Annotated in this window: 53 protein-coding genes (2 of these 53 running past the window's edge); 33 read left to right on the forward strand and 20 right to left on the reverse strand. The window is 66.0% G+C overall.

All coding sequences use genetic code 11. From position 1 onward, the window contains the following. Both JW897_RS15040 and JW897_RS15045 read left to right on the forward strand, forming a co-directional pair. Positions 1–1,018 carry the 3' portion of a porin gene (locus JW897_RS15040; RefSeq protein ID WP_205466808.1) on the forward strand. The gene continues 158 nt to the left of window position 1, outside the view, so only the last 1,018 of its 1,176 coding nucleotides appear in the window; the start codon falls outside the window, past its left edge; the stop codon is at positions 1,016–1,018. A 32-nt stretch (positions 1,019–1,050) separates the two neighbouring features. Beyond that, on the forward strand, positions 1,051–2,346 hold the full coding sequence (locus JW897_RS15045) for an MFS transporter (protein WP_205466809.1): 1,296 nt from the start codon (positions 1,051–1,053) through the stop codon (positions 2,344–2,346). Positions 2,347–2,407: 61 nt separating this feature from the next. Here JW897_RS15045 and JW897_RS24385 read toward each other — a convergent pair whose 3' ends face one another. Further along, a complete protein-coding gene (locus JW897_RS24385; protein WP_240352226.1) occupies positions 2,408–2,641 on the reverse strand; it encodes a hypothetical protein in 234 nt (77 codons plus the stop codon). Continuing rightward, positions 2,545–2,820, reverse strand: a complete 276-nt coding sequence (locus JW897_RS24675) for an MFS transporter (protein ID WP_420837268.1) — start codon at positions 2,818–2,820, stop codon at positions 2,545–2,547. Before JW897_RS24675 ends, JW897_RS24385 begins: the two co-directional genes overlap by 97 nt. A gap of 414 nt (positions 2,821–3,234) precedes the next feature. Between JW897_RS24675 and JW897_RS15055 the strand changes: the two genes are divergently transcribed. Next, positions 3,235–4,230: a 2-hydroxyacid dehydrogenase gene (locus tag JW897_RS15055; RefSeq protein WP_048412477.1), complete on the forward strand. Its 996-nt coding sequence runs from the start codon at positions 3,235–3,237 to the stop codon at positions 4,228–4,230. Here the strand turns inward: JW897_RS15055 and yaaA are convergent, their stop codons facing one another. Further along, positions 4,231–5,004: a peroxide stress protein YaaA gene (yaaA, locus tag JW897_RS15060; RefSeq protein WP_048412478.1), complete on the reverse strand. Its 774-nt coding sequence runs from the start codon at positions 5,002–5,004 to the stop codon at positions 4,231–4,233. A 135-nt stretch (positions 5,005–5,139) separates the two neighbouring features. Between yaaA and dtd the strand changes: the two genes are divergently transcribed. Both dtd and JW897_RS15070 read left to right on the forward strand, forming a co-directional pair. Then, the gene (gene dtd, locus JW897_RS15065; protein WP_048412479.1) at positions 5,140–5,592 is read left to right on the forward strand and encodes a D-aminoacyl-tRNA deacylase; all 453 of its coding nucleotides are present in this window, start codon (positions 5,140–5,142) and stop codon (positions 5,590–5,592) included. A gap of 3 nt (positions 5,593–5,595) precedes the next feature. Continuing rightward, entirely contained in the window at positions 5,596–6,675 is a 1,080-nt protein-coding gene (locus JW897_RS15070; protein WP_205466810.1) for an FUSC family protein, read from the forward strand. Positions 6,676–6,726: 51 nt separating this feature from the next. Here JW897_RS15070 and JW897_RS15075 read toward each other — a convergent pair whose 3' ends face one another. Then, positions 6,727–8,538, reverse strand: coding sequence for a LysM peptidoglycan-binding domain-containing protein (locus JW897_RS15075; RefSeq protein ID WP_048412480.1), 1,812 nt, complete (start codon positions 8,536–8,538; stop codon positions 6,727–6,729). Positions 8,539–8,852: 314 nt separating this feature from the next. After that, on the reverse strand, positions 8,853–9,617 hold the full coding sequence (gene gloB, locus JW897_RS15080; RefSeq protein ID WP_205466811.1) for a hydroxyacylglutathione hydrolase: 765 nt from the start codon (positions 9,615–9,617) through the stop codon (positions 8,853–8,855). A gap of 13 nt (positions 9,618–9,630) precedes the next feature. Here gloB and JW897_RS15085 point away from each other — a divergent pair, with 13 nt between their 5' ends. From JW897_RS15085 to JW897_RS15150, 14 genes are all read left to right on the forward strand, one after another. Then, entirely contained in the window at positions 9,631–10,356 is a 726-nt protein-coding gene (locus JW897_RS15085; protein ID WP_205466812.1) for a class I SAM-dependent methyltransferase, read from the forward strand. Between the two features lie 46 nt (positions 10,357–10,402). Next, positions 10,403–10,846, forward strand: a complete 444-nt coding sequence (rnhA, locus tag JW897_RS15090; RefSeq protein WP_205466813.1) for a ribonuclease HI — start codon at positions 10,403–10,405, stop codon at positions 10,844–10,846. 70 nt (positions 10,847–10,916) lie between these two features. Then, positions 10,917–11,636: a DNA polymerase III subunit epsilon gene (dnaQ, locus tag JW897_RS15095; protein WP_205466814.1), complete on the forward strand. Its 720-nt coding sequence runs from the start codon at positions 10,917–10,919 to the stop codon at positions 11,634–11,636. Beyond that, a complete protein-coding gene (ispD, locus tag JW897_RS15100; RefSeq protein ID WP_205466815.1) occupies positions 11,633–12,316 on the forward strand; it encodes a 2-C-methyl-D-erythritol 4-phosphate cytidylyltransferase in 684 nt (227 codons plus the stop codon). Before dnaQ ends, ispD begins: the two co-directional genes overlap by 4 nt. A gap of 1 nt (position 12,317) precedes the next feature. Beyond that, complete coding sequence (ispF, locus tag JW897_RS15105) at positions 12,318–12,794, forward strand: 2-C-methyl-D-erythritol 2,4-cyclodiphosphate synthase (protein WP_205466816.1); 477 nt, start codon at positions 12,318–12,320, stop codon at positions 12,792–12,794. A 118-nt stretch (positions 12,795–12,912) separates the two neighbouring features. After that, positions 12,913–13,572 (forward strand): ribose-5-phosphate isomerase RpiA, encoded by a 660-nt coding sequence (gene rpiA / locus JW897_RS15110; protein ID WP_048412487.1) that lies wholly within the window; start codon positions 12,913–12,915, stop codon positions 13,570–13,572. Between the two features lie 142 nt (positions 13,573–13,714). After that, a complete protein-coding gene (phoU, locus tag JW897_RS15115) occupies positions 13,715–14,416 on the forward strand; it encodes a phosphate signaling complex protein PhoU (RefSeq protein ID WP_048412488.1) in 702 nt (233 codons plus the stop codon). A gap of 196 nt (positions 14,417–14,612) precedes the next feature. Beyond that, complete coding sequence (gene ppx / locus JW897_RS15120) at positions 14,613–16,100, forward strand: exopolyphosphatase (RefSeq protein ID WP_476727391.1); 1,488 nt, start codon at positions 14,613–14,615, stop codon at positions 16,098–16,100. Between the two features lie 7 nt (positions 16,101–16,107). Then, complete coding sequence (gene corA / locus JW897_RS15125) at positions 16,108–17,187, forward strand: magnesium/cobalt transporter CorA (protein WP_048412489.1); 1,080 nt, start codon at positions 16,108–16,110, stop codon at positions 17,185–17,187. 596 nt (positions 17,188–17,783) lie between these two features. Next, positions 17,784–18,374 (forward strand): fimbrial protein, encoded by a 591-nt coding sequence (locus tag JW897_RS15130; RefSeq protein ID WP_053077185.1) that lies wholly within the window; start codon positions 17,784–17,786, stop codon positions 18,372–18,374. Positions 18,375–18,562: 188 nt separating this feature from the next. Next, complete coding sequence (locus JW897_RS15135; protein ID WP_205466817.1) at positions 18,563–19,300, forward strand: fimbrial biogenesis chaperone; 738 nt, start codon at positions 18,563–18,565, stop codon at positions 19,298–19,300. Positions 19,301–19,354: 54 nt separating this feature from the next. Beyond that, complete coding sequence (locus JW897_RS15140) at positions 19,355–21,898, forward strand: fimbria/pilus outer membrane usher protein (protein WP_205466818.1); 2,544 nt, start codon at positions 19,355–19,357, stop codon at positions 21,896–21,898. A gap of 23 nt (positions 21,899–21,921) precedes the next feature. Then, complete coding sequence (locus JW897_RS15145) at positions 21,922–23,106, forward strand: fimbrial protein (RefSeq protein ID WP_205466819.1); 1,185 nt, start codon at positions 21,922–21,924, stop codon at positions 23,104–23,106. A gap of 193 nt (positions 23,107–23,299) precedes the next feature. Then, positions 23,300–24,370, forward strand: coding sequence for a fimbrial protein (locus JW897_RS15150; protein ID WP_205466820.1), 1,071 nt, complete (start codon positions 23,300–23,302; stop codon positions 24,368–24,370). A gap of 155 nt (positions 24,371–24,525) precedes the next feature. Here the strand turns inward: JW897_RS15150 and JW897_RS15155 are convergent, their stop codons facing one another. Both JW897_RS15155 and pncA read right to left on the reverse strand, forming a co-directional pair. Beyond that, entirely contained in the window at positions 24,526–25,431 is a 906-nt protein-coding gene (locus JW897_RS15155; RefSeq protein WP_205466821.1) for an SAM hydrolase/SAM-dependent halogenase family protein, read from the reverse strand. 231 nt (positions 25,432–25,662) lie between these two features. Next, complete coding sequence (gene pncA / locus JW897_RS15160) at positions 25,663–26,295, reverse strand: bifunctional nicotinamidase/pyrazinamidase (RefSeq protein ID WP_205466822.1); 633 nt, start codon at positions 26,293–26,295, stop codon at positions 25,663–25,665. Between the two features lie 142 nt (positions 26,296–26,437). Here pncA and JW897_RS15165 point away from each other — a divergent pair, with 142 nt between their 5' ends. The 4 genes from JW897_RS15165 to JW897_RS15180 all read left to right on the forward strand — a co-directional run bounded on the left by JW897_RS15165 (position 26,438) and on the right by JW897_RS15180 (position 29,925). Continuing rightward, positions 26,438–28,795, forward strand: coding sequence for a heavy metal translocating P-type ATPase (locus JW897_RS15165; protein ID WP_205466823.1), 2,358 nt, complete (start codon positions 26,438–26,440; stop codon positions 28,793–28,795). Between the two features lie 243 nt (positions 28,796–29,038). After that, entirely contained in the window at positions 29,039–29,248 is a 210-nt protein-coding gene (locus tag JW897_RS15170; protein ID WP_019102750.1) for a heavy-metal-associated domain-containing protein, read from the forward strand. A gap of 232 nt (positions 29,249–29,480) precedes the next feature. After that, on the forward strand, positions 29,481–29,732 hold the full coding sequence (locus JW897_RS15175) for a type II toxin-antitoxin system HicA family toxin (protein ID WP_205466824.1): 252 nt from the start codon (positions 29,481–29,483) through the stop codon (positions 29,730–29,732). Continuing rightward, positions 29,722–29,925: a hypothetical protein gene (locus tag JW897_RS15180; protein ID WP_205466825.1), complete on the forward strand. Its 204-nt coding sequence runs from the start codon at positions 29,722–29,724 to the stop codon at positions 29,923–29,925. The genes JW897_RS15175 and JW897_RS15180 overlap by 11 nt, the downstream gene beginning before the upstream one ends. Positions 29,926–29,992: 67 nt before the next feature. On the opposite strand, the gene JW897_RS15185 is transcribed toward JW897_RS15180, so the two are convergent. From JW897_RS15185 to JW897_RS15195, 3 genes are all read right to left on the reverse strand, one after another. Then, entirely contained in the window at positions 29,993–30,316 is a 324-nt protein-coding gene (locus JW897_RS15185) for a DUF190 domain-containing protein (protein ID WP_205466826.1), read from the reverse strand. 18 nt (positions 30,317–30,334) lie between these two features. Beyond that, complete coding sequence (locus tag JW897_RS15190) at positions 30,335–31,102, reverse strand: 3',5'-cyclic-nucleotide phosphodiesterase (RefSeq protein ID WP_048412498.1); 768 nt, start codon at positions 31,100–31,102, stop codon at positions 30,335–30,337. A 173-nt stretch (positions 31,103–31,275) separates the two neighbouring features. Then, on the reverse strand, positions 31,276–33,168 hold the full coding sequence (locus JW897_RS15195) for a M14 family metallopeptidase (protein WP_205466827.1): 1,893 nt from the start codon (positions 33,166–33,168) through the stop codon (positions 31,276–31,278). Positions 33,169–33,381: 213 nt separating this feature from the next. On the opposite strand from JW897_RS15195, the gene JW897_RS15200 reads away from it, so the two are divergent. Further along, positions 33,382–35,247, forward strand: a complete 1,866-nt coding sequence (locus tag JW897_RS15200; RefSeq protein ID WP_205466828.1) for a S9 family peptidase — start codon at positions 33,382–33,384, stop codon at positions 35,245–35,247. 89 nt (positions 35,248–35,336) lie between these two features. Here the strand turns inward: JW897_RS15200 and JW897_RS15205 are convergent, their stop codons facing one another. The 3 genes from JW897_RS15205 to JW897_RS15215 form a co-directional block, all read right to left on the reverse strand. Continuing rightward, the gene (locus tag JW897_RS15205) at positions 35,337–36,023 is read right to left on the reverse strand and encodes an amino acid ABC transporter permease (RefSeq protein WP_048412607.1); all 687 of its coding nucleotides are present in this window, start codon (positions 36,021–36,023) and stop codon (positions 35,337–35,339) included. After that, the gene (locus tag JW897_RS15210; protein WP_205466829.1) at positions 36,020–36,760 is read right to left on the reverse strand and encodes an amino acid ABC transporter permease; all 741 of its coding nucleotides are present in this window, start codon (positions 36,758–36,760) and stop codon (positions 36,020–36,022) included. The genes JW897_RS15205 and JW897_RS15210 overlap by 4 nt, the downstream gene beginning before the upstream one ends. 118 nt (positions 36,761–36,878) lie before the next feature. Then, positions 36,879–37,682 carry an ABC transporter substrate-binding protein gene (locus tag JW897_RS15215; protein ID WP_240352227.1) on the reverse strand — a complete coding sequence of 268 codons (804 nt, stop codon included), beginning with the start codon at positions 37,680–37,682 and terminating at the stop codon, positions 36,879–36,881. Positions 37,683–38,129: 447 nt separating this feature from the next. Here JW897_RS15215 and JW897_RS15220 point away from each other — a divergent pair, with 447 nt between their 5' ends. The 7 genes from JW897_RS15220 to JW897_RS15250 are packed head-to-tail and all read left to right on the forward strand — an operon-like array spanning position 38,130 to position 44,099. Further along, a complete protein-coding gene (locus JW897_RS15220) occupies positions 38,130–38,738 on the forward strand; it encodes a CDP-alcohol phosphatidyltransferase family protein (RefSeq protein WP_205466831.1) in 609 nt (202 codons plus the stop codon). Further along, positions 38,731–39,678, forward strand: a complete 948-nt coding sequence (locus JW897_RS15225) for a phosphatidate cytidylyltransferase (RefSeq protein WP_156187736.1) — start codon at positions 38,731–38,733, stop codon at positions 39,676–39,678. The genes JW897_RS15220 and JW897_RS15225 overlap by 8 nt, the downstream gene beginning before the upstream one ends. Before the next feature lie 7 nt (positions 39,679–39,685). Beyond that, positions 39,686–40,339 carry a lysophospholipid acyltransferase family protein gene (locus JW897_RS15230; protein ID WP_048412503.1) on the forward strand — a complete coding sequence of 218 codons (654 nt, stop codon included), beginning with the start codon at positions 39,686–39,688 and terminating at the stop codon, positions 40,337–40,339. Positions 40,340–40,352: 13 nt separating this feature from the next. Next, positions 40,353–42,140, forward strand: coding sequence for a bifunctional alpha/beta hydrolase/class I SAM-dependent methyltransferase (locus JW897_RS15235; RefSeq protein ID WP_205466832.1), 1,788 nt, complete (start codon positions 40,353–40,355; stop codon positions 42,138–42,140). Then, positions 42,137–43,462 carry a dual specificity protein phosphatase family protein gene (locus tag JW897_RS24625; RefSeq protein ID WP_205466833.1) on the forward strand — a complete coding sequence of 442 codons (1,326 nt, stop codon included), beginning with the start codon at positions 42,137–42,139 and terminating at the stop codon, positions 43,460–43,462. The genes JW897_RS15235 and JW897_RS24625 overlap by 4 nt, the downstream gene beginning before the upstream one ends. Further along, positions 43,459–43,848 (forward strand): hypothetical protein, encoded by a 390-nt coding sequence (locus JW897_RS15245; protein ID WP_048412506.1) that lies wholly within the window; start codon positions 43,459–43,461, stop codon positions 43,846–43,848. The genes JW897_RS24625 and JW897_RS15245 overlap by 4 nt, the downstream gene beginning before the upstream one ends. Before the next feature lie 41 nt (positions 43,849–43,889). After that, a complete protein-coding gene (locus JW897_RS15250) occupies positions 43,890–44,099 on the forward strand; it encodes a hypothetical protein (protein WP_156187737.1) in 210 nt (69 codons plus the stop codon). A gap of 200 nt (positions 44,100–44,299) precedes the next feature. Here JW897_RS15250 and phnE read toward each other — a convergent pair whose 3' ends face one another. The 4 genes from phnE to lgt form a co-directional block, all read right to left on the reverse strand. Further along, a complete protein-coding gene (gene phnE / locus JW897_RS15255; protein ID WP_205466834.1) occupies positions 44,300–45,865 on the reverse strand; it encodes a phosphonate ABC transporter, permease protein PhnE in 1,566 nt (521 codons plus the stop codon). Then, positions 45,859–46,656: an ATP-binding cassette domain-containing protein gene (locus tag JW897_RS15260; RefSeq protein ID WP_205466835.1), complete on the reverse strand. Its 798-nt coding sequence runs from the start codon at positions 46,654–46,656 to the stop codon at positions 45,859–45,861. The genes phnE and JW897_RS15260 overlap by 7 nt, the downstream gene beginning before the upstream one ends. Continuing rightward, a complete protein-coding gene (locus JW897_RS15265) occupies positions 46,653–47,495 on the reverse strand; it encodes a putative selenate ABC transporter substrate-binding protein (RefSeq protein ID WP_205466836.1) in 843 nt (280 codons plus the stop codon). The genes JW897_RS15260 and JW897_RS15265 overlap by 4 nt, the downstream gene beginning before the upstream one ends. A gap of 134 nt (positions 47,496–47,629) precedes the next feature. After that, positions 47,630–48,481, reverse strand: a complete 852-nt coding sequence (gene lgt / locus JW897_RS15270) for a prolipoprotein diacylglyceryl transferase (RefSeq protein ID WP_048412510.1) — start codon at positions 48,479–48,481, stop codon at positions 47,630–47,632. Between the two features lie 197 nt (positions 48,482–48,678). Here lgt and ilvD point away from each other — a divergent pair, with 197 nt between their 5' ends. Next, positions 48,679–50,532 (forward strand): dihydroxy-acid dehydratase, encoded by a 1,854-nt coding sequence (ilvD, locus tag JW897_RS15275; RefSeq protein ID WP_048412511.1) that lies wholly within the window; start codon positions 48,679–48,681, stop codon positions 50,530–50,532. Positions 50,533–50,751: 219 nt separating this feature from the next. Here the strand turns inward: ilvD and JW897_RS15280 are convergent, their stop codons facing one another. From JW897_RS15280 to JW897_RS15290, 3 genes are read right to left on the reverse strand one after another with little or no spacing between them, the layout of a single operon-like run. Next, complete coding sequence (locus JW897_RS15280; RefSeq protein WP_205466837.1) at positions 50,752–51,687, reverse strand: LysR family transcriptional regulator; 936 nt, start codon at positions 51,685–51,687, stop codon at positions 50,752–50,754. Between the two features lie 57 nt (positions 51,688–51,744). Beyond that, on the reverse strand, positions 51,745–52,728 hold the full coding sequence (gene speB, locus JW897_RS15285; protein ID WP_205466838.1) for an agmatinase: 984 nt from the start codon (positions 52,726–52,728) through the stop codon (positions 51,745–51,747). Between the two features lie 21 nt (positions 52,729–52,749). Next, a complete protein-coding gene (locus JW897_RS15290) occupies positions 52,750–54,132 on the reverse strand; it encodes a sodium:solute symporter family protein (RefSeq protein WP_205466839.1) in 1,383 nt (460 codons plus the stop codon). Positions 54,133–55,036: 904 nt separating this feature from the next. On the opposite strand from JW897_RS15290, the gene JW897_RS15295 reads away from it, so the two are divergent. Continuing rightward, positions 55,037–55,677: the 5' portion of a hypothetical protein gene (locus JW897_RS15295; protein ID WP_205466840.1), read on the forward strand. It continues 445 nt past the right edge of the window; the window shows 641 of its 1,086 coding nt (coding positions 1–641); the start codon lies at positions 55,037–55,039; its stop codon lies off the right edge, out of view.

Genomic DNA, 55,677 nt, shown 5'->3' on the forward strand with positions numbered 1-55,677 from the left:
CGTTAACTACTCGCAGGCCGGCGGCAAAAGCACATGGCAGATGCAGAGCGGTGGCGAATGGACGTCAAAATTCGGGCTGGCCGGGCGCGAGTTGTTGGGCGGCGGCTGGAAGGCGGAGTTCAACCTGGAGGCCGGCTTTAACGCAAATGACGGCACTCCTCAGGTCGCCGGCGCGCCTTTCAACCGCGAAGCCTGGCTGGGGCTGGAGTCCCCGCAATGGGGGGCGCTGCGGCTGGGGCGTCAGCTCAACGCCGGTCTGCCGCTGTTCGTCGATCCATTCGGCGCCGTCAACACCAACTCGGTCTATAGCTGGGTGGGCATGGGGGCGGTGCAGACGTCTCGTGGCGTCTTGCCCAATGCCGATCTCGGTCCCGGCTCTGCTCAGCTGGACAGCCGGGCGGGAGGCACCGTCAAGTGGATGTCCCCGCGCGGTCAGGGCTTCAATGTGGAGCTGCTGCAAGCCGCCGAGCCAGGGCGGCGAACACCTGGCAGCCGCGGGGCCATGCTGGCTCATCTGGATGGGCCGCTGTTTCTGGCCGCCAGCCTCAACCAGAGTTGGCAGCCTTTGCCCCAAGCGCTCGGCACGGGCGCGGTGCGCAATGACTTCTATGGCTTGGCCGCGGTTTATGACACGGGCCGGCTGGTGTTGTCCACCTCCCACACCGTGACCATTCCGCGCCGCCAGCAAAACGGCATCGCCCGCGTTTACACGGCCGGGGCCATCGTCGCGGAAAAACGGCATGTCTATCGGCTCTCCATCGTTTATCGCGACACGTCCAGCGCGCGCGATTCGGACGGACGCTCCGTCTCCAGCGCCGCCCTCGGCCTGATGCTGGGTTACGACTACATGCTATCCAAACGAACCGGCCTATATGCCCGCGCCGGTTCCATTCGCAATCTTGGCGGCTCCACCTTGGTCCTGAACAGCCAGCCGCTGCCCACCGACGCCCTTGGCCGGCCGTTGTCGGGGATTGCGCCCGTCAGTGCCGCGATAGGCCTGTATCACAACTATTTCTGACGCAGGCTATAGCTAAAACCGGGAAATACACCATGCACAAGACGCTGACCGCTCCACCTCCCTCCGTCCCGGCCGAACCCGCAGCAAAGTCGTCGCGCCGAACCATCGTCGCCGTATCGCTGGGCAATTGGCTGGAGCTGTACGACTTCACCGTATTCAGCTTTTTCGCTTTGCTGATCGGTAAACTGTATTTTCCTTCCCACAGCGAGTACGGATCGCTGCTGATGGCGCTGGCCACCTTCGGCATTGGCTTCGTCATGCGGCCGCTTGGCAGCGTGGTGATAGGCCGCATCGCCGACCGTTCCGGGCGCAAGCCGGCGTTGACGCTAACGATCTGGCTGATGGTGGCCGGCACCGCTCTGATCGGTCTGGCGCCCACCTACGCCAGTATCGGCGTACTGGCGCCGCTGCTGATCGTCGCGGGCAGATTGCTGCAGGGCTTTGCCGCTGGCGGCGAGGTTGGGGCCGCCACTAGCTACCTGATGGAGTCCGGCGCACGCCATCGCCGTGGCTTCAGGGTGAGCTGGCAGATGGCCACTCAGGGCGGGGCCGTGCTGGCCGGCGCGCTGAGCGGCGCTCTGCTCAGCCACTTCCTCAGCGTTGAGGCGCTAGAGAGTTGGGGCTGGCGCTTGCCCTTCCTGCTGGGGCTTCTGGTGGGGCCGGTGGGGCTGTACATCCGCCGCCACTTGGATGAAACCCACCACGCTGAGCCGTCCCCCCAGCCCCGTCTGGGCGAGCTGGTCTATCGGCACCGAAGCAAGCTGTTGCTGGGCATGATGCTGATCATGGGCGGCACCGCCAATATGTATGTGGTCGGCCACTACCTGCCATCCTACTTGATCAAGGTATTGCGTCAGCCGCCGGCGTCAGCGCTTCTGGCGGGGTGCGCGGCCGGGCTGCTTCTGTTGCTGGCGTCGCCGCCGGCCGGCATGCTGGCTGATCGCCTGTCCCGGCGCAAGCCCTTGCTGCTGGCGGTCAACTTCTTGTTGGTGCTGCTCGCCCTGCCTTGCTTCATGTTGCTGCATGCTTACCCGGCTCTGCCGGCCGCCCTGGTCTTGGTGCTGGTCTTGGCCGGGCTGCTGGCGCTGGGCAGCCCCGCCGGCTTCTTGCTGATCATGGAAGCCTTTCCCCGCAATGAGCGAGCCACCTGCCTAGCCATCGTCTACGCCTGCGGTGTGACGCTGTTCGGAGGCTTCGCCCAGTTCATCGTGACCTGGTTGATCAGCGTCAGCGGCAGCCCGCTGGTGCCGGCCTGGTACATCATGGCTTGCGGGGCGGCCAGCTTGCTGGCGCTGCTGATCTTCCGTGAAGAGCGGGTAAAGGATTGAGCCAGGCAGGCATGGGCGTTATTGAGGCCTCTCTATGGCCCCGGCTCACTCCAGGCAGACGTTATCGGCATGATGATCCAGTTGGCCAGATCGTCATGTCGCGTGGCAGGGAAGAGCCGACGCCGTCGCCGACGAAGATCAGGCGGCGAATCTCGTCCAGGCATCTGTCGTAGACGGCGGATTCGATGCGGCTGACGGTCAGCAGCACCACCAGGCCGGCTGCATCCTCCAGCAGCGGGCCGGCGCCGCCCCATTCTCCGCCCACGGCGACGCCTTGCAGCACTCGCAAGGCCACCAGAGTCCGATTCGCTGGTGGGTGGGCAGCAGGCCGATGCAGACGGTGGCCACCCCCATCAGCATCAGGGTGATGACCAGCGATTTCTTCCGGCCCAGCCTGTCTCCCAGGTGCCCGAAGACGATGCCGCCCAAGGGGCGGGCGAAGAAGCCGACGGCAAAGGTGCCCAGGGCGGCCATGCGGCTGAGGAAGGGGCCGCCGGGCGGGTAAGAACAGCTGGCCGAACACCAGGGCGGCGGCGGTGCCGTAGATGTAGAAGTCGTACCACTCGATCATGGTGCCGACAAAGGCGGCCAGGCCGGCGCGCGCCGGCTGGCGGGCGCCGGGGGCGAGCGGCCCGGATTTACTATTACCTGAAATAGTATTTTCCATATTAATAGTCCATCCCTAAGCGAGGGTTGATCATCTTGCCGGCAGGCCAAGTTTATTGCGCACCGCCGGCCTGTCGTCAAATCATCAATATGCATCCGGACTATGGCCGGGATTCATATTTTCCCGGCGCCGTCATCGGCGGCGACGCCAGGGGAGAGGCTGTTGCTGGGCGCCGCGCTGCCTTATAGTGGGTTCATCCATCCGCATCCGGGAGCCGCAGCATGCGCATTGCCGTTTTTGACGCCAAGAATTACGACCGCCACGCGCTGGAGGCCGCCAATCAAAGCCACCGCCATCAATTGCAGTTTTTCGAGCCGCGCTTGAACCTGGACACCGTGAGCCTGGTGCAGGGGGCGGACGCGGTCTGCCCCTTCGTCAACGACAGGCTGGACGCCGCGGTGGTGGCCAAGCTGGCGGCGGCGGGAGTGAAGCTGGTGACCTTGCGCTGCGCCGGCTACAACGGCGTGGACCTGGCGGCCTGCCGCCGGCACGGCATCGCGGTGACCCGGGTGCCGGCCTATTCGCCGCACGCGGTGGCCGAGCACGCCTTCGCCTTATTGCTGGCGGTGGTGCGCCGCATCCACAAGTCCTACACCCGGGTGCGGGAGATGGATTTTTCGCTGGACGGGCTGGTGGGTTTCGATCTGCACGGCAAGACCATGGGCGTGTTGGGCGCCGGCCGCATCGGCCAGGCCACGATGTCCATCGCCCGCGGTTTCGGCATGCGGGTGCTGGCCTATGATCTGTACCCCAAAGCCGAGCTGGCGGCGAGCCTGGGCTGCGAGTTCGTGTCCCTGGACGAGATCTGGCGGCAGGCGGACGTGATCAGCCTGCATCTGCCGCTGACGGCGGAGAGCCGGCACCTGGTCAATCGCGAGACGCTGGCGCGGATGAAGCCGGGCGCGGTGTTGATCAATACCAGCCGCGGCGGCCTGATCGACACCGCCGCCTTGCTGGAGGCGCTGAAGGCCGGGCGCTTGTCCGGCGTGGGCCTGGACGTGTACGAGATGGAAGAGGGCGTGTTTTTCGAAAACTTGTCGGAAAGCGGGCTGCAGGACGATCAGCTGGCGCGGCTGCTGACCTTTCCCAATGTGCTGGTGACTTCGCACCAGGGCTTTTTGACGCGCGAGGCGCTGATGAATATCGCCGACGCCACCTTGGGCAACGCCGGCGCTTTCGAGCGGGGAGAGGCGCTGGTCAACGCCGTCTCGGCCTAGTCAGGGCAGGTCGCGGCGGAACACCCAGTTCAGTTCGCCGGAGGCGGCGGCGTCGAAGGCGTAGCCGGCGCTGTCGAAGTGCTTGAGCTGTTCCGGCTGGCTGACCTGATGCAGCGCGGCCCAGCGCGCCATCATGCCGCGCGCGCGCTTGGCGTAGAAGCTGATGATTTTGTACTGGCCGTTCTTGCGGTCCTGGAACACCGGGGTGATCAGGCTGCCGTTGAGCTTGGCGGGCTTCACCGCCTTGAAGTATTCCTCCGAGGCCAGATTCACCAGCACCGGGTCTTTTCTTTGCTCCAGCACCGCGTTCAGCGCCTGGGTGACGGTGTCGCCCCAGAACTCATACAGGTTCTTGCCGCGCGGGTTGCTCAGCCGGGTGCCCATTTCCAGCCGGTAGGGCTGCATCAGGTCCAGCGGCCGCAGCGCGCCGTAGAGTCCGGACAGGATGCGCAGATGGCTTTGCAGATAGTTCATCTGCCCCGGCTCCAGGCTGGCGGCGTTCAGGCCTTCGTAGACGTCGCCCTTGAACGCCAGCACCGCCTGTTTGGCGTTGGCCGGGCTGAACGGCGCCTGCCAGTCGTGATAGCGGCCCACGTTCAATTGCGCCAGCGCGTCGCTGATGCTCATCAGCTTGCCGATTTCCAGCGGGCTCTTGGCGCGCAGCACCTGGATCAGTTCGGCGCTGTGGTGCAGAAAGTCCGGCTGGGTGTATTGATCGGTGGCGGCGGGGGTGTCGAAGTCCAGCGTCTTGGCTGGAGAGATGACCATCAGCATGAGGCGAATCCTTGTTGAGCAACCGCCATTGTACTGGACTGAGCCGGGCTTGGCCCGTCGTCGTGACCGACGGCGCGCTTGGCTCTAGAATGCAGGCCGGGATTTGAATCTATGATGCTCTGGCAAGGAGAGGACATGCGGGTATTGGTGCAGCGGGTGCGGCAGGCGTCGGTGACGGTGGAAGGGCGCGTGAGCGGGGAGATCGGCCCCGGGCTGCTGCTGCTGGTGGGCATTGAAGAAGAGGACGGGGCGGAGGACATCGCCTGGCTGACGCGCAAGCTCAGCCAGCTGCGCATCTTCAACGACGAGGCCGGGGTGATGAACCGCTCGGTGCTGGACAGCGGCGGCGAGGTGTTGGCGGTCAGCCAGTTCACGCTGTTCGCCAGCACCAGGAAGGGCAACCGGCCGTCGTATTCGCGCGCGGCTCGGCCGGAACGGTCCAGCCCCTTGTTCGATCAGTTTGTCGCCGCGATGGCGCAGACCCTGGGCAAGCCGGTGCCCACCGGGGTGTTCGGCGCGGACATGCAAGTGGCGCTGGTCAACGACGGTCCGGTGACGATCTGGCTGGACAGCAAGACGATGGAGTGAGCGATGGAAGGCAGCCGCTGGCGGTCCTGGCGCATTCTGCTGACGCCGTATTATCTGAATCTGTACGCCCGACAGGCGCATGTGCTGCGGGTGGCCGCGGCGTTTCTGGTCGGGCTGGCCTTGAACCTGATGTTCGAGATACCGCACGGCAGCTGGATGCTGGTGACCATCCTGATCGTGCTGGGCAGCGTGCCGCACTGGGGCGGGGTGAGGCGCAAGGCCTTGCAGCGCATGGGCGGCTCCTTGCTGGGGGCGGCGGCCGGCCTGGTGGCGATGGCCTTGTACCGCCATTCCCCGCTGTCCTGCTACGCGTGGATGACGGCGCTGGTGATGCTCAGCGCCTGGTTCGCGCTGGGCAAGGGCGAGTATCTGGCGCTGCTGGTGGGCTTGACCATGGTGATCGTCGCCGGCCTGGGCAACGAGCCGGTGGAGGCGGCGCTATGGCGCGGCTTCAATGTGCTGGCCGGCTCCGTGCTGGGCCTGGTGGCCGCCGGCCTGTTTCCGCTGCGGGCGATAGACAGTTGGCGCTTTTTGCTGGCGGACAATCTGCGCGAGGCGGCCACCCTGTACAGCAAGATCGCGCGGCGGAGCGAAGTGGACGCCGGCCTGGCGCTGGAGCGCTTCAACAGCCGCTTGATCCGCATGCGCGCCCTGGTGGCCGCTGCGGTGCAGGAGTCCGGCCTGCCCGGCGCCCGCTTCGACGCCATCCAGCGGCGGCAGCGCGCCTTGTGCAGCCTGCTGGACCGGATGAGCGAGGTGGCCCAGGGCACGCCGGCCTTGAGCGACAGCGCGGAACAGCGCCGCGCCATCGTGCGCACGCTGATGCGCGCCGCCCACGGCATGCGCTTCAATCAACCGGAGATGCTGGCGGAGGCGCTGGACGAGGCGGTGAGCCCGCTGGCGCTGGACAAGCCCTCGTATTGCCACTGGCTGACCGCGGAGTTCAATCTGGTCGCCGAGCATTTGCGCGAGGAGCTGGCGCAGCTGCTGCCCTGCCTGATGCAAGTGCCGCCGCCCAGCCGCGGGGTGCTGCTGATGGTGTGGCACTGGCTGAGCAGCGCCAGCCAGGGGCGCAGCCGCTAGCGCATGAAAAAAGCCAGGGCTCGCCCTGGCTTTTTGCTTGCGTCCACGCGCTTACAGGCCCTGGATGCGCACTTTCTGGCCCGGCTGCAAGCGGGTCAGCTGGCGCGAGTCGTTCCAGCGCTGGATGTCGTTGTGGTTGACGCCGAAGCGGCGGGCGATGCTGAACAAGGTGTCGCCGCGCTGCACCACGTATTCCGCCGGCACGCTGCCGGTGGCGCGCTGGCTGGTCTGCAGGCCGCTAACTTTGAGCAAGGCGTCTTGCTGCGCCTGGCTGGCGCGGCTGTCCGCCAGCAGGGTCACGCCCTTGTCCAGAGTCTTGTTGACGTTCAGCACCTGGCCGACCAGCACGGTGTTGGAGTCCAGCTGATTGGCCGTTTTCAAATCGTCCAGGCCGAGGTTGAAGCGACGGGCGATGCTGTACAGAGTGTCGCCGGCGGCCACGGTGTAGTTGCCGTCGGCGTCGGCCACGGGCAGGGCCGCGGGCGCCGCCGCCACGAGGACGGCTTTGGCCGGAGCCGGCGAGGCTTCCGGCGCGGCCGCCAAAACCGGCGCCGGCTGGGCGGCCGCTTGCGGGGCCGGGGCCTGCGCGACCGGAGCGGTTGGCGGCACGGCCTGGGCCGAGGCCACCATTACCGCCGGCGCCGCGCGCGGCGCGTCCGCCTGCGCCAGCAAGGTGGCGCTGTCGCCGCTTTCCGGCAAGGCGGTGTCGGTGGCGTCCAGCGGACGGATGTCGCGCTGATCCTTGCTCATCGCCACCAGCACCGGCTGGCCGGCCTTGAGCGAGGTGCCGCTCAGATTGTTGGCGCTCATCAGCTGGCCGGCGCTCATGCCGTGCTCGCTGGCGATCAGGCTGACGTTGGAGTCCGCGGGCGGAGTGTAGACCTCCCAGGTCAGCAGCGGCTTGTCCCACTTGGCCAGATTGGCCTGGAATTTGTCGGCCTTGGCCGCCGGGATCAGCATCTGGCGGCCGTTTTTGTGCGCGTACACCGGCAGATTGAACGCCGGGTTCAGCTCTTTGAATTCGTTGATGGACACGCCGGCCAGCTTGGCGGCGATGTCGATGTTCATGTGCTTGCCGGTGGAGACGGCGACGAAGTAGGGCTTGTTGGGGAATTTGTCCAGACGCACGCCGAACTTGGCCGGGTCGTTGAGGATGTTGCGCACCGCCAGCAACTTGGGCGCGTAGTTGCGCGTTTCGTTGGGCATGCGGATGTTTTCGTAGCTGACTTCCTGGCCGCTGGCCTGCAGCCGGGCGATGGCGCGGGAGACGTTGCCCTCGCCCCAGTTGTAGGCGGCCAGCGCGATGTTCCAGTCGCCGAACTGCCCATAGAGGTTTTCCAGGTAGTCCAGCGCGGCGCGGGTGGCTTCGGTCACGTCGCGGCGGCCGTCGTACCACCAGGTTTGCTCCAGGCCGTACTGACGGCCGGTGGCCGGCATGAACTGCCACAGGCCGGAGGCGCCGACATGGGATTTGGCGGTGGGAACGAAGGCGCTTTCCACCAGCGGCAACAGCGCCAGCTCGGTGGGCATGCCGCGGCGCTCCACCTCGTTCATGATGTGAAACAGATATTTTCTACTGCGGTCCAGCGTGCGGCGGAAGTATTCCGGCTTGCTGGCATAAAAGCGTTCCTGGCGGCGCACGATGTCGGCGTTCACTTCCGGCAGCTGGAAGCCTTCGCGAGCGCGTTCCCAGACATTGTCGCCGTTGCGAAGCAGGCTGGAGTTCAGCAGCATCATGTCCAGGCCGGCGGCCAGGCCCTCGTCCACGCCGACGGATTGGCGAAACGCCCCGTCCGCGTGCGCGGCGGAGGCAAATAAAAAAGCAAATGACAGCGAAAGTGCCAACGGGGTGAAGCGATTCATTTGGCGGGCCCGGAATTCTGATTTCGGCTGATGCTAAACAGCCAACATAGGGGTGTCAACCAAAAAACCAAATAACTTCATGTGCTTTGCTGACATATAGGCCATGCAGACTGTCCTGCGCCAGTTATTTTTAACAGCGCCGCTCAGGATTCAGTTCCTTGTCATGGTTTTCGCGCCGCTGTGCGCTCCGCTGCGCGTCGCGACAGAGGACGCGGCGAACCGCGGATTCGGCGCGCGCGCGGCTCATGAGCGTTCCGCTTCTTTCGCTGTTCTTGCCTTGTTCCGCCCCGGCTCGCGAGACAGTAAACGCGTTTTCAGAAGCGGTTTTTCCACTCGCGCAGCGCGGAAAAGACATCCACCGCGTCGTTCAGCGGCTTGCCGCTCCAGTGCGCGGCGGACTGGCGCACCGCCGGCTCGTGCGCGCGCAGGAAGGGGTTGCTGGCGCGCTCCAGGCTGATGGTGGAGGGCAGGGTGGGCAGGTCCTGCTCGCGCAGCTTCAGGTCCCGGCTCATGCGGATGGCCAGCACCGGGTTGCCGGGCTCCACCGTCAGCGCGAAGCGCAGATTGGCCAGGGTGTACTCATGGGCCGGATAGACCTTGGTGGCGTCAGGCAGCGCGGCCAGCTTGGCCAGCGAATCGTGCATTTGCCGCGGCGTGCCCTCGAACAGCCGGCCACAGCCGGCGCCGAACAGGGTGTCGCCGCAGAACAGCGCGTCGTCGATCACATAGGCCAGGTGGTTCAGCGTGTGGCCCGGAACTTCCAGCACCGCGGCCGCGCCGAAGGAAAGCTCGACGCGGGCCCCGTCCATCACCGGTCGGGAGACCGAGGCGATGTCGGCCGGGCCGTAGACGGCGGCGTCCGGCCAGCGCGCGGACAGCTCGGCCACGCCGCCGATGTGGTCGGCGTGGTGGTGGGTGATCAGGATGGCTTCCAGCCGCAGCCCTTCCCGTTCCAGGAAGGCGGCCGCCGGCGCGGCCTCGCCCGGGTCCACCACCACGGCGCGGCCGCTGTGATGCAAAACCCAGATATAATTGTCACTGAAGGCCCCTACCGGGCTGACGGTGAATTTGGCTGGCATAAGGCTTCTCTCGATGAAGAATTCGTTTAGCGACTGGCTGTGCTCCAGCGAATTGGGATGTTATCTGCTGGAGCGGGAGCAGGCTTATTTCGACCGCGCCGTCGCCGACGTGTTCGGCTTTCATGCGGTGCAGCTGGGTTTGCCGGAAGTCGATTTCCTGCGCGCCAACCGCATTCCCTGGCAGTGCCGCGTCGCGGACTCCGGGCCGGCGCAGATCCGCTGCGCTCCGGAACAACTGCCGTTCGAGAGCCGCAGCCTGGACCTGCTGGTGATGCCGCATGTGCTGGATTTTACCACCGTGCCGCATCAGGTACTGCGCGAAGCCGAGCGCGTGCTGATGCCGGAGGGCCGGCTGATCCTCACCGGCTTCAATCCGGTGTCGCTGTGGGGCGTGCGCCGGCTGATCCAGGGGCGCGAGAACGCGCCGTGGAGCGGCAATTTCCTGTCGCTGGTGCGCATCAAGGACTGGCTGACCCTGCTGGAGCTGGAGCCCGCCAGCGGAGGCTTCATGGGCTACGCGCCGCCGTTCTCCCGCTGCGACTGGGTGCAGCGCTTCCGCTTCATGGAGCGGGCCGGAGACCGCTGGTGGCCGCTGGCCGCCGGCGTGTACGGCATCGAGGCGATCAAGCGTCAGCGCGGCATGCGCTTGATCCTGCCCAACTGGAAGCAGGGCAAGGCCAAGGCCGGCCTGGCGGTGGCGGCCGGCAACGAGCGTCATCACAGCCACCGGGAACCATGAGACAACACAGCAAGCGGGGCGAGAGCCCCGGCAATGACGAGACAGCATGACGACTGAAGACAAGGTAGAGATGTATACCGACGGCGCCTGCAAGGGCAATCCGGGGCCGGGCGGCTGGGGCGCTTTGCTGCGCTTCAAAGGCAAGGAAAAGGAAGTGTGCGGCGGCGAGGCCAACACCACCAACAACCGCATGGAGTTGCTGGCGGTGATCAAGGGCCTGTCCACCCTGAACCGGCCGTGCCGGGTGGTGGTGTACACCGACTCCCAATACGTGCAAAAGGGCATTTCCGAGTGGATACACGGCTGGAAGGCGCGCGGCTGGAAGACCGCGGCCAAGGAGCCGGTGAAGAACGCCGATCTGTGGCAGCAGCTGGACGCCGAACGCAACCGCCACCTGCATGTGGAGTGGCGTTGGGTCAAAGGCCACGCCGGCCATGAATTCAACGAACGGGCCGATCAACTGGCCAACCGCGGCGTAGAGCTGGCCTGAGCCGGCCGCGCCCGCCCTTCCTCGGAATTCAGAGCGGCGCCGCCGACGGCGGCCGTCGCCAGGACAGCGCATGAGACAAATCATTCTCGATACCGAAACCACCGGTCTCGAACACGCCCAAGGCCATCGCATCATCGAATTCGCCGGCCTGGAAATGATCAACCGCAAGCTCACCGGCAAGCATTTGCATCTTTACATCCACCCGGAGCGAGACATCGATCCGGACGCCCAGCGCGTGCACGGCATCTCGCTGGAGTTCCTGGAAGGCAAGCCCAAGTTCCGCGAGGTGGCCGAGGAAATGGCCGACTTCCTGCGCGACGCGGAATTGATCATCCACAACGCGCCGTTTGACGTCGGCTTCCTCAACGCCGAGTTCGAACGGGTAGGCCTGCCGTCGATCAAGAACCTGTGCGCCAATGTGATTGACACCCTGCGCGAGGCGCGCGACCAGTTCCCCGGCAAGCGCAACAGCCTGGACGCCTTGTGCGACCGCTTCGAGATCGACCGCTCCAACCGCACCTTGCACGGCGCGCTGGTGGACTGCGAACTGCTGTCCGAAGTCTATCTGTGGATGACCCGCGGCCAGGAAAGCCTGGTGATGGACATCGACGTCGATCTGCCCGGCGGCCAGCACGGCGCGATGGATTTCGAACGCAAGCCGCTGATCGTCAAGCGCGCCAACGAGCAGGAGCTGGCCGATCACCAGAGCTATCTGAACGATCTGGACAAGTCGGTGAAGGGCAGCTGCCTGTGGCGCAGCCTGGAGACGCCGGCCGGAGAGGGCGCGTGAGCCGCTATCTGGCCTTGGTGCCGGCCGCCGGCCACGGCAGCCGCTTCGGCGCGCCCAGCCCCAAGCAATACCTGCAATTGAACGGCAGGCCCTTGATGTGGCACACCCTGCAGGCGCTGGCCGCGGTGCCCGCCGTGGAGACGGTGGCGGTGGTGATCTCTCCTTGCGACGAGTGGTTCGACGATTTCGACTGGGACATCCCCAAGCTGCAAGTGCTGCGCGTGGGCGGCGTCAGCCGCGCCGAGAGCGTGCGCAACGGCCTGGAGGCGCTGGACTGCGCCGACGACGACTGGGTGCTGGTGCACGACGCCGCGCGCTGCTGTCTGACCGCGGACGCGGTGGAGCGGCTGCTGGCCGAGGTGGGCGACGATCCGGTGGGCGGCCTGCTGGCCCTGCCGGTGCCGGACACCGTCAAGCGCGCCGACGCCGAACAGCGCGTGGCGGTCACTGTCTCGCGCGCCGGCCTGTGGCTGGCGCAAACCCCGCAGATGTTCCGTCACGGCAAATTGCGGGAAGCGCTGCAAGGCGGCGACCTGGCGGACGTGACCGACGAGGCCTCCGCGATAGAGCGCTGCGGCGGCAAGCCGCGGCTGGTGGAGGGCGACGCCCAGAATTTCAAAGTGACTTATCCGCGCGATCTGGCCTTGGCGCGCGCGGTGCTGGCGGCAAGAAAGGATTGATATGTTTCGAGTTGGACAGGGCTACGACGTGCATCAGCTGGTGGCCGACCGGCCGCTGATTCTGGGCGGCGTGCTGATTCCGCACGACAAGGGCCTGCTGGGCCACTCCGACGCCGACGCCTTGCTGCACGCGATCACCGACGCGCTGCTGGGCGCGGCGGCGTTGGGCGACATCGGCCGCCATTTCCCCGACACCGCCGCCGAATTCAAGGGCGCGGACAGCCGCGCGCTGCTGCGCGAAGCGGTCAAGCGCGTGCGCGCCGCCGGCTGGCGGCCGGTGAACGTGGACAGCACGCTGATCGCGCAGCAGCCCAAGCTGGCTTTGCACATAGACGCGATGCGCGCCAATGTCGCCGCGGACCTGGGCCTGGAACTGGACGCGGTCAACGTCAAGGGCAAGACCAACGAGAAGCTGGGCTATCTGGGCCGCTGCGAGGCGATAGAGGCGCAAGCCGTCTGCCTGCTGGCGCCGGCGTGAAACCGGGCCGCACCGCGGTGCGCGGCTCGAGATTCTAGATTGATGACAGGTGTCTGGCGGACCGCCCCGTGCCATAATCCGCCCGGCGCAATACCATCCCAACACAGGAGGCATTACCATGTTGACTCAGGACCAGCTGAAGCTTGCCGTGGCCAAGAAGGCCATTGAATTCGTGCCGGACGATTGCATCGTCGGCGTCGGCACCGGCAGCACCGTCAATCTGTTCATCGAAGAGCTGGCCGCGATCAAGGGCCGCATCCGCGGCGCGGTGTCCAGCTCCGACGCCTCCACCGCCCGCCTCAAGGCCCACCACATCCCGGTGTTCGACCTCAACGAAGTGGACTCGCTGCAGGTCTACATCGACGGCGCCGATGAAATCAACCACCACCTGCACATGATCAAGGGCGGCGGCGCCGCGCTGACCCGCGAGAAGATCGTCGCCAGCGTGGCCGAGCAGTTCATCTGCATCGCAGACGAAACCAAATACGTCGCCATGCTGGGCGGCTTCCCGTTGCCGATCGAAGTCATCCCGATGGCGCGCAGCTATGTGGCGCGCGAGCTGGTCAAGCTGGGCGGCCACCCCGAGCTGCGTCAGGGCGTGACCACCGACAACGGCAACGTGATCCTGGACGTGCACGGCTTGAAGATCCAAAAGCCGGTGGAGCTGGAAGAGATCATCAACCACCTGGCCGGCGTGGTCACCTGCGGTCTGTTCGCGCGCCGCCGCGCCGACGTGCTGGTGTTGGGACGTCAGAGCGGCGTCGAAGAAATCCGTTAACGGCCAGTGCAAAGTCCCGACGGCGCATGCCTGCCTCTGAACAGGCTTGCGCCGCCCGCGGGCGGGCAGATGAATTGTCACATCGTCGTCATCTGCCCGCATTAACATAGCGTTTTTTGACAGGTTTTGGTTTGGGGCAGACATGGCAGAGCATATTTCCAAACAGTTCGATATGGAGCTGGAAACCATCCGCACCCGCGTCCTGCAGATGGGCGGACTGGTGGAGCAGCAGATTTTGTCCGCGGTGGAAGCCCTGCTGGCCGGCGACATTGAAAAGCTGGACAAGGTGATTGCCGAGGACGCGCTGGTCAACGCGATGGAAGTCACCATCGACGACGATTGCCTGCACATCATCGCCCGCCGCCAGCCGGCCGCCAGCGACCTGCGCATCGTGTTCACCGTGATCAAGGTGATCACCGATCTGGAGCGCATCGGCGACGAAGCCAAGAAGATCGCGCGCATGGGCAAGACCATCTATCAGTCGGAGCGCTACCAGGTGCCGCGCTTCCGCGAGATCGAGAAAATGGCGGACGTGGCGCTGGGCATGCTGCGCCGCGCGCTGGACGCCTTCGCCCGGCTGGACACCAGCGCCGCGCTGGAACTGGCCGAGGCCGACCAGGAACTGGACGAGGACTTCGCCGCCGAACTGCGCCAGCTGATCACCTTCATGATGGAAGACCCGCGCACCATCAGCATGTCCATCGACACCCTGTTCATCTCCAAGGCGATAGAGCGCATCGGCGACCACGCCACCAATATTTCCGAATACGTGGTCTACCTGGTCAAGGGCAAGGACATCCGCCACACCACGCTGGAAACCAAGAAGCGCGAAACCCTGGGCTGAGCCCGGCCGCGCCGGCCACGGCGACTGGACATGACGGTTTGACTAAAATGGCGGTAACATTCGGTGTTGCCGCCATTGTTGCGTCCGGCGTCCATGCCAGTCCCGGCGATCCAAACTGACGATGAATCCCCCCGTTGCCGCCGGCGCCGCCGCGCGGGCGCGGGCCCTGACAAAGAGAGAAGGGGTGTCTTTGACACTGACCACGCCCCCCAATAACGTGCTCGCCACCATCGATATGGGCTCCAACAGCTTCCGCCTGCAAGTGTCGCGGGTGGTGGACGACCAGCTGTACGCGCTGGACGTGATGAAGGAGACCGTGCGCCTGGGCGCCGGGCTGACCGCCGACAAACAGCTGGACCAGGAAACCCAGGACAAGGCGCTGGCCTGTCTCGCCCGCTTCGGCGAGCGCCTGCGCGGCTTCACCCCGGCGCAAGTGCGCGCCGTGGGCACCAACACCCTGCGGGTGGCCAAGAACGCGGCGGACTTCATCGCCAAGGCCGAACCGCTGCTGGGCTTTCCCATCGAAGTGATCGCCGGTCGCGAAGAAGCGCGGCTGATCTATCTGGGCGCCGCCCACTCGCTGCCGGACACCAAGGAAAGGCGCATGGTGGTGGACATCGGCGGCGGCTCCACCGAATTCATCATCGGCAGCCATTACAAGGCGCTGGTCACCGAAAGCCTGCCCCTGGGCTGCGTCAGCTACACCTTGCGCTATTTCGGCGACGGCAAGCTGACCCAGGTCAATTTCCGGGACGCCATCCTGGCCGCGCGCAATGAGATCCAGCGCATCGCCCACCAATACCAGCGCGAGGAATGGCAGCTGGCGGTGGGCACCTCCGGCACCGCGCGCTCCTTGCGCGACGTGCTGGAAATCAACGACTGGAGCACGGCCGACATCACCCTGGCCGGCATGGAAAAGCTCAAGGCGCTGCTGATCCGCCAGGGCAGCATCGCCGCCATCGACGTCAACGGCCTCAAGGCCGACCGCGCGCCGGTGCTGGCCGGCGGCCTCGCCATCATGATCGCGGTGTTCCAGGAGCTGGCCATCGACAAGATGACGGTGGCGGAAGGCGCTTTGCGCGACGGCGTGCTATACGATCTATTGGGCCGCCAGCGTGAAAAGGATATGCGCGATACCACCGTCACCCAGTTCAAGCGCCGCTACCATGTGGACACCGCCCAGGCCGAGCGCGTCACCGCGCTGGCCGAGCGCCTGTACCGGATGGTGGCCGGCGAGGACGTGGACCAGGCCATGCTCAAGCGCCTGCTGTGGGCGGCCAAGCTGCACGAGATCGGGCTGACCATCTCGCACACCGCCTATCACAAGCACTCCTCATACATTCTGCAGCACGCCGACATGCCCGGCTTCTCCAAGCGCGAGCAGGCCACGCTGGCCGCCATCGTGCTGGGCCACCGCGGCGACATGGGCAAGATGCGCCAGTACATGGAAGACGCCAGCCTGTGGCAGGCGGTGGTGGCGCTGCGGCTGGCGGTGCTGTTCCACCGCAGCCGCAACAGCATCGCGCTGCCGGAAATGCTGGACCTGCGCCAGCACGCCACCGGCTTCGCGCTGACGCTGAACAAGGTCTGGCTGAAAGGCAGCCCGCTGACCGCCAGCGGCTTCAAGCAGGAGATCGGCCAGTGGAAGAACGTCGGCTTCGTGCTCGACATCGTGCAAGTGTGAGCCGCCCATGCGCCACGCCACGCTGAAAAAACGCATACCCACGCTGGGCGAGGCGCCCGGCACCCTGCTGTCGGTGGGCGAGGCCAAACTGCCGGAGGCCTCGATCTCGCTGTTCGAATACGGGCCTGAGCAATTGCAGGAAACCGTGTTCCAGACCGTGGCGGAGGGCCTGGCCCATCAGCCCGGCGGCGGCGTGCTGTGGCTCAACGTCTACGGCCTGCACCAGCCCGAGGTGATGCGCGCCATCGGCCAGCGTTTCGGCCTGCACTCCCTGGTGCTGGAAGACATCATGAACGCGCGGCAGCGCCCCAAGGTGGAGGACTACGGCGATTACCTGTTCGTCGCCAGCCGGGTGTTCGACTATCACCAGCACAGCGAAAACGGGGCGGGGCGTTTGCTGTCGGACCAGATCTACCTGGTCATCGGCCGCCGCTTCGTGCTGAGTTTCCAGGAGCGTCCCACCGGCGTGTTCGAAGAAGTGCGCGAACGGCTGCGCCGCGGCCGCGGCCTGCTGCGCCACAAGGACGCCGACTACCTGGGCTACTCCTTGCTGGACGCGATGATAGACGACTACTTCGGCGTGCTCACCGAGTTCAACGAAAAAGTGGAGCGCATGGACACCATGCTGCTGCGCGGCCGCGACCAGGGCGTGCTGCTGCAGATCCAGCGGCTGAAGCGCGACTGCCTGAAGTTGCGCCGAGCGCTGATGCCGATGCGCGAAATGCTGATCTCGCTGAACCGCGGCGAACACGGCTTCTTCAAGCCGGAGACCCTGGTCTATCTGCGCGACGCCTACGACCACACCATGCATGTGATCGAATCGCTGGAAATGTCGCGCGAGATGGTGGGCGACATGCTGGACCTTTATCTGTCCACCCAGTCCCATAGGCTCAACCTGCAAATGCGGGTGCTCACCGTCTTGACCATGATCTTCATGCCGCTGACGCTGATCGCCGGCATCTACGGCATGAACTTCGAATACATGCCGGAACTGAAATGGCATTACGGCTATCACCTGGTGCTGGTGGCGATGCTGGGCATCGCCGGCGGGCTGGGGTGGTTGTTCTGGAAGCGGCGCTGGCTTTAATAACCCGGTCAAAGTCCGCTGCGCGTCGGCGATACGGCGTTGAAACCGGCTTCGAAATGCTCATGTACCACTCGTACATTCCGCTTTCTCAACTGCAACCCCTTGTCGCGCGCTAGCCCGCGAAACTTTGAACAGATTCTTAAGGTGGCGCGTTCCTGACAGGAGCGTCGGCTTCCGTATCCGGCCGGGCCCGCCAGCCCGGCCTTGAACGGCGCGCGCTTTCCCGGCGCCCGCCGTTTTTCCTTTTTCTCTCTCCACCCCCGCCGTGCCGGAGCGCAAGCATCGGGGGGAGTTTCTGCGTCGCCGATTATCCTGATGTCCTTTTGTATTTAAATGCGTTCTTCTTGAATCTTTAAGTCCATCGAAATTCATTTTCCCTATTTATTTATTTTTGTTGATGAAATTGAATGATGTCCATGGTTATGTAGGATCATAACTTTTATGACGTTATTTTAGGACAAATCCTATATTTCAGAACTTATTGAAAACATAGAATCTTCCGCAGACTGTTAGAAAGTTTTGGCATTGGCGCGTGAGCGTCATTCGAATGTCGCGGCTTCATGCTTGCGGCTTTTTCAATCTGTAGGAGGCTTTACATGAAACTATCAAGCAAGAAGCAAGGGAAATTCATTCTGGCGGCGCTGGCAGCTTTCGCCGTCAGCCCGGTATTCGCCGACACCTTGTCCGGTCAGATCGACTTCACCGGCAAAGTGATTTCGGACTCTTGCCGTCTCAGCTCGCCTAATGGCGACGCCACCAGCATCAAGGTGGACATGGGTACGGTGTCGGTGGAGGACATCGGCACAGTGGCCAATCCCAAGTTCACTGGCGCTGGCAGCAAGCAGGTGGATTTCAACATCATCTGCTCCACTGCCAGCAAGGTGACGATGAACCTGGCCGGCACGGCGCCGGAAGTGCTGAGCGGCAACAACATCCTGCGCGTCAACAACGGTACTCAATCGGCGGGCTTCGCCCGCGGCGTGGGCATCGCCGTGTTCGACAGCGCCGTGGCGGCCAATCCCAAGGCCTATGACCTAACCAACGGGATCTTGCTGAAGGAAGACGCTGCCGGTGTAGCTGGCGAGGTCCGCCGCGTCAGCTTTGCCGCCGCCTATGTCACCACCGGGGCGACGCAGGTACCCGGCATCGCCAACGCCAGCCTGCCGTTTACGCTGACTTACGAGTAAAGCGCCGATGCGGCGCCGTCAGGCGCCAAGCGTCTGTTCCGGACCCACGGCATGAGATGGACGGTGCCGTGCGGACGGGATGGGCTCTGTCAGCAAGGAGGGCGGTTTGCCGCTCTCCGTTTCCCTCTCGCGTCCTGGGCCGTACCCGCCGCCTTGGAACCATTGTTGGACATCTCGTGGTCGCACTCATGAAAACCATTTTGTCCCTGGCGCTGACCTTGGCCATCAGCCCTGTCTGGGCCAGCATCGCCCTCAACGGCACCCGCGTCATCTTCGATGGCAAGGATAAGGAGGCCTCCATCGTCGTCAGCAATCTGGGCGAGGAAATTCTGGTCCAGTCCTGGCTGGAGCCGGCGGAAGGCCCGCCGGACGAGCTGCCGTTCGCGGTGACGCCGCCATTGGCGCGCTTGCCGGCCAAGCAGCAGCAACTGCTGCGCGTGTTGTATGAAGGCGCTGGCGCCGAGCCCGAGCGTGAATCGGTGTTCTGGTTGAATGTGCAGGAAATCCCCCAAGCGGCAAAGGGCGACAATGTGCTGCAGCTGGCGGTACGCCAGCGCATCAAGGTGTTCTTCCGGCCACCGGGCCTGGGCAGCGAGGCGGCTTTGCAAGCGCCGGAAGGCTTGCGCTGGAGCTTGCTCCAGGCCGAGGGCAAGCCGGTGCTGCGAGTGGACAACCCCAGCCGCTATCACGTGACGGTGGTGGACTTGAAACTCAAGGCCGGCGCCGGCGATAAAGAGCTGGCCAGCGCCTATATGGTGGCTCCGGGCGGCAGCGGGCAATGGTCGCTAAAGCCGTCCGCCGCCGGCGTGCAGCTGCATTACGGCATCATCAACGACTTCGGCGGCCATGTGGAGTACGAAGTGGCGCTGGGCGCCGGCCAGGATGGCCATCCCCGGCAGCGCGCGCCGCGCGTCCCTGGCCCTTGAGTCTGCCGCGCCAGCCCAGGATTGCCGATCCCCTTCTGACTGCAAAGCCCAACCATGCGTAAACGCCCAAACCGCTTGCCCTGGCATAAGCCTTCGCCCCAGCGCCGCTGCGCACTGAAACCCGGCTGCCTGGCCCTGCTGCTGGCGCTGGCGGAACTGGCCCGCGCCGAGGCGATGGAGGGCGGCATGCCGCCCGCGCCCGCCTTGTTGGCCTTCAACACCAACTTCATCAACGGCTCCGGCCGTCCGGCCGACTTGAGCGCGGTGCTGAGCGCCGGCAACGCCTTGTTGCCCGGCAGCTACCGGGTGGACGTGCTGGTCAACGACAACCTGACCGGACGCCGCGACGTCGTGTTCCGGCAAAACGCCGCCAGCGGCAAGGTGGAGCCCTGCATCGACGCAGACATGCTGCAAGCCGCCGGCGTGCTGTTGCAACGCCTGAGCCCGCCGCCGGCCGCCGACGACCCGGCCTGCCTGGACCTGCCCGCCTTGATGGAACAGGCGGCGGTGGATTACGACGCCAACCGGCTGCAACTGAAGCTCAGCATCCCCCAGGCCTTCCTCAACCGCAGCGTGCGCGGCTATATCGACCCGGCGCTGTGGGACGAGGGCGTGGCCGCCGCCTACGTCAACTACCAGTTCAGCGGCAATGACAGCCGCAGCAGCGAACCGGACGGCGTCAGCCGCCGCAGCGGCTTCCTCGGTCTGCAGAACGGCATCAATCTGGGCGTCTGGCGCTTGCGCAACGACAGCACCTTAAATTGGGCCGACGGCGAGAAAATGAAGGCGCGCAGCAACCGCAGCGTGCTGCAGCGCGATCTCATCGGCTGGAAAAGCCAGCTGGCGTTGGGCGAGCAATACACCGACTCCACCTTGTTCGACAGCGTGCGCTTCCGCGGCGCACAGCTGGCCAGCGACGACGCGATGCTGCCGGACGGCGAGCGCGGTTACGCGCCGGTGGTGCGCGGCCAGGCGCAAAGCAACGCGGTGGTGGAAGTGCGCCAGAATGGTTACATCTTGTACCGCGCCAATGTGCCGCCGGGGCCGTTCGAGCTGACCGACATCTTCCCGTCCGGCTCCAACGGCGACCTGGAAATCACCGTCACCGAGGCCGACGGCAGCCAGCGGGTTACGCATCAGACCTTCTCCAGCCTGCCCTTGATGCTGCGCAAGGGGCGCTGGCAGTACAGCGTCGCGCTCGGCGAGTACCAGGGCGGCCAGGATGTCCGCCCCAGTTTGGCCGCCGGCACCGTGGTCTACGGCATCGGCGACAACAGCACCGTGGCCGCGGGCTTTCAGTTCACGCCCAACTTTCAGGCCGTCAACCTGGGCGTGGGCACCAACACCCCGGTGGGCGCTTTGTCGCTGGACCTCACCCAGTCCAGCAGCCGGGTCCGGGGCGAGCGGCAGCAAGGGCAGAGTCTGCGGCTGCTGTATGCCAAGACCTTCACCCGCACCCTGACCAACTTGACGCTGGCCGCCTACCGCTACTCCACCTCCGGCTACCGCAGCTTCAACGACCACGCCAACGATCTTGCCGGCAACAGCCAGGGGCAGTTCGGCCGCAGCCGTTCGCGCATCGACCTGACCACCCAGCAAGACCTGGGCCGCGAGCGCCGTTTCGGCAGCCTGTATCTGAACCTGAGTCAGCAAAGCTATTGGGGACAGAGCGGAAGCACCGGCAGCGTGGGCCTGGGCTACGGCAACAACTGGAAACTGCTGGGCTACAACTTCACCTTCAGCCAGAACCGCGACAGCCGGCCCGGCGGCCGCAACAGCAATCAGGTGATGCTGACCTTCACCGTGCCCCTGGGGGCCAAGCCGCGCTCGCCGCGGCTGTACTCCAACCTCAGCCATACCTCAGGCAGCGGCTCCACGCTGCAAACCGGCGTCAGCGGCTATCTGAGCGAGGCCACTTCCTACTCGGCGCAGCTGGGCCACACCGGCCGCGACGGCAGCACCTCGGGCAGCTTCAGCGTCAACCACAACGCCGACTTCATGCAGCTGAGCGCGGCCTATAACGCGGGACGCCAGTACCACTCCACCAATATCGGCGCGTCCGGCGCCATCGTCGCCCACGGCGGCGGCGTCAACCTGAGCCGCACGGTGGGCGACACCTTCGCGCTGTTGCAGGTGGACGGCGTGTCCGGGCCGCCGTTGCGAACCGGCTCCGGCGGCGAACTGGGACGCAACGGTTACGCGGTGCAGCCGTATGCGCAGCCTTACCGCGTCAACACTCTGAGCCTGGACACCCGTCAGCTGGGGGCCGACGTGGAGATGGAGGACACGGTCAAGCTGGTGGTGCCGCGGCGCGGCGCCGTGGTCAAGGGCGTGTTCAAGGCCCGGCGCGGCCTGCGCGCCCAGTTCACCCTGTTGCGGCCGGACGGAGCGCCGGCGCCGTTCGGCGCCAGCGTGGAGGACGGCGACGGCAAGCCGCTGGGCATCGTCGACCCCAAGGGCCGAGTGCTGACCTTGCTGAAGCAGGAAACCGGGCGGATGACGGTGAAATGGCGCGATGGCCAGTGCGTGGCGGACTACCAGCTGCCGTCGGCCAAGCCCGGCCAGTATTACCAGCGACGGATCCTTAGCTGCAACTAGATCGAAACGAGAAGGCGTAAGAGATGAAGCGGGAAGTGAAACCAATAGAGGCCGGTTTGTCGGGAGGTAGGCAAGTTCAACGCGGGCTAAAGCGGGTTGTTGGCCAGGGGGGGCTGCTGCTGGCTTTGCTGTGGATCAGCCTGCCGGCTCAGGCCAAGATCAGCCGCTGTGACGATAGAGCCATTCTCTCCAATGTGGTCGAAGTGCCTGGCGTGCCGCTCAGCAGTTCGTCCAAGGCCGGCGATGTGTTGCACAGGCGGGTTTACGCCATCTCGGTGGGCTACACCGTGGTCAATCCCATCAATAATGACCGGATGCGCATGGGCGCAGGGTGGACTAGCTCCCCTGACTCCAGTCGATTCGACACGGTTGCCATTTTGCCAGGATTGGGCGTTCGCTGGCGTCATTTAGAAGGTGGTTTTGACGGCAGGATCATCTATGCCGGCCATGCACATGACAATACTTGGGCCCGGGGCGATGATTTTCCGCAGGCCGCGGGCAGCTACAGCAAGCAGGAATATTTTGTGCAGGAATTCGTTCTGACCGACCCCAAGCTTTACCAAGGTGGCACGGTGCTGATCATGCCGGCCGGTTTGAATATTATTGCGCATGGCACCGGCAGCGGCGCGAGCGAGGATGTGTCCAAAGGCTGCAATGATTCGACCCGGCTAGGGAGCGTGAAGACCCCCAAACTGGTTTACGCTTTCATCCTAGATAATTGGAGCGGAGGCACGCTGCCGCCTCTGCCCAAGCCTAGTTGCAAGGTGTCGCTGAGCTCGCAGCGGCAAGGCGTTGCGATGGACTCGATCAAGGTTTCCGGCCTGAAGCGCAAGGATGATGTGTCCCAGGGGCGCGTGTCGTTCAGCATCCGGCTGGAGGACTGTGCGATCAACGCCAAGCCGTCGATCAATTTCACTGATGCGGGCACTCCTTCCAATACCAGCCATACCTTGTTCGCCAATAACGTCAATGTCAGCGGCAGCGCCAAAGGACTAGGGGTGAGGCTGCGCCGCAATGGTCAGACCGACCTGTACTTTGGTCCGCCGGACAGCAGCGACAGCAGCCGTCGCATCCCACTGGGCACCGCCAGCAGCGATACGCCGGTGCTGACGCTGGACCTGAACGCCCACTACGTCCGCACCACCGACGCGGCGATCCAGCCGGGCGCTTTCTCTGCGACGGCCACGTTTGTCGTGTCCTATCCCTAGCTCGCGGCTTTCCTGAGACGCCTCGGCATTTTCGCGTGGCCGGCTACGGCCATTGTTTGCGCCGGGCATTGACGTGGACGACAGGGACGAAGCCGGCGGGGGAGGCGCGCTGAAAGAATGGGGCGCGGCGTTTTTCAGCGCAGGCCCGTCCAAGTGGCGGAGTTTGCAATGTGACGGAATGGAGCGTTGGCTAATGAAACAAACCCGAATCTGGTTGAGCGCCGGCCTTGTATCGCTGATGTTGCTTCTGGGCGACATGGCCCGCGCCGGGGCATGCGAGCCGGTCGACAATGCGCAGAGATTCAGTTTCGCCTTCAACAGGGTGTTTGCCACGCCGGAGGAAAACGCCACTGACGCCTTGTATCCCAACGCCTATGAATGGAACCTGGGACGCTTGTACTCCGGACGCTGCGCCTGCTCAGGCAGCACATTGCCGGGCGGCGTCTATTTTACGACTCGGACTTCGCTGGCCAAGGGCGCGAGCCGGGGGGTGAACGGGGTCAATGTTCAGTTTTACGAGATCAACCGCAACCTGCAGCTGGGCACTGAGATTTATCTTGCTGGGCTGGTGAAGGCCTTTAAACCGACGCCGTGGAGCCGCTTGTTCAATGAAAACACCGGCAGTTTCAATTGCAGTCAGGGCTCAGCGCTGGTGCCCAACTTCGAGACCGGCAGCCGAGGCCGGCTGCACCTGCTGATCAGCCGTCCCTTTGTCGGCGTCATCAATGTGCCGGAATTCAAGGTGTTGGACGTTTTCGGCTCGATGCATGACGCCGGCGCGGAACCGGTCAAGCCACTGGTGGGCCTGTTCATGAGCATGAGCGTGACGGTGCCGCAGAACTGCAAGCTGGCGCCCGGCCAGTCGACCTCCATAGACTTTGGCTCGCTGCTGGCATCCCAATTGGCCGTGCCTGGCGCCCCCAGGCAAGGCGCGGTGAGCCGCAGCTTTTACATTCAGTGCACCAATATCTCTGCCGGCGTGCGGATCAATCTGGCGTTGGAAGGGCGGCCGCACGGCCGCGACGCGCGTTATCTGGAAACCAGCCACCAGAACGTGGCGGTGGCGATGGAGAGCGGCGGCAAGCTGGTGCCGCCCACCGTGCCCGGCGCGCTGCCGGTCGGTAATCAGTTGATTCCGATCGCGCTGGATTACAACAATCTGCGCGCGCTGTTCGATTTGATCGCCTGGCCGGTGAAAATGACGGAGCGGCCGGCGCCGGGCGGCTTCCAGGGCAGCGCCACCTTGAAGTTCGACTTTGAATAGCGGCAGCGCTTAGAGCCTGTTCAAAGTCTCGCGAGCAAGGGCGAGACAAGGCGAAAACAAGCGAAAAAGCGGAATGTACACGTGGTACATGAGCATTTTGAGCTTGTACTCACCGTGCAACACTTCACGAAGCGCAGCAGACTTTGAACAGGTTCTTAGGGCCGGCTCAGCTCCACCGACCACTCCGGCCCGGAACCGATGCCGCGTTTGGCGGCGTAGCTGTCCATATTCAGCGCTAGCGACACGTCCAGCAGGCTGTTCAGATAGACCAGCGGCTGGCCGCTGGCCACTTCGCCGAAGGTATGGCGGTAGGGCGCCACCACCTCGTCCACCGGCTTGCCCTGTTTGAAGATGCGCACTTTCACCAGGTCGCCGGGGCGGAAGCCCTGGGCTTCGAACAGCTTCTTGGGGATATTGGTCCATACATTGCCGTATTGCGGGTCCAGCACCGGAATCATGCCCTTGATCCGCTCGCCGGCGGCTTCGGCGCGCTGATACTGCAGCTTGACCACGGCGGCGGCCGGCAGCGGCGGGCCCACTTCCTCGAAGCGGATCTTGCCGGCGGCCAGCCGCGCGCCGGTGTAGGCGTAGACGTCGCGGCCGTGGAAGGTGTAGGAATCCGCCGAGCCTTGCAGGCGGTTGGTTTTCTCGTCGATGCGGCGCAGCTCGGCCACGCCGTCGCGTTCGGCGATCAGGGTCAGCAGGCCGTTGTTGGGATTGACGAAGTAGCGGCCGTCGCGGGTTTTCAGCGCCACCGACTGGCGTTCGGTGCCGACGCCGGGGTCCACCACCGACACGAACACCGTGCCCTTGGGCCAGTAGTTGGCGGTCTGGTACAGCCGGTAGGCGCCGCTCCAGATGTCGTAATCGGGAATCTCGTGGGTCAGGTCGGACAGCGTCAGCTTGGGGTCCACCGAGTAGGCGACGCCGCGCATCGCCGACACCGCGCCGTCCTTGAGGCCAAAGTCCGTCATCAGCACCAGCGGCGCGTCCGCGCGCGCCAGGCCGGCCAGCAGCAGGCCGGCGGCCAGCCAGAGGCGGGCGTGTTGGAATAGCTTCATTCTTCTTCTCCTAAAGAACCTGTTTACGATCTGCTGCGCGTCGGCAGGATGGATAGAAAAGGGCGTTGAAAACCTCTTCAGAAATGCTCATGTACCACTCGTACATTCCGCTTTCTCAGCCGTTTTCGCCTTGTCTCGCCTTAGCTCGCGAGATCGTAAACACGTTCTAAGTGTTTTCTTGTGTTCAAAAGGTGGTTCGTGGTCTGGCGGAGCCTGCCAGCGCCAGCGCTGTCAAACCTCGTCCGAGCGCAGCCTCTGCACGCCGGCGGCCAGCATCTGCGCCCAGGCGCTGCTGAGCGAGCCGTTCAGATTGATGCCGCGGCAGGCGTCGTCCACCACCGTGGTTTCCAGGCCGGCGGCGCGCGCGTCCAGCGCGCTCCAGGCCACGCAGTAGTCGGTGGCGAGCCCGGCCAGCCATACCCGCTTGACGCCGCGCTCGGCCAGGTAGCCGGCCAGGCCGGTGGGCGTCTGGCGGTCCGCTTCGACGAAGGCGGAATAACTGTCCAGCGCCGGGTTGCAGCCCTTGCGGATGATCAGCTGGGCAGGGCTGGTGTCCAGGTCCGGGTGGAAGGCCGCGCCGTGGCTGCCGGCCACGCAGTGGTCCGGCCACAGCGTCTGCTCGCCATAAGGCAGCGTGATGCTGTCGAAGGGCTGCGTGCCGGGGTGCTGGCTGGCGAAGGAAACATGTTTGGCCGGATGCCAGTCCTGGGTCAGGATCACCCGGTTGAAGAACTGCATCATGTGGTTGATCAGCGGCACGATCTGATCGCCGTCGGCCACCGCCAGCTCGCCGCCGGGACAAAAACTGTTCTGCACGTCCACCACGATCAAAGCGCAATCGTCGCCGTAGCGTTTCAGGGGCATAGCGTTTTCCTGCAAGGGTTCTCAGCCTTTCTTGTTACCACGCGGCCGCCGGCGCGGTAAAGCCCGGCGCTGTGACAATCGCGAAAAAATGGTTTGCCATATATACCCTGTGGGGGTATATAATTCAGCCCAGGAGGTCATCATGACAGCAAGCACCGTGGATTTGCCGATTGAGGGCATGAGTTGCGCGGCCTGCGCCGCCAGGATTGAAAAACAGTTGAACCGGCTGGACGGGGTGGAGGCGGCGGTCAATTTCGCCAGCGAATCCGCCAAGGTCTCGTTCGACCCGGTCAAAACCCCGCCGCAAACGCTGGTGGACACCATCGCCAAGACCGGCTTCGCCGTGCCGCGCCGGCAGGCGGAGCTGGACATCCAGGGCATGACCTGCGCCGCCTGCGCCGGCCGCATCGAGAAGGTACTGAACCGGCTGCCGGGCGTGTCCGCCCAGGTCAACTTCGCCAGCGAGACCGCCCGCGTCGATTACGTGGCCGGCCTGGCCGACGAGGCGGCGCTGATCGCCGCGGTGAGCCGCGCCGGCTACCAGGCCGCGGCCAAGGCCGGGCCGGGCGACGACACGCTGGCCGCCGAGCACGCGCGCCGCTACCGGCGCGAGCGGCTGTGGTTCGCGTTCTCCGCCTTGCTGACGTTGCCTTTCGTGATCGAGATGGCGGCGATGTTCAGCGGCGGCCACCATGGCTGGCTGCCGCGTTACTGGCAGCTGGCGCTGGCCACGCCGGTGCAGTTCGTCGTCGGCTGGCGCTTCTACAAGGGAGCCTGGGCGGCGCTGCGCGGCGGCGGCGCCAATATGGATGTGCTGGTGGCTCTGGGCACCAGCATGGCCTGGCTGTTGTCGGCGGCGGTGACGCTGCTGGGGCTGGAAGGCCAGCATGTCTATTTCGAAGCCAGCGCCTCGGTGATCACCCTGGTGCTGCTGGGCAAGCTGCTGGAAGCGCGCGCCAAGGGCAAGACTTCGGCTGCGATCGAGGAACTGATCCGGCTGGCGCCCAAGACCGCCCGCGTCGAGCGCGAGGACGGCCGGGTGGAGGAGGTGGCGGTCACCGCGCTGCGGCAGGGCGACCTGGTGGTGGTGCGCCACGGCGAAACCCTGCCGGTGGACGGCGAGGTGGTGGACGGCGCGGCGGCGCTGGACGAGAGCATGCTGACCGGCGAAAGCCTGCCGGTGGCCAAGCGCGTCGGCGACAGCGTTTACGCCGCCACCCGCAACCAGGACGGCATGTTGAAGGTGCGCGCCACCGGCGTGGGCGGCGACACCCAACTGGCCGAGATCGTGCGTCTGGTCAGCGCGGCCCAGGGTTCGAAAGCGCCGATCCAGCAATTGGCGGACGTGATTTCCGGCGTGTTCGTGCCGGTGGTGGTGGGCATCAGCCTGCTGACCTTCGTCATCACCGGCCTGTGGTTGCAGGATTGGTCGGCGGCGCTGATCCACGCGGTGGCGGTGCTGGTGATCGCCTGCCCGTGCGCGCTGGGCCTGGCCACGCCGACGGCGGTGATGGTGGGCGTGGGCAACGGCGCGCGGCGCGGCATTCTGTTCCGCAACGCCACCGCGCTGGAGCTGGCCAGCCAGGTGGGGGTGTTGCTGGTGGACAAGACCGGCACCCTGACCGAGGGCAAGCCGCAAGTGAAACAAGTGCTGCCGCTGGCGGCGGACGCGGACCTGGTGTTGCAGCTGGCGGCCAGCGTGGAGGCCGGTTCGGAACACCCGCTGGCGCGCGCCATCCTGCAGCAGGCGCAACAGCAGGGCCTGCCCTTGCTGCCGGTCAGCGGTTTCGCCGCCCAGGTGGGGCAGGGGGTGCAGGCGGAAGTGGCCGGCCACGGCCTAGTGCGAGCCGGCGTGCCCGGCTGGCTGGGCGAGCAGGCGCTGAGCGTCGCCTTGCCCTTGCAGCAGGCGGGCAACACCGTGGTGGCGGTGGCGCGCGGCGATGAGCTGCTGGGCCTGCTGGCCATCGCCGACCGCATCCGCCCCAGTTCGGCCCGGGCGGTGGCGCAGTTGCAGCAGATGGGCATACGGGTGGCGATGCTGACCGGCGACAATCCGGCCACCGCCGCCGGCATCGCCGCGGAGGCCGGCATCCGCGACTACCGCGCCGAGGTGAAGCCGCAGGACAAGGCGGCGGAAGTGCGGCGCTGGCAGGCGCAGGGCTTCAAGGTGGCGATGATGGGCGACGGGGTCAACGACGCGCCGGCGCTGGCCGCCGCCGACGTCAGCCTGGCGATGGGCGCCGGCTCGGACGTGGCGATCGAGGCCGCCGACATCACCCTGATGCACGGCGACCTGATGCACGCGGTGGACGCGATCCGGCTATCGCGCGCCAGCCTGCGCAAAATCCGGCAGAATCTGTTGTTTGCCTTCATCTACAACGTGATGGGGATTCCGCTGGCGGCGCTGGGCATGTTGAACCCGGTGATCGCCGGCGCGGCGATGGCGATGAGTTCGGTATCGGTGGTGAGTAACTCGCTGCTGTTGCGGCGCTGGAAATAAGAACCTGTTTACGATCTGCTGCGCGTTGGCGATACGGCGTTAAAAACCGCTTCGAAATGCTCATGTACCACTTGTACATTCCGCTTTCTCAGCGGTTTTCGCCTTGTCTCGCCTTAGCTCGCGAGATCGTAAACACGTTCTAAGAGCCTGTTCAGTGTCTGCTGCGTTTCCGAGACATTGAACAAGTTCTAAAACCACAGCAGCATGGGGTGGGGAAATTTTGAATTTTTTCAGGAGAAAGCAATGTCCGAATTGATCATGAAAGTGGATGGCATGACCTGCCAGGGTTGCGTGAAAAGCGTCAGCGGCGTGCTCAGCGGCATGGCCGGCGTCAGCGAGGCCGAGGTGAGCCTGGAGGCGAAGCAGGCCAAGGTGGTGTACGACGCGGAGATCGTGTCGCCGGAGGAGCTGGCGGCGGCGGTGGAGGACGCGGGCTTCGACGTGACGCGCTGACGCTTTGACGGTCAGTGTGGCGGAACAGGGCATGGCTTGCGGGCCGTGCCCTGTTTGCTTGTCCGCCGCTGGCAAGCATTCGGTCTCCAGCGTGATTGCTCATTGAGTTTCTCAGCGGCCTTGCTACCGGGAGAGAAGATGGCAAGATATTGTTTTCCAATGATCTTGGCAGGTTGACGGCTTGGAGAGAGGGTGCCAGCATCGGGCTATACTTGGCTGGCAGAGGTCAACGATGAGCGTCGAGAAAACCATAGAGAAAATGAGGCAGTCGGCGGGCAGCCTCAGCTTCGATGAACTCGTGGCCGTGTGCGACGCCATGTTTGGCAAGGGCCGCATCAAGGGCAGCCATCATATCTACAAGATTCCGGGGATTCCAGGAGGCGTTAACATCCAAGACAATGGCCACGGCAAAGCGAAAGCGTACCAGGTGAAGCAGGTGCTGAAGGCTATTGAGAAGGTTAAAGGAGCGGAAGATGGACTATAGACACTACTCGTACCGAGTCGTCTGGTCGCCGGAAGACGAGGAGTATGTTGGGCTCTGCGACGAGTTTCCATTGTTGTCGCATCTGGACAGCACCCAGGAAAAGGCCTTGCACGGCATCGTCTTATTGGTAAAGGACGTATACGAGCAGATGAAGGAAGAGCGCCAGCCTCTGCCGGAGCGCTTGAGCGCTTGAATCGACGCAGCTTCTCCCCCGCCCGCCGGCGGGTTGATTTTATCCGCCGTCCCTTGGCGCATCGTTTTTACGATTCCTCCTCCCCCAACACGCCGAACTCCACCGGCGTCTTCACGTAAAACACCCTGATTCCGGCGGCGGCGAGAGCGGCCAGCAGCCGTTCGGCCTCGTCGGCGCTGAGCACCAGCGTGACTTCCTCCGGCTGGTCCGCCAGATCGAAGAAGTGGGCGGAATGCAGCCGGCGGTGGCGGCCGTAGCCTTCGCTGGCGGCGAACAGCGTGGCGCCGCGGAGGTTCAGCCGCCGCGCCTGTTGAACTATCCATTCCGCCAGCGGCTGGCCGTCGTGGCTGTGGTCCTGCTGGGTGAAGAAAGAGAGTTGATAGCCTTGCATGGCGCGGGTCTCCGGAGGCTACAGTTCGATCAGCATGCCTTCGCGCAGCGGGCAGACGCGCAGGCCGTTCGGGTACTCCGAGCGCAGCTGTTCCAGCAGGTGTTCGCGGCAGCCGGGGTCGATGTGGCTGATCCACAGATGGGTGTTGGCCGGCAGCAGCGGCAGGAAGGGCAGCAGCAGCATGGGCGTCATATGGCCCTGGCGCGCGGCTTCGCCCTGGCGCTCGTCGGTATAAGTCAGCTCGCAGATCACATCGGTCAGCGAGGGCACATTGGCCACCCATTGCCAGAAGGCCGGGCAGGGGCCGCTGTCGCCGCTGAAGGCCAGCGCGCGCCAGCTGCCCTCTATCAGCCAGCCCAGCGCCGGCACGCTGTGATTGGCCGGCAGCGCGGTGGCCAGGCCTTCGCCTATCGGCAGCGCGTAGCCGGGCTCCACCGGCTGCAGCCGCAGCCAGGGCTGTTCGACGCTGGGCTGGCGGGTGTAGTCCGGCCACAGCTCGCCGTTGAACAGATGGGCGCGCAGCGCGTCCAGCGTTTCCTGCTGGCTGTAGACGGTGATGCCGGGGCCGCGGCGGCTGGCGTGGACGTCGGCCAGCAGCGGCAGGCAGCCGCAGTGGTCGGCGTGGCTGTGAGTGAGCAAGACCTGGCGGATGGACAGCATCTCGTCCGCGCGCAGGCTGGTGACGCCGGTGCCGCAGTCTATCAGGGTGTCTTCGTCTATCAGGAAGCTGGTGGTGTGGCCGGGATGGCCGATGCAGGCGGCGGCGCCGAGAACCTTGATGTGCATGGGTTTCTCCTGGTTGCGGCCGTTGACCGGCCGGGCATGGCCGGTCCGCCGCTGCAAACATGGAAACGATCTGCTGCCCGCCCCGCCTTGAGTGGGCGCCCGCGCCGTTAAAGTCCGGCCGGCTTTAATCTATTCATTGTAGACAAGCCGGCGGACGCTTGCGCGGGACGAGCTCAGCGCACGATGCCTACTGGGTAGAGGAAGCGGTTGCTGTCGGCGAACGGCGTCTGCTCATAGAACCAGTTGAGCCGGGCGTTGCGGTCCTTGGCGAACTTGGGATCCTTGAGCCTGGCCTGGAAGGCCTGGCGCAAGGCCGGGCTTTCCGCCAGCATGCGCCGCGCCATCGGTTCCATCACATAGGCTTCCGGCGCTTCCGCCGAGGTGAGGTTGGCGTTGAAGAAGCCCCAGTGCAGGAAGGAGTCCGGGCTGGCCGGCTCCAGCAGCAGCATCGCCAGCGTTCCCAAGGGCTGCTGCGGGTCCACCACCACGGAGCCGGCAGGGTAGGTGACTTTGCGCTGCAGCGGGCTGGGCTTGCCGTCTATCAGCAGGCGGCCTTCGTAGCCGGGAATCTTGTCGGCGGATTCGCGGTCCGGTTCGAACGGCGTGCCCAGTTTGATGTCGTCCAGCCGGTAGACGGTGACGTCCAGCGCTTCCGGCCGGCTCAGTTCGCGCAGCTGGATGCCGTGGGCGCGCAGCCGGGTGATCACCTCGTGCCATTGCGCCGGCACCACATAGGCCTTGGGCCGCGCGGCGATTAGGTCCGGCACCGTCAGCGGGGTGATGGGCAGCCGGTAGTCGCGCGGCTGATTGCTCCAGCGCATGATCTTGTCGCCGGTGATAGGGGAGGGCACCTTGTCGAACTTGACGCCCTTGAAGTCCACCAGCTTGGGCTTGCCCTCGGCCTCCTTCCAGCTCAGCGTCACCGGGTCCGGCCGGGCGGCGCGGTCCTTGGCGATGGCGGCGCGCAGGCCGTCGTAATGGCGGGACACGCTGTCGAAGATGGCGCGGTAGAGCACGTAGTTGCCCAGCACTTGCTGCTTGTAGGGCTTGAGCGCGTGCAGCTCCACCAGGATGGCGGGGATGCCGCGGGCGTCGGCGTACTGGTTGGAGAAGCGCGCCAGATCGCTGTAGTACGGGTAATAGCCCTTGTCGGGGTTCTCGTTGTCGTTCATCGAGATGCAGACATTGGGTTCGTGGCCGTAGCGGCGCAGTTCGCGGTAGACCTCGGGCGTCATCACTCGGTCCATCCAGCGGCTGGATTCGGGCGACCAGCCCTGGCCGTTGTTGCAGTAGGTGACGTCGTACTGGTAGTTGACGCCGTCGGTGCTGTGGGTGTCGATGAAGAAGTCCGGCTGGTAGTCGGTGAGCGCGCGCGCCACGTTGCGGATTTCCGGGCTGTCCAGCTTGGTGAAGTCGCGGTTCAGGTTGAGGTTGCGGCCGTTGACGCGCCAGCCGGTCTGCTCAGGCCCGTTCTGGTTGATGCGGCCGTATTTGCCGTAGCGCATGTCGCCGTCCACGTTGACGGTGGGGACGAACAGCAGGTTGACCTTGGACAGCAGCGCGTCGTCGCGGATCAGCAGGTCGCGGATCAGCATCAGCCCGGCGTCCTTGCCGTTGGCTTCGCCCGGGTGGATGCCGGCTTGCACGTAGATCAGCGGCTTGCCGCTGGCGCGCAGGCCCTGCGGCGATTTGTCGGCGGCGGCGGACACCACCGCCATCATCATCTCGCGGCCCTGGTCGGTTTTCTCCGTCATCGGGGCCAGCTTGAGCAGCGCCGGCTTGGCGGCGGCCAGCTTTTGCAGATAGGCGATGGTTTCCGGATAGGCCGGCGTGTGCTGGAAGCCGCTGGCCTCCAGCGGCGTGGCCCACGGGTCGTCCGCCTTGGCGGCGAAGCGCTGGCTGTCGCCCTGCCAGGGGATGTCGGGAGGCAGTACGCGCTGGCGCGCGGCGGACAGGTATTGGCTGTCGTCGACATAGTCCGGCGCGGCCGGAACGGCGTGCGCGGGCGGGCTGAGGTGCAGGGCGGCGAAGGCGGAAACGATGGCGAGGCGTAGCGGCAAGTGCATGATGATTATCCTGATTGTCCGAGACCGAAACAGGCTACGCCTGCCCGGCCGGCGCGCGCACGGGCTGTTGCATGGCGGCTTGACCGGGATCAAGCCGGCGGCCGCCGGCGATGCTACAGCGCGATGACGCTGTGGAATAGTCGGTTTCAATATATGCTGACGGCACATTTTGGCTGCAAGCCGGCCAAGATTCAAATCAAAGGGGAAAGCAGAATGAAGACAGCCATCATCCGTTTGACCGCCGCCGCGCTGCTGTCCGGCGCCGCGTCCGCCGCGGACATTCCCATGCGCGATTTTTTCCGCAATCCGGAGAAAAGCGGTTTTTCGATCTCGCCGGACGGCATGAGCGTCGCCTACCTGGCGCCGTGGGAGGCGCGGCGCAATATCGTGGTGCGCCGGCCGGGCCAGCCGGAGCGGCGCGTCACCGCGGTGAAGGACCGCGATCTGGCCGGCTATTTCTGGAAGGGCAATCAGCGGCTGGTGTATCTCAAGGACAGCGGCGGGGATGAGAATTTCCACTTGTTCGCCGTGGACCTGGCCAGCGGCGACAGCCGCGATCTGACGCCGTTTCCCGGCGTGCGCGCCGAGATCGTCGACGAGTTGATAGACCGCGACGACGAAGTGCTGGTGGGGCTGAACAAGCGCAATCCGGAGTTGTTCGACGTCTACCGGCTCAATCTGAAAACCGGGGAGCTGAAGCTGGAGGCGGAAAACCCCGGCAAGGTGGTGAGTTGGGACACCGATCACGACGGCAATGTCCGCATCGCCGTCACCTCGGACGGGGTCAACCGCAGCGTGTTGTACCGCGACGAAGCGGGCGGGCCGTTCCGTCCGCTGATGACCACCTCCTTTCGCGACAGCTTCAATCCGCTGTTCTTCACTTTCGACAATCAGCGTTTCTACGCCGCCAGCAATCTGGGGCGGGACAAGAGCGCCATCGTCGAGTTCGATCCCAAAACCGGCAAGGAAGCGCGTCAGATTTACCGCCGCGACGACGTGGACGTGCGCAGCCTGGCATTTTCCCACAAGCGCAAGGTGATCACCTGCGCCCGTTTCGAGACCGACAAACCGGGCCGGCGATGCTTCGACGAGAAGAGTGCGGCCTTGCTGGCCAAGCTGGAGGCGCGCTTCCCCGGCTACCAGGTGGATATCCAGTCCGCCGACCGCGATGAAAACCGCTTCGTGGTGGCGGTGTGGAACGACAGGACCCGTGGCCGCAGTTATTGGTACGACGAGGCCGAGGACAAGCTGGAGCTGCTGGCCGAGATCGCGCCCTGGCTGAAAGAGAGCGAGATGGCGGCGATGCGGCCGGTGCAGTACCGCAGCCGCGACGGCTTGTTGATCAACGGCTATCTGACCCTGCCCAAGGGCAAGGAGAACGCCAAGGGCCTGCCGGTGATCGTCAATCCGCACGGCGGCCCGTGGGCGCGCGACAGCTGGCGCTTCAACCCGGAGGTGCAGTTCTTCGCCAGCCGCGGCTGGGCGGTGCTGCAGATGAACTTCCGCGGTTCCACCGGCTATGGCCGCGATTTCTGGCAGGCCTCGTTCAAGCAATGGGGCGGCGCCATGCAGGACGATGTCAGCGACGGCGTGCAGTGGCTGATCAAGCAGGGGGTGGCCGATCCCAAGCGCGTCTGCATCTACGGCGGCAGCTACGGCGGCTACGCCACGCTGGCCGGCATCACCAAGACGCCGGAGCTGTACCGCTGCGCGGTGGACTACGTGGGCGTGTCCAATCTGTTCACCTTCATGACCACCATTCCGCCGTACTGGAAGCCGATGCTGGACATGATGTACGAAATGGTGGGCGACCCGGTCAAGGACAAGGCGATGATGCGCGAGCGCTCGCCGGTGTTCCAGGTGGACCGCATCCAGGCGCCCCTGCTGGTGTTGCAGGGGGCCAAGGATCCGCGGGTCAACATCGACGAATCCAACCAGATCGTCAACGCTTTGAAACAACGCGGCGTGGAGGTGGAATACATGGTCAAGGACAACGAGGGCCACGGCTTCCACAACGAGGAAAACCGCTTCGACGCCTACGGCGCGATGGAGCGCTTCTTCCGCAAGCATCTGGATTGAGCCGGTCCGGCGGAACCGCCCTCGCCGCAAGGCCGGGGCGGTTTTTCACGCTTCCGGCTCGGGGCCGGTTTACGCTGGCAAACCGGTACTCAGCCGGCCGGCAGACTCCAGCGCCTGTCGCTCCAGCGGCCCAGCCACTGCAGGCCGCCGCAGACCAGGAAATAAGCCAGCGCGATGAAGGCGAAGATTTCCAGCGGATAGACCTGTTCGCGGTTATTGACCTGGGTGGCGACGAAGGTGAACTCGGCCACGCCCACCACATAGGCCAGCGAGCTGTCCTTGATCAGGGTGATCCACTGATTGACGAAGGAGGGCAGCATCATGCGCAGCGCCTGCGGTAGCACGATCAGCCGCAGCGTCTGCCAGCGGTCCAGGCCCAGCGACAGCCCGGCCGCCCACTGGCCCGGGCCGATGGCGGCGATGCCGGCCTGCACCGACTGGCTCAGATAGGCGGCGTTGATCAGCGCCAGCGCCAGCACCACGGTGAGCACGCCGGGGATGTCCACGCCGAACAGGATGGGCAGCAGGAAATAGCACCAGAAGATCAGCATCAGCACCGGGACGGCGCGCAGCAGCGCCACCAGCGCGGCCAGCGCGCGGCGCGGGCCGGGCCCGCCCATGACCAGGGCGACGCCGCCGGCCAGGCCCAGCAGGCTGGCCAGCGCGCCGGCGGCGGCGCTGATGGCCAGGGTCAGCAGCAGGCCGCCGGGTTCGCCGTTGGCCAGATTGCCCCACAGCAGATAATCGAGATTGTCCTGAATCACCGGCGGCATCATCGCGGCGCCCTCCATGCCGGCTCGCCGCGCTGGCTCAGCGCCTGGGTCAGCAACACCAGCAGCAGATAGGCGACGGTGGCGACGGCGAAGGCCTGGAAGGCGAGCAGGGTTTCGGTTTCCACCTGGCGCGAGGTATAGGACAGCTCGGCCACGCCTATGGCCATCGCCAGCGAAGTGTTCTTCACCACCGCGGTGTACTGGCCGACCAAGGGCCGGCGCGCCAGCGCCCAGGCCTGCGGCAGCACCACCCAGCGGAATTCCTGCCAGCCGTTCATGCCTAGCGCGCGCGCCGCCTGGCGCTGGCCGGCGGCGACGCCGCGCAGCCCGGCCTGCAGTTCGCCGCAGATGAAGCTGGCGCTGTACAGGGTCAGGCCCACCAGCGCGGCCAGGAATTCGAAGGACGGCCACGGCAGCGCCAGGCCGCCCGGCAAGGGCAGGCTGCGCGGGGTATTCAGCCACAGCATGGCGGTTTCCGGCAGCAGGCCGGCCACGCCGAAATACCACAGCAGCAGCTGTACCATCAGCGGGGTGTTGCGGTGCAGGCTGACCCAGAAGCCGGCGCCATGGCTCAGCGCGCGCCAGCGCGATTCCAGCGCCGCGGTCAGCAGCATGCCGAGCACGGTGGCGGCGGCGCAGACCAGCAGGGCCAGCCAGCCGGTGAGCAGCGCGCCCTTGAGCAGCCAGCCCAGATAATGAGGCTCCAGCCAGTGGTGGCCGAGCCAGGATGGGGGATTCATTGCTTGCAGTCCTGTATTGCCAGAGCGGACCGCCGTTCAGCGCCGGCGGCGCCTAAAACGGCGAAACCGCCGGGCATGCCCGGCGGCTGAATGAGGGAAGCGAGACGCTCTTTATAACTTAGCTGGCTTCGCCGATCTTGAAGTCCCTGGGCAGCGGCGCCTTGGTGGCCGGGCCGAACCACTGATTGTAGATCTTGGCGGCCTGGCCGGATTTTTCCAGTTCCAGCAGGCTGTCGTTGACCGCCTTCAGCAGGCGCGCTTCGCCCTTGGGCAGACCGATGGCCTGGTATTCGCGGGTCAGGGTGAAGGGCGCCAGTTCAAACTTGGCCTTGTCCGGCGAGTTGGCCAGCAGCGCGGCCAGCTTGGAGCCGTCCTGGCTGATGGCCTGGACATTGCCGTTGCGCAGCGCGGTGAAGGCCAGCGGGGTGTCGTCGTAAGCCACCACGGTGGTCTTCGGGTATTTGTCGCGCAGGTTCACTTCCTGGGTGGTGCCCTTGTCCACGCCCACGCGCAGGCCGGCCAGCTGCTCCGGCTTTTGCAAGGAGCCTTTGCGGGCGATGAACTGCTGGCCGGAGGCGAAGTAGGGCAGGCTGAACGCCACTTGCTTCTTGCGCTCGTCGGTGACGGTGAAGTTGGCGGCCACCAGGTCGGCCTTGCCGGACACCAAGAGCGGTACGCGGTTGGCCGGATTGGTGGGGATCAGGCTGAGCTTGACGCCCAGCTTCTTGGCGATGTGCTGGGCCACGTCCACGTCCAGGCCGGAAATCTGGCGGGTCTTGGCGTCGAGGAAGCCGAAGGGCGGGTTGCTGTCGAAGGCGGCGACGCGCAGCACGCCGGCTTTCTTGATGTCGTCCAGACGGTCGGCCCAGGCGGCGCCGGCGGCGGTGCTCAAGGCGATGGCCAATGCGATGGCGTGTTTCATGATGATGCCCCTTGTCTGAGACGCGCCGCGGGTTTCGTTCGCGCCGGCTGGCGGCGCGTTTTCAGAAGATGCCGGCGCATCGTGATTCCGAGAAATTTCCTGCCATGGATAAGCCCATGACATGCGATGGGATGATGCTAAGGCATCCGGCAAATTCTTGGAAATTATTAAAAATTAGTCTTATATATTAATTTGTTTTGATGGTGTGATTTTCATCATCGGAACAATGCCTTGTCCGCATTGAGGCCGCGGCGGCGGCGGGCCGGTATTTTTGTTCGAGGTAGGATTGCCAAACAATTTCCTTTGCCGCGCTTTTCTGCAATCGGCATAATCGTGGTTTCCGTGCGTTTCCCTTGGTGGGCGCGCCGGCTGATTTACAACTTTTCTTGACGACTGTGATGACTGGCGTGCCAGCGCGCCGGACGGATCGGACGAGCCAAAGCCGAAATGCCCAGCATCTATCAACTCAAATCCCGCTTTCAGGACCTGCTGCGCCCCTTGCTGCGCGGCCTGGTCGCCGTAGGCGTCACCGCCAACCACGTCACGCTCGGCGCCATGCTGGCCTCCGTCGCCTACGGCGGCTGGCTGGCCTGCCAGCCGGGACGGGCGCTGCCCTGGCTGCTGTTGCCGCTCTTCCTGTTCCTGCGCATGGCCTTGAACGCCATTGACGGCATGCTGGCGCGCGAGCACGGCCAGAAGTCTAGGTTGGGCGGCATCCTCAACGAGGTGGGCGACGTGGTGTCCGACGCCGCGCTCTATCTGCCCTTCGCCCTGCTGCTGGCGCAGCCGGCCTGGGCGGTGCTGGCGGTGGCGCTGGCCTTGCTGACCGAGTTCGTCGGCGTGCTGGGGCCCAGCCTGGGCGCGACGCGGCGCTACGACGGCCCGATGGGCAAGAGCGACCGCGCCTTTGTGTACGGCGCCTACGCGTTGCTGCTGAGCCTGTGGCCGCAGGCGGCGGCCTGGGGCGGCTGGGTGTTTGGACTGAGCGCCGCCTTGATGGCGCTGACCTGCGTCAACCGGGCGCGGGCCATTTTGAAAGAGGGCGAGCATGTTTAAACCGCTGTTGCCGCAGGCATTGATCTGGGCGCTGGGCGCCGTATTCGCGTTGCTGGTGATCGCCAGCGTCGCCGTCCGCGTGCTGGAAAGCCGCTCGCCGCAGAAGAACTGGCTGGAATTGAAGCTGCGCATCCGCACCTGGTGGTGGATCGTCGCCTGCTTCTCCTTGACCCTGTTGGGCAATGTGCCGCTGGCCTTGGTGGTGTTCGCGCTGATCAGCTTCCTGGCGCTGAAGGAATATCTGACGCTGTGCGCCACCCGCACCGCCGACCACGTGGTGCTGTTCTGGGCCTATCTGAGCATCCCGCTGCAGTATTACTGGCTGGGCGTCCACTGGTACGGCATGTTCATCATCTTCATCCCGGTCTACATCTTTCTGTTCCTGCCGATGCGCATGGTGCTGATCGGCGAGACCCAGGGCTTCCTCAAGGCCGCCGCCTCGCTGCAATGGGGGCTGATGATCTGCGTGTTCTGCCTGAGCCATATGGCGGCGGTGCTGACCCTGCCGCAGCTGACCCATATCGGCGAGCCGGCCCAGGGCGCGATGCTGCTGTTCTACCTGGTGGCGCTGACCCAGCTCAACGATGTGGCGCAATACCTGTGGGGCAAGGCCTTCGGCCGGCGCAAGGTGGCGCCCAAGGTGTCGCCCAACAAGACGCTGGAAGGCTTCCTCGGCGGCGCGCTGACCACCTGCCTGCTGGGCTGGCTGCTGGGGCCGCTGCTGACGCCGTTCTCGCCGCTGCACGCGGCGCTGGCCGGCCTGCTGATCGGGGTGATGGGCTTTATCGGCGACATCGTGATTTCCGCGGTGAAGCGCGACATCGGGGTCAAGGACTCCGGCCGCCTGCTGCCCGGCCACGGCGGGGTGCTGGACCGGCTGGATTCGCTGACCTATACCGCGCCGCTGTTCTTCCACTATGTCCACTATTTGTACTTCTGAGCCGATGATGAGCCGATTGCTGCGCATTCTGTTCGTATTGCTGCTGGCCCGGCCGGTGGTGCGTTTGTGGTTGGGGGTGACGGTGCGCCACCAGGAGCGGCTGCCGCTGCGCGGCCCGGCCATCGTGGTGGCCAACCACAACAGCCATCTGGACATCCTGGCCTTGTACAGCCTGTTCCCGCTGGGCCGCATCCCCGAGGTGCAGCCGGCGGCGGCGGCTGATTATTTCCTGAAAAACCGCCTGTTCGCCTGGTTCGCCACCCAGGTGGTGGGCATCATCCCGGTGGTGCGCGGCGGCGTGGCCAAGGGCATGGACCCGCTGGAAGGCTGCCGCGACGCGCTGCGCCAGGGGCGCATCCTGATCCTGTTCCCGGAAGGTTCGCGCGGCGAGCCCGAGGTGCTGTCCGAGATCAAATCCGGCATCTGGTATCTGAGCCGCGATTTCCCGGACGTGCCGGTGGTGCCGGTCTATCTGCACGGCCTGGGCCGGGCGATGGGGCGCGGCCAATGGCTGCCGGTGCCCTTCTTCGTCGACATCGCCATCGGCCGGCCGCTGCAGTGGCTGGAAGAGAAAACCGCTTTCCGCGAGCGCGTCCGCGAATCGCTATTGCACTTGAAGCAAAAAACGCTGCCCGCCGCGCCGGCGGAGCAGGAGGCTTGAAAGGAGCCCAGGCATGCGCCAAGCCGAAGAATCGCAGTTTGTCAGCTTTGATGGTCAAACCCTGTTTTATCGGCATTGGCCGGCGCTGACCACCGGGCCGCGGCCGCGCGCCATCGTGCTGCTGCACCGCGGCCACGAGCATTCCGGCCGCCTGCAACACCTGGTGGACGAGTTGCAATTGACGGACACGCCGATGTTCGCCTGGGACGCGCGCGGCCACGGCCGCAACGAGGGGCCGCGCGGCTACAGCCCCAGCCTGGGCGCCACGGTGCGCGATCTGGACTGCTTCGTCCGCCACCTGTGCCAGCGCCACGGCCTGGCGATGGAGGAGATCGTGGTGATCGCCCAGAGCGTGGGCGCGGTGCTGGCGGCCGCCTGGGCGCACGACTACGCGCCGCGCGTGCGCGCGCTGGTGCTGGCCTCGCCGGCCTTCAAGGTCAAGCTCTACGTGCCCTTCGCCCGGCCCGGCCTCAGGCTGATGCAGCGGCTGCGCGGCAACTTCTTCGTCAACTCCTACGTCAAGGCGCGCTTCCTGACCCATGATCCGGAGCGCATTGCGTCTTACAACAGCGACCCGCTGATCACTCGGCCGATTTCCTCCAACATCCTGCTGGCGCTGTACGACACCGCCGAACGCATCGTCGCCGACGCCGGCGCCATCACCTTGCCGACCCAGTTGCTGATGTCGGGCGCGGATTTCGTCGTGCATCAGGGACCGCAGCGCGAATTCTTCCAGAAGCTGGGCAGCCCCCTGAAGGAAATGCACGTGCTGCCGGGCTTTTATCACGACACCCTGGGCGAGCGCGACCGCGCGCCGGCGCTGGACAAGATCCGCGCCTTCATCCAGCGGGTGGAGGCGGGCGCGCCGGCGGTGGACCTGAGCCGCGCCGACGCCGCCGGCTACACCGCGCTGGAATACCAGCAGCTGCAGCAGCCGCGTTCCTGGCTGTCGCCGCTGCGCTGGCAGTTCGCGCTGACCCGGCTGAGCCTGGCCACGCTGGGCCGCCTGTCCGCGGGCATCCGTCTGGGTTGGCGCACCGGCTTCGATTCCGGCAGCACCCTGGATTATGTTTACCGCAACCAGGCGTCCGGCCTGACGCCGCTGGGCCGGCTGGGCGATCGCGCCTACCTGGACAGCGTGGGCTGGAAGGGCATACGCCAGCGCAAGCTGAACCTGGAGGAGCTGATCGCCGCGGCGATGGGCCGCCTGCGCGCCGACGGCCAGCCGCTGCGGCTGCTGGACATCGCCGCCGGCCATGGCCGCTACATCCTGGACGCCGTTGCCGGCCAGCCGGTGGAGCACGTGCAGCTGCGCGATTACAGCGACATCAACGTCGGCGCCGGCCGCCGCCTGATCGCTGAACGCGGGCTGGACGCGGTGGCGCGTTTCGACCAGGGCAACGCCTTCGACCGCGCCGGCCTGGCCGCATTGCAGCCGGCGCCGACGCTGGCGGTGGTGTCCGGCCTCTATGAGCTGTTCCCCGAAAACGAACCGATTCGCCAGTCGCTGGCCGGCCTGGCCGAGGCGGTGCCGCCCGGCGGCTATCTGGTTTACACCAACCAGCCCTGGCACCCGCAGCTGGAACTGATCGCGCGCACCTTGAGCAGCCATCGCGGCGGCGCCGACTGGATCATGCGCCGCCGCACCCAGCAGGAGATGGACCAACTGGTGGCCGACGCCGGCTTCGAGAAGCTGGAGCAGCGCATCGACGAGTGGGGCATCTTCAGCGTCAGCCTGGCGCGCCGCCGCGTTGCCGCCGCAGCGGAACGGCCGCAGCCGCTGGCCGAGGCCGAGGCGTGAGCGCGCCGGCCGCGGCGGGCCGCCCCTGGCGGCTGGCCTGCCTGTGGCTGTTGTTGCTGGGACCCAGCTTCTTCCTGCTCTACGGCGCGGCCAATCAATACGCGGCCGGCCTGCCGCCGGAGCGGGTGGGCAATGTGGCGATGGCCTGGGAGCGCGCCATCCCGCTGTGGCCGTGGACCATCGTGCCGTATTGGAGCATAGACCTGCTCTACGGCGTCTCGCTCTTCCTGTGCGCCAGCCGCGCCGAACTCAATGCCCACGCCAAGCGCCTGCTGGCGGTCACCCTGTTGTCCTGTCTGTGCTTCCTGCTGTTTCCGCTGCGCTTCGGTTTCGAGCGCCCGCCGCTGGACGGCGTGTTCGGGCGGATGTTCGACCTGCTGATGGGCTTCGACAAACCGTTCAATCAGGCGCCGTCGCTGCACATCGGCCTGCTGCTGGTGCTGTGGCTGCGCTACTGGCAGCACACGTCGCCGCGCTGGCTCTGGCTGCTGCACGGCTGGTTCGCGCTGATCGGCGTATCGGTGCTGACCACTTGGCAGCACCATTTCTGGGATGTGCCCAGCGGCTTCGCGCTGGCGGTGCTGGTTTGCTATCTGTGGCCGATGCCGGCGCCGGCGGCGGAGCCCTGGCGCTCGCCCGAGCCCGGCCGCAGCCGGCGCCTGGGCGCGCGCTACGCGATGGGCGCCGCGCTATTGCTGGCGCTGGCGGCGGCGCTGGGCGGCTGGGGCTGGCTGCTGGCCTGGCCGGCGCTGGCCTTGGGCGTGCTGACGCTGGCTTATTGGCGGCTGGGCCCGGCCGCCTTGCAAAAGCACGCCGGCCGCCGCCGTTTCGCCGCGCGGGTATTGCTGTGGCCCTACAGTCTGGCCGCGCGGCTGACGCATGGCTATTTCCTGCGCCGCTTGCCGGGCGCGGAGGAAGTAATCGACGAGGTCTGGCTGGGTCCGGTCAGCGCCGCTTGCGATGCGCGCTTCGTCGCGGTGCTGGACCTGGCCGCCGAATACGACCGCCAGGCGCCCCAGGCCGCCGCCTACCACAGCCAGCCCTTGCTGGACCTGCTGCTGCCGCCGCCGGCGCAGCTGCGGCAGGCGGCGCTGGCCTTGCATCGGCTGCGGACCAGCCATCGCGGACCGCTGCTGGTGCATTGCGCGCTGGGCTTGACTCGCAGCGCCGTGGTGCTGCTGGCCTGGCTGGTGCTCAGCGGCCGCGCCGACTCGGTGGAGCAGGCGCGCGCGCTGTTGCGGCAGCGCCGCCAGCGCGTGGAGTTGAGCGATGAGCAATGCGCGGAGCTGGCGCGCCAGTGCGCGCGATTGGAGCCCTTATGAACGCCGAACTGGCCCAGGCGCGGCTCAGTGCCGCCATCCTGGCTTCCTGTCGCTGGCTGTGCTGGCCTAGCTGGGGCTTGCTGCTCTTGTTGGCGCTGACGTCGCCGCAATCACGGTGGCTGCCCGCGTGCGCCGCTGTTGCTTTATGGCAGGCCTGGCTGGGTTGGCGTCTGCAATTGGACGCGGCGCTGTTGCGGGCTTTGGATTCGGCTGGCACTCTTGAGGAGTTGGACCTGGCCTTGTCGCGACTATTTGGCCGCGACTTGGCCGGCCGCCCGCTGGAGGCGCGGCAGCGAGGCATGGCCCGCTTGCTGCGCGGTTTCCTGCTGGCGACCGGCTTGTGCTGGCTGCTGTGCCTGGTCGGCTTGTTGGCGGGGCGGGTGTGAATAATAAGAAGATTCAAAGTCGTGGGAAGAGGAGAACCGTGATGAGCAAGAGAGCATGGTATGGCGGGGCGGTCTGCGCCTTGCTGGCCGCAGGCGGCGTGGCCTGGCTGGGGCTGATGCTGGCGGGATTCGGCGCGTCCGGCGGCAATGGCAACACGTCGGAGTGGCCGTTTGTGCTGGCCAAGGCCTTGGGTTTTGCGGGCTTGGCGATGTTTGTGTGTGGCTTGGTGGCCTGCAAGGAAGCCAATTAAGCATGGGATGAGAATGGACGGGGCGGCAGGCTAAGGCTTGCCGCCCCGTTCGTCGTCTCAGAGCCTGTTCATAATCTGCTGCGCTGCGGCGATACGGCGTTGAAACCCGCTTCGAAATGCTCATGTACCACGTGTACATTCCGCTTTCTCAGCCGTTTTCGCCTTGTCTCGCTCTTGCTCGCGAGATTTTGAACAGGCTCTCAGCCCATGCGCCGCCGCAGCGCGCGGCTCAGCTGTTCCACGCCCCAGGACAAGGCCACCATGGCCAGGATGACGGCGGCGGCGGCCTGCTGCTGGAACAAGGACAGCGCCAGGTAGAGTTGTTGGCCCAGGCCGCCGGCGCCGACGATGCCGAGCACGGTGGCGATGCGGATATTGTTTTCCCAGCGGTACAGCGTATAGGCCAGCCACTGGCTGGCGACCACGGGCAGCGGCCCGTAGCAGAAGGCGGCGACGCGGCCGGCGCCGGCGTGCAGCAGCGCCTGCTCCGCCTGCGGCGGCGCGTTTTCCAGCGTTTCCGCGAACAGGCGGCCCAGCACGCCGGCGGTGTGCAGCGCCAGCGCCAGCACGCCGGCGGCCGGCCCCAGGCCCAGCGCCAACACCGCCAGCGCCGCCCACAGCAGATCCGGAATGCCGCGCAGCGCGTTCAGCAACAGCCGCGTCGCACGCTTGGCGGCGGCGCCCAGCCGGCCGGCGGCGGGCAAGGCCAGCGGCATCGCCAGCAAGGCGGCCAGCACCGTGCCCAGCGCCGACATCGCCAGGGTTTCCACCACGCCTTGCCCCAACTGCCGCAAGGCGGCGGCGGAGAAGTCCGGCGGCAGGAACTCCATGGCGAAGCGCGGCAGGCCGCGCCAGTCGAAGCCGTTGGCGCGCCAGTCCGGCCACAGCCAGAGCAGGCTGAAGGCGGCCAGCGCGCCGCCGGCCAGCAACAGCCGGCCGCCGCCGTCGCGCTCCAGCGCGCGCCGCGACCAGCGGCTGACGCCTTCGCTCAAGCCCACCAGCAGCAGAAACACCAAGAGCAGGGTGGCGACTTCGCCGCCGTTGAGCATTTTCAGGCTGCTGTCCAGCAACTGGCCGATGCCGCCGGCGCCGACGAAGCCCATCACCGCCGACGCGCGGATCGCGCATTCCCAGCGGTAGACGCTGTAACTGATCAATTCCGGCAGCGCCTGCGGCCACAGCGCCCAGCACAGCCGCTGCCAGCGGCTGGCCCCGGCGGCCGCCAGCGCCTGCGCCGGCGCGCGCGGCTGGGATTCCAGGATTTCCGCGTAGACCTTGCCCAGCATGCCGCCGTAGGCCAGGCCCAGCGCCAGCACCGCCGGCAGGCTGCCCAGGCCGGCGGCGCGGACGAAGAGCAGCGCCCAGACGATGTCCGGCACGCCGCGCAGCCACACCATCAGCCCGCGCAGCAGGCTTTGCGCCGCCAGCGCGGCGCGGCTCGGCCGGGCGGCGGTCAGTTGGTGATCGTCCAGCGCGCGGCTGGTGGCGAAGGCCAGCGGCGCGCCCAGCAGCATGGCCAGCAGCAGGCCGGCGCTGGCCACCGCCAAGGTGGTGGCGGTTTCCTTCGCGACTTCTCTCAGGAAATCGCCGTCGTGGGCCGGCGGCAGAAAGCCGGCGGCGAAGCGCGCCAGGCCTAGCCAGGTGTCGCCGTTGAGCAGGGTGCCCAGCGTGAATTGGGTGAGCGGCAGCGTGGGCAGCAGCAAGGCCAGGGTCAGCAGCAGCCAGCCCAGCCGCGCGCGCGCGGCCGGGTCGCGCGGCTTCAGCATTGCAAGCCTCTCAGCGCGGCCGCCGCCGCGGGCGTTTCCGTCGCGGCCTCGGGCGCGTCGCCGGCGTAGAGTTCGGTCAGCCGCGCGGAGTCGACCTGTTCGCGCGGCAGATCGAAGGCGACGGCGCCGTCGCGCAGGCCGATGATGCGCGGGAAGTGCTCCAGCGCCAGTTGCACCGAGTGCAGGCTGACCAATAGGGTGGCGCCGCGCGCGCGCGCGTCTTCGCACAGCAGGCGTATGCTGTCGTCGGCCAGCCTGGGGTCCAGCGCCGACACCGGCTCGTCGGCCAGCAACAGTTCCGGGCGCTGGTACAGCGCGCGGGCGATGCCGACGCGCTGGCGTTGGCCGCCGGACAACTGCTCGCAGCGCTGCCACAGCTTGTCGGCCAGGCCCAGCCGTTCCAGCTCGGCGGCGACGCCGGCGGCGTCGTCCGGCCACAGCAGGCGGCGCAAGGCCGCCAGTTCGCCGCTGTGGCCCAGCCGGCCGGCGGCCACTGCGTGGATCACCCGCTGGCGCGGCGGCAGCGGCGGCGCCTGGTAGACGCTGCCGATGCGCGCGCGCAAGGCGCGCAGGGCGCGACGCGGCAGGCGCCAGGGATCGTCGCCCAGCAGCCGGACCGCGCCGGCGTCCGGGCGCAGGCCGGTGTTGGCCAGCAGCAGCAGCGAGCTCTTGCCGGCGCCGGACGGGCCGATCAGGGCAGCCTGTTCGCCGGCGGCCAGCCGCAGCTCGATGTCGCGCAGGATGGCGGCGCCGCCCAGCTTCAGGCCGGCGCCGTGCAGCTCCAGGCTCACTTCAGCAGCCCGGCGGCCGTGGCGGCGGCTTCTATGCCCTGGTAGTTGTCCGGCTTGGTGGGGATGAAGCGGCTGGCGCGTTGCAGGTCCAGCACGGCTTTCTGATCAGGATTCTTGGCGTCCAGCTTGAGGAAGGCCTGGCGGATCTTGTCCTGCAAGCCCTTGTCCATGCTGCCGCGCACCGTCCAGTTGTAGTCGTAGTAGGGCGGGGTGGTGGCGATCACGCGCACCTTGGCGCTGTCCACCTTCTTGCTTTCCACCAGCTTCTGCCACACCGAGCTGTTCAGCACCCCGGCTTCCACCTTGCCGGCGGCCACCCAGGCCACGGTGGCGTCGTGGGCGCCGGAGTAGGCGACGTTCTTGAAGAAGCTCTCCGGCTTGATGCCGTCCTTCTGCATGAAGTAGCGCGGCATCAGGTGGCCGGAGGTGGAGGAGGCGGAGCCGAAGGCGAAGCTGTCGCCCTTCAACTCCTTCAGGCTCTTGGCCGGGCCGGAGGTGATGAAGGTGGAGGTGAACTTGCTGTCCTCCTCGCGCTGCACCAGCGGCACCACCTTGCCGCGCTGGCTCGCCTGCACATAGGTGAAGCCGCCCAGCCAGGCCAGGTCCAGCTTGTCCGAGGTCAGCGCGGTGACCACGCCGGCGTAGTCCGACACCGGCACGAACTGCACCTTCATGCCCAGTTCTTTTTCCAGATACTGGCCCAGCGGCGCGAACTTGCGCTGCAGCTCGGTGGGCGATTCGTCGGGAATGGCGGAAACCTTGAGCACGGTCTGGGCGGCGTTGGCTAGGGTGGCGGCGGCCAGCAGCGCGCCGGCCAGCGTCAGTTTGATGGCGGTCATGGGGACTCCTCTATTCATCACGGACCAAAAGCCGCCAGGGCGGGCGGCTCAAAAAAGGCCAGTCGTTAAGACTGGCCTTGGGGGCGGCGAGCCATGGCCCGCCGCGCATGGAAAGTATTCTAGCCTAGCTCGGCTCAGGCCGCCTTGCGCCGGCCGAACAGGTAGAACAGCGCCAGGCCGATCACGATCATCGGCAGGCTCAGCCACTGGCCCATGCTGATCACGTCGGACTGGCCGAAGATGCCGGCGTCCGGGGTGCGGAAGAATTCGCTGCCGAAGCGCGCCAGGCCGTAGCCGATCAGGAACAGCGCCGACACCCGGCCGCGGACGCGGGTCTTGGCGCTGAACCACCACAGCAGCGCGAACAGCGCCAGGCCTTCCAGCGCGAACTCGTAGAGCTGCGACGGGTGACGCGGCAGGCCGCCGTACTGGAGCAGGGTCACCATCAGGTCGGACGACTGCTGCGCCTGGATCAGATCGTCCATCTTGGCCTGCGGGAACAGCATCGCCCACGGCAGCTTGGGATCGGCCACCCGGCCCCACAGCTCGCCGTTGATGAAGTTGCCGATGCGGCCGGCGGCCAGACCCAGCGGCACCAGCGGCGCGATGAAGTCGGTGACTTCCCAGAAGCTGCGGCCGTGCTTGCGCGCGAACAGCGCCACGCCGATCAAGACGCCGATGAAGCCGCCGTGGAAGGACATGCCGCCTTTCCACACCATCAGAATCTCCAGCGGGTGGCTAAGATAATAGCCGGGCTGGTAGAACAGCACTTCGCCCAGGCGGCCGCCCAGCACCACGCCGACGGCGCCGTACATTAGCAGATCGTCCAGCAGTTTGGAGGTCAAGAAGGCGTGGCCGCGCTTGATGCGGTAATTGCCCAGAATCAGGAAGCTGGCGAAGCCCAGCAAATACATCAGGCCGTACCAGTGAATGGCCAGCGGGCCCAATTGGATGGCCACGGGGTCGAACTGCGGATGAATGATCATTTGTCAGCCGTGTGCGTTTGCGGTAAAAGAATGTGGACGGATTATATGGGAAAGCGTTCCCACGCGTCGCGCGGCCCACCCGCCGCCCGGCGCATTTTTGCCTTGAGCTCCCCGGCACCCGGAGCCAGGCGGCCTGGTTTTAAGCCAAACCGGGCCTGGAGCGCCTTTCCGCCCATGTAGAGATTAAGGAATCAGCAATGCCCCAATACCGCTCCCGCACTTCCACCGCCGGCCGCAATATGGCGGGTGCCCGCGCCCTATGGCGCGCCACCGGCATGAAGGACGACGACTTCGGCAAGCCCATCATCGCCATCGCCAACAGCTTCACCCAGTTCGTGCCCGGCCATGTGCACCTGCACAATATGGGCCAGCTGGTGGCGCGGGAAATCGAACGCGCCGGCGGCGTGGCCAAGGAATTCAACACCATCGCCATCGACGACGGCATCGCCATGGGCCACGGCGGCATGCTTTACAGCCTGCCCAGCCGCGACCTGATCGCCGACAGCGTGGAATACATGGTCAACGCCCACTGCGCCGACGCGCTGGTGTGCATCTCCAACTGCGACAAGATCACCCCCGGCATGCTGATGGCCGCGATGCGCCTGAACATCCCGGTGGTGTTCGTCTCCGGCGGCCCGATGGAGGCCGGCAAGGTGCAGTGGGGCAACGACATCCGCAAGCTGGACTTGGTGGACGCGATGGTGGAGGCCGCCAACAGCGCGGTGTCCAACGAGGACGTCGAGCGCGTGGAGCGCTCCGCCTGTCCCACCTGCGGCTCCTGCTCCGGCATGTTCACCGCCAACTCCATGAACTGCCTGACCGAGGCGCTGGGCCTGTCCCTGCCCGGCAACGGCAGCCTGGTGGCCACGCACGCTGACCGCAAGGAATTGTTCCTGCGCGCCGGCCGGCTGATCGTGGACATCACCAAGCGCCATTACGAACAGGACGACGCCAGCCTGCTGCCGCGCGCCATCGCCACCAAGGCCGCGTTCGAGAACGCGATGAGCCTGGACGTGGCCATGGGCGGCTCCACCAATACCGTGCTGCACCTGCTGGCGGCGGCGCAGGAAGCCGGCGTGGACTTCAAGATGGCCGACATCGACCGCATCTCGCGCTCGGTGCCGTGTCTGGCCAAGGTGGCGCCGGCCACCCAGAAATACCATATGGAAGACGTGCACCGCGCCGGCGGCGTGGTGGCCATCCTGGCCGAGCTGGACCGCGCCGGCCTGATCCGCCGCGAGGTGCCCACCGTGCACAGCGCCACGCTGGGCGAGGCGCTGGAAGCCTGGGACATCTGCCGCCACGGCGAAGACAGCGAGGCGCGGCGCTTTTACCGCGCGGCGCCGGGCGGGGTGCCCACCACCATCGCCTTCTCGCAATCCATGCGCTACCCGACGGTGGACGACGACCGCGCAGAAGGCTGCATTCGCGACCGCGAACACGCCTATTCCCAGGACGGCGGCCTGGCGGTGCTGGCCGGCAATATCGCCGAGCGCGGCTGCATCGTCAAAACCGCCGGCGTCGACGACTCCATCCTCAAGTTCAACGGCCGCGCCCGCATCTTCGAAAGCCAGGACGCGGCGGTGGAAGCCATCCTGGCCGACCGCATCGTGGCCGGCGACGTGGTGGTGATCCGCTACGAAGGCCCCAAGGGCGGCCCGGGCATGCAGGAAATGCTGTATCCCACCAGCTATCTGAAATCCAAGGGCCTGGGCAAGGAGTGCGCCTTGCTGACCGACGGCCGCTTCTCCGGCGGCACTTCCGGCTTGTCCATCGGCCATGTGTCGCCGGAAGCGGCCGAGGGCGGCGCCATCGGCCTGGTGGAAGAGGGCGACCGCATCGAGATCGACATCCCCGGCCGCAGCATCCGCCTGGCGCTCAGCGACGAGACGCTGGCGGCGCGGCGCGCGGCGATGGAGGCCAAGGGCCGCGACGCCTGGAAGCCGCTGGGCCGCGACCGCGTGGTCAGCCCGGCCTTGCGCGCCTACGCGGCGATGACCACCAGCGCCGACACCGGCGCGGTGCGTGACGTGACGCAAGTCGAGAAGTGAACGGCGAGAAGTGAACGCGGGCAGTTCTGCCCCCTGCGTGAAGAACGGCGGCCTTGGCCGCCGTTTTCTTTGGCTAAGAACCTGTTTACGATCTGCTGCGCGTCGTGAAACGTGTCTCGGTGAGTGCAACTTCGAAATGCTCATGTACCGTATGTACACTCCGCTTTCTCCGCTGTTTTCGCCTTGTCTCGCCTTAGCTCGCGAGATCGTAAACACGTTCTAAGGCTCGATGTCGCTGGTCGCGCGCCCGGCTTCCGTCACGTTCTGGGCCGCCTGGATCAGCATGTCCAGCAGCCGCGCCAGCGCCGGTTTCAGCGGCGCGCCCTGGCGGGTGACGGCGTGAAAGCCCGAGTGATAGGCCAGCTGCTCCGGCAGCAGCGCGCGCAGGCGGCCGGCGTCCACCCAATGCCGGGCGTAGTGGGTGGGCAGATAGCCAAGATAGGTGCCGGACAAGACCAGGGTGGCGATGGCCTCCATCGAATACGCGCTGACCACTTGGCGCAAACGCCAGTTTTGCGGCCGCTGGTGCTCCGCCATATAGCCGCGTCCGGCGTAGTCCGCCGCGCAAATCTGCTGCTGGCTGGGGGCGGCGACGGCAAACAGCGGGTGCTGCCGCGAGCAATACAGATTCTGTTCCTCGGAAAACAGCGGCTGATAACGCAGGCCGGACAACTGATGGTGAAAGGCGCCCAGGCCAAGTTGCAGCCGGTCTTCCAGCACCGCCTGTTCCAGTTCGTCCGGCCGCATGGTGTGCAGATGCAGCTGCGCTTGCGGCCATTGCCGGCGGAACTGGCGGATGACGGCGGGCAAGGGCGCGCGCGGCAGGCTGAGCAGGCCGTCCACCGCGCCGAGATACAGCGCTTCGCGGCGGGGCTCGCCCAGCGCGTTGGCTTGCTCCCGAAACTGCTCGATCTCGCGCAACAGGCCCTGCGCGGCCTGATAGAGCGCCTGGCCGGCCGGCGTCAGCTGGAAGCCGCCGTTGCCGCGCCGGCACAGCGAATAGCCCAGCCGCTGTTCCAGATCGCGCACCGCCACGCTCAGGCGCGGCAGGCCGGTGTTCAGTTTGGCCTGGGCGGCGGTGAAGCCGCCGGCCTCGACGATGCTGCAAAAGATGCGCAGCAGACGCAGATCCAGATCCGAGACATTGCCTAGCATCGGGCCTCCCGCGGCGTGGGGTCGAACAGGGCGCGGGCCGGGCCCGCCGTCCCTAGTTTACGAAGCCCCTTCCGCGCCGGCAAGCGAGCCGGGCGCGCGGCGCGATTCGGCCAGCAGGCACAGCAGTTCGAACATCAGGGTGGCGCCTAGCAGCGCGGTGGCGCCGCCGACGTCGAACGGCGGCGACACTTCCACCACGTCGGCGCCGACCAGGTTCAGCCCGCGCAGGCCGCGCAACAGCTGCAGCGCCTGCAGGCTGCTGAGGCCGCCGATTTCCGGCGTGCCGGTGCCGGGGGCGAAGGCCGGGTCCAGCGCGTCGACGTCGAAGCTGATGTAAGTCGGCCCGTCGCCGACGATGCGGCGGGCCTCGGCCAGCGTCGCCTGGACCCCCAGTTCGGCGAAGCTCTCCATATGGATGACGCGGATGCCGCAGGCCTGGGCGAAGTCCTCGTCCTCGGCGGAGTAGATCGAACCGCGGATGCCGATCTGCACCGTGCGCCTGGGATCCAGCAAACCTTCCTCCACCGCGCGGCGAAACGGCGTGCCGTGGGTGTAGCGCTGCTGGCCGAAATAGCTGTCGTTGGTGTCCGAATGGGCGTCGAAATGCACCATGCCCAGCGGCCGGTCCCGCGCCAGCGCGCGGAAGATGGGCAGGGTGATCAGGTGGTCGCCGCCCACCGCCAGCGGCAGCGCGCCGGCCTGGCGGATGCGGCGGAAAAAGCCCTCGATGCGCTGCAGCGAGTCCATCAGATCGATGGGATTGACCGGCGCGTCGCCCAAGTCGCCGACGCGAGCCAGCTCATAAGGAGATAGGCGGCTGAGCGGATGTACCCGGCGCATCAGGCTGGACTGGTTGCGCACCTCGCGCGGGCCGTGGCGGGCGCCGGCCCTGTGCGTGGTGCCGCCGTCCCAGGGCACGCCGACCAGCGCGACGTCGAGCTGGGCGGGGTCCTCGCAGAGGGGCAGGCGCATGAAGCTGGGAATGCCGGCGAAGCGGGGAACCTGGGCAGCGTCTACGGGTTGGGGAAAGGTGCTGGGCATGGGAAGCCTCCTGAACTGGGGTTATTTGCTGGCGCTTAGCGAGGGCGCCGGCGCGGTCATCAGGCTGACGCCGACAAAGCCCAGCAGATTGGCGGCCAGGCCGTAATAGATGGGGGTGTTGGCGGTCAGGCCGTCGAGCATCATCAGCGCGACGACGGTCAGGCTGCCCAGCAGCATGCCGGCCATGGTGCCCTGGGCGGAGGCGCGGCGCCACAGCAAGGCGCCGAGAATGGGCACCAGCAGCCCGCCCACCAACAGGTTGTAGGCGATGCTGAGGCCGGCGATCACATCGTTGACCAGGCAGGACAGCAGCAGCATGAGCAGGCCCAGGCCCAGCGTGATCCAGCGGCTGCCGGCCAGGTGACGTTGGTCGCCGCGGCGCAGGAAACGGCTGTAGACATCCTCTTTCAGCACCGTGGCCGCGGCCAGCAGACAGGCGCTGGCGGTGGACATGATCGCGGCTAGCGCGGCGGCGGCCACCAGGCCGCGCAAGCCGGCCGGAAGCAGGCTGCGGGTGAGTTCGGCAAAGGCGTTTTCCGTTACCGCCAGTTCCGGCAACAGCAGCCGGGCGGCGACGCCGATCAAGGCGCAGGCGGCGCCGTAACAGACGCAATAGCCGCCGGCGGCCAGGCCGGCGTAACGCACCACCCGTTCGCTGCGGGCGGTGAACAGCCGTTGCCAGATGTCCTGGCCGATCAGCGCGCCGAAGAAGTACAGCAGAAAGTAGGCGACGATGGTGTCCAGACCGATGGCGCCGAGTTCGAAGAAGCTGGCCGGCAAGCCCGCCCGCATCGCGTCCAGGCCGCCGGCTCCGGCCACGCTGAGCGGCAGCAGCACGCCGAAGATGCCGACAGTCATGATCACGAACTGGACGATGTCGGTCAGGGTCAGCGACCACATGCCGCCGATCGCCGAATAGAAGATCACCAGCCCGCCGCCGAGCAGAATCGCCGGAATGCGCGGCAGGCCGAACATCACCTCGGTCACCGAGCCGATGGCGATGGTGGCGGTGACCGCCACCATCAGGTCGTAGCCTATCATCACCACGCCGCCTATCAGCCGGGACGAAGCCCGGTAGCGCTGCTCCAGGATCTGGGTGACGGTGAACACCCGCATGCGGGCGATCTGCCGCGAAAACGCCAGGCTGAGCGTCATGACGCCCAGGCCCAGCATGAGCACCAGCCACAAGCCGGAAATGCCGTATTGATAGCCCAGGCGCACCGATCCTATGGTGGAGGCGCCGCCCAGCACCACTGCGGACAGGGTGCCGAGATACAGCGTCGGCCCCAGGCGGCGGCCGGCCAGCAGAAAATCGTCGCGGGTTCGCGCGCGGCGCATCCCCCACCAGCCCAGCCCCGCCATCGCCAGCGCGTAGGCCAGTATCGTCGCGTAATCGATAAGCATCGTGCACCTCGCTTGAAGCGGCGCCGATGGGTGTTCGGCGGCCCGGCAGCCATCATGGCAAGGCTTGCCCGGGCCTTACATAGCGAGGAAGGCAAGCGGGCTTGCCGATTGCGGCAAGTAGCGGCGAATGGCCGGCGGACAGCTGTTGATATTCGTCATATTTCCGTAACCGTTTTGCGGATAGGATTTGGGCCGTGCGGTTTTTTTGCCGCGCGGCCCATTGTTTTTTGCATGGCAGCAACCATCTGTTCCCCATCGGCATGAGCCCGGCCGCCGCCGGGGCCTCCTGTGGCCGCCTCGCTTCCTGTCGCCCGTTCATGGCGGCGTCTTAGTCTTGTTCATTTGTTTTCGAATCCAACAGTTCTTCCCTGTGTGTTTTCCTAAATTTTCACAAACGAAATCCGTTCTAATGCTGTTAGTCATATGCTTGGTCTGTTTAAATCTAAATGGCATGGTTTCTGGCTGAGACCAGGACAGGGCGGGGCAGGGTCAGGCCGGGGCGGGAAGGAGAAAACGAAGAGGCGGAGCGGCGTCGGCAGGCAAGTTCCCTTGCGACACGGATTTTAATAATTTGGTTGTTTAACAGAAGCTTAGCGTTTGCTTAGCATGGGATGGGCTGGGAAAAAGGCAAAAAAAATGCGCGGTACCGTTAGGTCCGCGCCAAGTCTACAAAGGAGAAATAGAGGAGAAACTATCAAGAAGCAATTGCTGCATCTCAACGAGAACGAATTATCCAGATTGCGGTATCGAGTGTCAACATGTTGTTTTTCGCAAATGTGTGAAATTATAATTTTCTGTCGCGCATCTGGTACATCGCCGCCGGAAGCGCCGCTGTCGCGGCGCACCATGGGCGCCGCAGCTGTGCCAAAATAGCGGTTTTCCGATTGCCGCAGGATTTCCCTTCATGGACGCCGTACGCCACACCCTTCCCGATCCGCGCCAGTACCACCCGCAAGTGGCGCTGACCAATATGCTGATTCACAACGCCCAGTCGGCCTTGAACGCCAAGACCGAGTCCGATCGGGAAATGTGGTTCTCCGCGGTGCGCGACGCGATGGCCGAAATGCTGGCGCGCGGCGAGCTGCTGTCCATCTCGGTGGCGCTGGCCATGGTGCCGTCGCAGCAATGCTATCAATTGGTGTGGGACGCGCTGCGCGACGCGGCGGAAAACACCGGCGGCGCGCGCGCCATCGTCTTCGCCATGCCGCTGGTGCTGGTGGCCGGCAGCAAGAGCCAGACCACGCTGCCCGGCGAGATCGCCGACGCGGCCGGCCTGAACCAGCTGCTGCGCGAGCACGGCGTGTTCGCCGCCGGCGCCGACGTCGCCCTGGGCGGCGCGCTGCTGCATCCGGACAGCGTGGTGGGCCTGGATTCCGCCCAGCTTTATAAGCTGAACCGCGATCCGGCCCATGCCCGCGCGCTGCTGCCGCAGCAGCCGGCGCCGGTCACGGTGAAGGAAGAGGGCGTGTTCCTGCGCTACCTGCTGGGCGTGGCGATTCAGCCCGAAGGCGCCGAGCCGCCGTTGCGCCTGGGCGGCGCGGTGGG

This window comes from Chromobacterium alkanivorans, from assembly GCF_016937655.1.
Lineage (GTDB): Bacteria > Pseudomonadota > Gammaproteobacteria > Burkholderiales > Chromobacteriaceae > Chromobacterium > Chromobacterium alkanivorans.

Bases quoted from the DNA above. Each gene is read 5' to 3' on its own strand.
- JW897_RS15045 (WP_205466809.1), top strand. From the start codon at position 1,051: ATGCACAAGACGCTGACCGCTCCACCTCCCTCCGTCCCGGCCGAACCC.
- JW897_RS24675 (WP_420837268.1), bottom strand. From the start codon at position 2,820: ATGGCCGCCCTGGGCACCTTTGCCGTCGGCTTCTTCGCCCGCCCCTTG.
- JW897_RS15055 (WP_048412477.1), top strand. From the start codon at position 3,235: ATGCGCATTGCCGTTTTTGACGCCAAGAATTACGACCGCCACGCGCTG.
- yaaA (WP_048412478.1), bottom strand. From the start codon at position 5,004: ATGCTGATGGTCATCTCTCCAGCCAAGACGCTGGACTTCGACACCCCC.
- dtd (WP_048412479.1), top strand. From the start codon at position 5,140: ATGCGGGTATTGGTGCAGCGGGTGCGGCAGGCGTCGGTGACGGTGGAA.
- JW897_RS15070 (WP_205466810.1), top strand. From the start codon at position 5,596: ATGGAAGGCAGCCGCTGGCGGTCCTGGCGCATTCTGCTGACGCCGTAT.
- JW897_RS15075 (WP_048412480.1), bottom strand. From the start codon at position 8,538: ATGAATCGCTTCACCCCGTTGGCACTTTCGCTGTCATTTGCTTTTTTA.
- gloB (WP_205466811.1), bottom strand. From the start codon at position 9,617: ATGCCAGCCAAATTCACCGTCAGCCCGGTAGGGGCCTTCAGTGACAAT.
- JW897_RS15085 (WP_205466812.1), top strand. From the start codon at position 9,631: ATGAAGAATTCGTTTAGCGACTGGCTGTGCTCCAGCGAATTGGGATGT.
- rnhA (WP_205466813.1), top strand. From the start codon at position 10,403: ATGACGACTGAAGACAAGGTAGAGATGTATACCGACGGCGCCTGCAAG.
- dnaQ (WP_205466814.1), top strand. From the start codon at position 10,917: ATGAGACAAATCATTCTCGATACCGAAACCACCGGTCTCGAACACGCC.
- ispF (WP_205466816.1), top strand. From the start codon at position 12,318: ATGTTTCGAGTTGGACAGGGCTACGACGTGCATCAGCTGGTGGCCGAC.
- rpiA (WP_048412487.1), top strand. From the start codon at position 12,913: ATGTTGACTCAGGACCAGCTGAAGCTTGCCGTGGCCAAGAAGGCCATT.
- phoU (WP_048412488.1), top strand. From the start codon at position 13,715: ATGGCAGAGCATATTTCCAAACAGTTCGATATGGAGCTGGAAACCATC.
- corA (WP_048412489.1), top strand. From the start codon at position 16,108: ATGCGCCACGCCACGCTGAAAAAACGCATACCCACGCTGGGCGAGGCG.
- JW897_RS15130 (WP_053077185.1), top strand. From the start codon at position 17,784: ATGAAACTATCAAGCAAGAAGCAAGGGAAATTCATTCTGGCGGCGCTG.
- JW897_RS15135 (WP_205466817.1), top strand. From the start codon at position 18,563: ATGAAAACCATTTTGTCCCTGGCGCTGACCTTGGCCATCAGCCCTGTC.
- JW897_RS15140 (WP_205466818.1), top strand. From the start codon at position 19,355: ATGCGTAAACGCCCAAACCGCTTGCCCTGGCATAAGCCTTCGCCCCAG.
- JW897_RS15145 (WP_205466819.1), top strand. From the start codon at position 21,922: ATGAAGCGGGAAGTGAAACCAATAGAGGCCGGTTTGTCGGGAGGTAGG.
- JW897_RS15150 (WP_205466820.1), top strand. From the start codon at position 23,300: ATGAAACAAACCCGAATCTGGTTGAGCGCCGGCCTTGTATCGCTGATG.
- JW897_RS15155 (WP_205466821.1), bottom strand. From the start codon at position 25,431: ATGAAGCTATTCCAACACGCCCGCCTCTGGCTGGCCGCCGGCCTGCTG.
- pncA (WP_205466822.1), bottom strand. From the start codon at position 26,295: ATGCCCCTGAAACGCTACGGCGACGATTGCGCTTTGATCGTGGTGGAC.
- JW897_RS15165 (WP_205466823.1), top strand. From the start codon at position 26,438: ATGACAGCAAGCACCGTGGATTTGCCGATTGAGGGCATGAGTTGCGCG.
- JW897_RS15170 (WP_019102750.1), top strand. From the start codon at position 29,039: ATGTCCGAATTGATCATGAAAGTGGATGGCATGACCTGCCAGGGTTGC.
- JW897_RS15175 (WP_205466824.1), top strand. From the start codon at position 29,481: ATGAGCGTCGAGAAAACCATAGAGAAAATGAGGCAGTCGGCGGGCAGC.
- JW897_RS15180 (WP_205466825.1), top strand. From the start codon at position 29,722: ATGGACTATAGACACTACTCGTACCGAGTCGTCTGGTCGCCGGAAGAC.
- JW897_RS15185 (WP_205466826.1), bottom strand. From the start codon at position 30,316: ATGCAAGGCTATCAACTCTCTTTCTTCACCCAGCAGGACCACAGCCAC.
- JW897_RS15190 (WP_048412498.1), bottom strand. From the start codon at position 31,102: ATGCACATCAAGGTTCTCGGCGCCGCCGCCTGCATCGGCCATCCCGGC.
- JW897_RS15195 (WP_205466827.1), bottom strand. From the start codon at position 33,168: ATGCACTTGCCGCTACGCCTCGCCATCGTTTCCGCCTTCGCCGCCCTG.
- JW897_RS15200 (WP_205466828.1), top strand. From the start codon at position 33,382: ATGAAGACAGCCATCATCCGTTTGACCGCCGCCGCGCTGCTGTCCGGC.
- JW897_RS15205 (WP_048412607.1), bottom strand. From the start codon at position 36,023: ATGATGCCGCCGGTGATTCAGGACAATCTCGATTATCTGCTGTGGGGC.
- JW897_RS15210 (WP_205466829.1), bottom strand. From the start codon at position 36,760: ATGAATCCCCCATCCTGGCTCGGCCACCACTGGCTGGAGCCTCATTAT.
- JW897_RS15215 (WP_240352227.1), bottom strand. From the start codon at position 37,682: ATGAAACACGCCATCGCATTGGCCATCGCCTTGAGCACCGCCGCCGGC.
- JW897_RS15220 (WP_205466831.1), top strand. From the start codon at position 38,130: ATGCCCAGCATCTATCAACTCAAATCCCGCTTTCAGGACCTGCTGCGC.
- JW897_RS15225 (WP_156187736.1), top strand. From the start codon at position 38,731: ATGTTTAAACCGCTGTTGCCGCAGGCATTGATCTGGGCGCTGGGCGCC.
- JW897_RS15230 (WP_048412503.1), top strand. From the start codon at position 39,686: ATGAGCCGATTGCTGCGCATTCTGTTCGTATTGCTGCTGGCCCGGCCG.
- JW897_RS15235 (WP_205466832.1), top strand. From the start codon at position 40,353: ATGCGCCAAGCCGAAGAATCGCAGTTTGTCAGCTTTGATGGTCAAACC.
- JW897_RS15245 (WP_048412506.1), top strand. From the start codon at position 43,459: ATGAACGCCGAACTGGCCCAGGCGCGGCTCAGTGCCGCCATCCTGGCT.
- JW897_RS15250 (WP_156187737.1), top strand. From the start codon at position 43,890: ATGAGCAAGAGAGCATGGTATGGCGGGGCGGTCTGCGCCTTGCTGGCC.
- phnE (WP_205466834.1), bottom strand. From the start codon at position 45,865: ATGCTGAAGCCGCGCGACCCGGCCGCGCGCGCGCGGCTGGGCTGGCTG.
- JW897_RS15265 (WP_205466836.1), bottom strand. From the start codon at position 47,495: ATGACCGCCATCAAACTGACGCTGGCCGGCGCGCTGCTGGCCGCCGCC.
- lgt (WP_048412510.1), bottom strand. From the start codon at position 48,481: ATGATCATTCATCCGCAGTTCGACCCCGTGGCCATCCAATTGGGCCCG.
- ilvD (WP_048412511.1), top strand. From the start codon at position 48,679: ATGCCCCAATACCGCTCCCGCACTTCCACCGCCGGCCGCAATATGGCG.
- JW897_RS15280 (WP_205466837.1), bottom strand. From the start codon at position 51,687: ATGCTAGGCAATGTCTCGGATCTGGATCTGCGTCTGCTGCGCATCTTT.
- speB (WP_205466838.1), bottom strand. From the start codon at position 52,728: ATGCCCAGCACCTTTCCCCAACCCGTAGACGCTGCCCAGGTTCCCCGC.
- JW897_RS15290 (WP_205466839.1), bottom strand. From the start codon at position 54,132: ATGCTTATCGATTACGCGACGATACTGGCCTACGCGCTGGCGATGGCG.